Genomic DNA, 56,736 nt, shown 5'->3' on the forward strand with positions numbered 1-56,736 from the left:
CGGGCAGGTCCGGTGATCGGGGCGCGGGCCGGGACGCCTGCCGGGACGCCTGCTGGGACCCCTACCTCAGCCCCGCCGCGGGCCCGTGCGCCTGGAGTGCCGACACCGCCGCCGTGATCGCGGGCCGCCGGGCCGCCTCCGTACGCCACAGCGCATACAGCCGACGCACCGGTACGGGATCGAGCGGCACCGCCACCACCCCCGCCGGCAGCGGCCCCCGCCCCAGTCGCGGGATCACCGCGACCCCGAGACCGGCGGCGAGCAGGGCCAGTTGGGTGTGGTTCTCCTCCGCCTGGTGCCGGATGTCGGGCTCGTAACCCGCCGCGCGCAGCGTCCGTACGAGCCAGTCGTGGCAGACCGTCCCCGGCGGCTGGCAGATCCACCGCTCCTTCGCCAGCTCCTCGCGCCGCACCGCGTCCCGCCCGGCGAGCCGATGGCCCTCGGGCACCAGCAGATCGCACCGGTCCTCACCGATCACCGCCTGCGCCACCCCCTCCGGGGCGGGCAGCGGGGCGATGTCCCAGTCGTGCGCGACCGCCAGATCGATCACACCCTTGGCCACCAGGTCGACCGAGAGATGCGGATCGACCTCGGTCAACCGGATATCCAGGACCGGATGGTCCCGGCCCAGCCCGGCCAGTACGCCGGGCAGCAGCCCGCGCGCCGCGGACGCGAACGCGCCGATCGACAGCAGCCCCGTGGGCAGCCCCCTGCGCTCCTCCAGCGTCGTTTCCGCGCGCTCCACGATCGCCATCAACTGCTGTGCCGTCTCGGCCAGATGGAGCGCATCCTCGGTCAGTGCGACACCGCGCCCGCGGCGTTCGAGGAGGGTCGTACGGGTCTCCCGCTCCAGCTTGGTGATCTGCTGCGAGACCGCCGACGGGGTGTAGCCGAGCGCGGCGGCGGCGCCCGCGACGGAGCCATGGACGGAGATGGCGTGCAGTGCGCGCAGCCGGGACAGATCGAGCACCGGAACCTCCTGGATGCGGGCCCTCGCGATTCATTAGCAACGCTCAATTCCACCATGAAGAAATCGGCGCTGGTGCTACATGGTCGGTGCGGGTGATCCTCGGTGCATGCGTCCCCTCCACATCGCCCTGGCCGCCCTGGTGGCCGCCGTCTGGGGTGTCAATTTCGTCGTCATAGAGGTCGGCCTCGGGCACTTCCCCCCGCTGCTCTTCTCCGCCCTGCGCTTCCTGGTCGCCGCGCTGCCCGCGGTCTTCTTCGTCGGCCGGCCCAAGGTCGCGTGGAAGTGGATCGTGGGTGTCGGGCTCGTCCTCGGAGTGGCGAAGTTCGGGCTGCTCTTCATCGGCATGGACCGTGGAATGCCCGCCGGCCTCTCCTCCCTCGTGCTCCAGGTCCAGGCGGTCTTCACCGCCCTCTTCGCGGCGCTCGCACTGGGTGAACGGCCGGGAAAGGTCCGGGTGTTGGGAATGGGGGTGGCCCTCGTGGGCATCGGGGTGGCCGCGGTCGACGAGGGCGCGAGCGGACCCGTACTCGCCTTCGTCCTGGTGATCGCGGCGGCGGCCTGCTGGGGTGTGTCCAACGTACTGACCCGCAAGGCCGCGCCGCCCGACTCCCTCAACTTCATGGTCTGGGTCTCGACCGTGCCCGTGCTCCCGCTGCTGGGCCTCTCCCTCCTCCTGGAGGGCTGGGACCGCGATGCCGATGCGCTGGCCGCGCTCGACTGGAGCGGTGTCGGGATCATCGTCTACGTCGCCTGGATCACCACCGTCTTCGGCTTCGGGGCCTGGGGCTTCCTGCTGCGCCATCACCCGGCCTCGTCGGTGGCCCCGTTCACCCTGCTCGTGCCGGTCTTCGGGATGTCGTCGGCCGCGCTGCTGCTGGGCGAGTCGGTGAGCCCGCTGCGGTGGTGCGCGGCGGCGCTGCTGGTCGGCGGGGTGGCCCTCACCTCGCTGGCGGGGGCGCGGCGGACCGGCCGGGCGGCGTCGGACCGGGCTCCCGAGCCCGGTGGGCCTGCGGGACCTACGGAGCCTGTGACACCGGAACCGGAACCGGAACCGCGGCCGGCACGGACCTGACCGCAGCCGCCTACGACTTGGGCGCCCCCAGCTGCAGCAGATGCTCCCGCCCCGCGCTCAACAGCCCCGGCAGCTCCGCCGCCCCCGGGTGCCACCGCTTCTCGTACTCCCAGCAGACCCAGCCGTCCGGGTCCAGCGTGTCCAGACAGGCCCCCAGCGGCAGCACCCCGGCACCCAGCGCCAACGGCTCGGTGTCCTCGGCCGATGCGATGTCCTTCACCTGCACGTAACCCAGGTGCGGGGCCAGCACCGCATGGCTCGCGGCAGGTTCCTCGCCCGCCAGCCAGGTGTGCATGATGTCCCAGAGCGCACCGATCTGCCCGTGCCCGACCGTCCCGACGACCCGGGCCACATCGGCGCCCGCCCGGTGCGAGTCATGGGTTTCGAGCAGGATGCGTACGCCCAGGCCGGCGGCGTGCGGAGCGGCGGCGGCCAGCCGGCGGGCGGCGGTCGCATCGGCCACGGCGGGGTCCTGGTCACCGCCGCCCGGGAAGACCCGGACGTTCTTCGCACCCAGGTCGTGCGCCAGCTCCACCAGCCCGGCGAGCTCGTCCAGCGCGGCCCGGTCGTCCCCCTCGGCCGCGACCCGGACATACCCGGCGACGGTCAGGATCTCGACGCCGCCCTTCTTGAACTCCTCGACGACATCGGCCCGTTCGAGCGCCGAGATGCCCGGGTGCACCGGTTCCTCGGGGTGGGCGCGCAGCTCCACCCCCTGATACCCGTGCTCTGCGGCGAGCCGGACGACATCGGTCATCGGCATCCCCGGCACTCCGAGGGTCGAGAAAGCGAGCTTCACGTGCGTGTTCCTTCCATCGGTACGTGCCACCGCGCCGTACACGTCGGACAGCGGCCGGCACATCATCGGCCCGGGGCGTGCATACCGGTACCCCCGGGCCGCGGGTACAACCTCAGCCCACCCGCGGCGGCGCCGTCGACCCCCGCACCATCAGCTCCGCCGCGATCGTCGCGATGCCGCCCGGCGGCGGCTTCTCCTTGCCCATCGCCAGCCGGCCCGCCCGCGCGCCCGCCTCGAAGAGCGGCAGTCGTACGGTCGTCAGTGCCGGTACCGCGTCCACCGAGAACGGCAGATCGTCGAAGCCCGCCACCGAGATGTCCTCGGGGATGCGCAGGCCGCGGTCCCGGATCGCCGCACTTGCGCCCAGCGCCACGGTGTCGTTGGCGGCGACGACAGCCGTAACCTCCGGTTCGCGGCGCAGGAGTTCGTGGGTGGCGTCGTAGCCGGAGCGGCGGTCGTAGGGGCCGTGGACGGTGAGGCGCTCCTCGTCACCCGCGAGGCCCGCCGCTCTCATCGCGTCGCGGTGACCCTCAAGACGGTGCCGGGTCGTCGTCCGCTCCAACGGGCCCGCGACATAGCCGATCCGTCGGTGGCCGAGTGACAGCAGATGTTCGGTGAGGCGACGCCCCCCGCCCCGGTTGTCGAAGGCCAGTGCGGCCACGACCGCCTCGCTGTCCGGCAGCGGGGGCCGCCCGCACAGCACCACCCGGGTGCCCGCGTCCGCGAGTTTCGCCAGCTTGGCGGACATCGCTGCCTGGTGCGCAGGGTCCTCCACGGCGCCTCCGGTCAGGACGACGGCCGCGGCGCGCTGGCGCTGGAGCAGGGTGAGATAGGTGAGTTCGCGCTCGGGGGAGCCGCCGGTGTTGCAGACGATGGCGAGCTTCTCGCCGCCCGCCCGGCCCGAACCGTCCCCGGGTCCGCCGATCTCGGTCTGCGCCGCCCCCGCCATGATCCCGAAGAACGGGTCGGCGATGTCGTTGACCAGGATGCCGACCAGGTCGGAAGTGGCCGCCGCGAGTGCACTCGCGGGCCCGTTGAGCACATAGTCCAGGTCGTCCACCGCGCGCAGGACCCGCTCCCGGGTGGATGCGGCCACCGGGTAGTTGCCGTTCAGCACGCGGGAGACGGTGGCCGGGGACACCCGGGCGCGGGCCGCTACATCCGCCAGGGTGACTGTCATCGCTTGCCTCCGAGGAGTGACGAGGAGTGGGAGTGGAGTATGACCGACCGCGTGCCCCCTCTTGTCCGGGCCGCTGTCGGCAGGCTAGCGTCATCATCGATAGAAAGCGCTTGCTACGGGTGTATGGAGGAACTTTCGTGACACGCAGGACAGTGCGCATCGCCATGAACGGCGTCACGGGTCGCATGGGATACCGGCAGCACCTGGTGCGCTCGATCCTCGCGATCCGCGAGCAGGGCGGCCTCGATCTCGGCGACGGCGACGTGCTGTGGCCCGAGCCCGTTCTGGTCGGCCGCCGCGCCCATGCGCTGGAGGAGCTCGCCGCGCAGCACGGTCTGACCGAGTGGTCGACCGACCTCGACGCGGTCCTCGCGGACGACAGCATCGACATCTACTTCGACGCCCAGGTCACCTCGGCCCGCGTCGAGGCGATCAAGAAGGCGATCGCCGCGGGCAAGCACATCTACACCGAGAAGCCCACCGCCACGGACGTCGAGGGCGCCCTGGAGCTGGCCCGCCTGGCCCGTGACGCCGGGATCAAGCACGGCGTCGTCCAGGACAAGATCTTCCTGCCGGGCCTGCTGAAGCTGAAGCGACTCATCGACGGCGGCTTCTTCGGCGAGATCCTCTCCGTACGCGGCGAGTTCGGCTACTGGGTCTTCGAGGGCGACTGGCAGGAGGCCCAGCGCCCGTCCTGGAACTACCGTGCCGAGGACGGCGGCGGCATCGTCGTCGACATGTTCCCGCACTGGGAGTACGTGCTCCACGAGTTGTTCGGCCGGGTCTCCACCGTCCAGGCGCACGTCCAGACGCACATCCCGCAGCGCTGGGACGAGCAGGGGAAGCCGTACGCCGCCACCGCCGACGACGCCGCGTACGGCATCTTCCAGCTGGAGAGCGGAGCTGTCGCACAGATCAACTCCTCCTGGACGGTCCGCGTCAACCGCGACGAGCTCGTCGAGTTCCAGGTCGACGGAACCCACGGCTCCGCCGTCGCCGGACTCCGCAACTGCCGTGTCCAGCACCGCTCGGCCACCCCCAAGCCGGTCTGGAACCCGGACCTCCCGGTCACCGAGTCGTTCCGCGACCAGTGGCAGGACGTCCCCGACAACGCCGTCTTCGACAACGGCTTCAAGGCCCAGTGGGAGCTCTTCCTGCGCCACATCGTGCTCGACGAGCCGTACACCTGGGACCTGATGGCCGGCGCCCGCGGCGTCCAGCTCGCCGAGCTGGGCCTGAAGTCCTCCGCCGAGGGCCGCCGCTTCGACGTACCGGAGCTGACGCTGTGACGATCCCCCTCCTGCCCGGCGCATCGGAGCTGATCCCATGACCATCCACCTTCCGCAGGGCCCCTACGAACCCCGCACCACCCCGCTCGACCTCGCCCCCGGCGATGCTCCCCTCGCCTCCCGTACGGTCTTCTCCGCCGCCCATGTCGTCGCCGACCCGTACGCCGACATCAGCCCCGACTCACCGGCCGCCGTCGACTGGGACGCCACCCTCGCTTTCCGCCGTCACCTCTGGTCGCACGGTCTCGGCGTCGCCGAAGCCATGGACACCGCCCAGCGCGGCATGGGTCTGGACTGGGCCGGCGCGGCCGAACTGATCCGCCGTTCCGCCGCCGAGGCGAAGGCGGTCGGCGGCCGCATCGCCTGCGGCGTCGGCACCGACCAGCTTCCCGCCGGACCCGCCTCGCTCGCCGAGGTGCGGTCCGCGTACGAGGAGCAGCTCACCCTCGTCGAGGAGAGCGGCGCCCAGGCCATCCTGATGGCCTCCCGCGCGCTCGCCGCCGCGGCGAAGGGGCCCGAGGACTACCTGGAGACGTACGCACACCTCCTGCGCCAGGCCTCCGAACCGGTCGTCCTGCACTGGCTCGGCCCGATGTTCGACCCGGCGCTGGAAGGGTACTGGGGCTCCTCGGACCTCGACGCCGCCACCGACACCTTCCTGAAGGTGATCGCCGAGCACCCGGACAAGGTCGACGGCATCAAGATCTCGCTCCTGGACGCCGAGCGCGAGATCGACGTCCGCCGCCGTCTGCCCGGCGGGGTCCGCTGCTACACGGGCGACGACTTCAACTATCCCGAGCTGATCGCGGGCGACGACCGCGGCTTCAGCCACGCGCTGCTCGGCATCTTCGACCCGCTGGGCCCGCTGGCCGCACACGCGGTCCGGGTCCTGGACACCGGGGACGTCCAGGGCTTCCGGGACCTCCTCGACCCCACGGTCGAGCTGTCCCGCCACCTCTTCCAGGCGCCCACCCGGTTCTACAAGACGGGCGTGGTCTTCCTCGCCTGGCTGGCCGGCCACCAGGACCACTTCACGATGGTCGGCGGCCTCCAGTCCGCCCGCTCGTTGCCGCATCTGGCGAAGGCGTACGAACTCGCCGACCGGCTGGGCCTGTTCCCCGACCCGGAGCTGGCCGAGTCCCGGATGCGGGCCCTGCTCGCGGTCAACGGAGGCACACGATGAGCGACGGCCGTCTCTCCATCAACCAGGAGACCATCAAGCAGTGGTCGCTGCCCGAGCTGGCCGAGGGCTGCGCCAAGGCGGGCATCGACAAGGTCGGCCTGTGGCGGGCCCCCGTGCAGGCGTACGGCATCGAGCGCACCGCCCGACTGCTCGCCGATTCCGGCCTCTCGGTCACCAGCCTCTGCCGGGGCGGCTTCTTCACCGCCATCGACCCGGCGGAACGGGCCCGCGCCCTGGACGACAACCGCGCCGCCGTCGACGAGGCGGCGGCCCTGTCCACCGACACCCTGGTCCTCGTCTCCGGCGGCCTCCCGGCCGGCAGCAAGGACCTGCACGGCGCGCGTGAGCGGATCGCGGACGCCCTGGGCGAACTCGCACCGTACGCGGCCGAGCGAGGCGTACGTCTGGCGATCGAACCGCTGCACCCGATGTTCGCCTCGGACCGCTGCGTCGTCTCCACGCTCTCCCAGGCCCTGGACATCGCGGAACGCTTCCCCGCCGAGCAGGTCGGGGTGGTCGTCGACACGTACCACATCTGGTGGGACGACCAGGCGGCCGCACAGATCGCCCGGGCGGGCGCGGGCGGCCGTATCCACTCCTTCCAGCTGGCGGACTGGATCACCCCGCTCCCGGCGGGCGTCCTGCTCGGCCGGGGCCAACTGGGCGACGGGTCCGTGGACTTCCGCGCGTTCCGCACGCTGGTCGAGGCCACCGGCTTCGACGGCCCCATCGAGGTGGAGATCTTCAACGAGGCCCTCTGGGCCCGCGACGGCGCCGAAGTCCTCGCGGAGGTCGCGTCCCGGTACGCCGAACACGCCTGCTGAGAAGGCATTTTGCCGCCAGGGTAAAGAGATCACCAAGACGTGCAACCGTTCGGCACCTTGCCGGGTCGTATCTGGCGTCGGGCGCTTCCGGGGAGGGATCCGGGGGGATCGGGAAGCCCTGACGGAGGGGGAGAGCGAGGGGGGTCCGGTCTTCTGACCGGACCCCGTTTCGTCTCCTGGGCGCAGATGCGTCGGTCATGTTCTCCGCTGGGGTCTCCGCGCTGAGCCGCAGGCGAGGGAGACGTTCCGCGCCGGCTGAGGGCGAGGCTCAGGTATCGAACTCGCCCACCCAGTTGCGCTTCACGAGAGCCACGGGCAGGTACTCGGACTCGACCTCGACCGCTACGCGTCGAACTCGCCGCGCCAGGCGAAGTCCAGCAGGGCGCTCGGCAGATAGCCGGACTCGACCTCGATCGGAATGCCGTTGGCCTTCGCCAGGCACGCCACCGCCAACGGGGCGATGGCCACGACCCCTTCGATGTTCTGGGTGCGGTCCTCGTCGGCCGTCCAGTACTCCTTGTGCCAGCGAAGAGCGTCGTTCAGGGCCTCGTTGAAGCCTGCTGCGTCCTTGCGCAAGTAGCGGTAGAACATCATGATCGGCGGGTACTCCAGCTTGCCCATGGTCTCGGCATCGAGAACGTGGGTGACCTCGGGAGCGCTCAGGTCCACGGCCCGCACCAGGTGCTGGCTGACGTCGTCACGCCGCAGCCAGAAGCTCCGGAGGGTTTCCACCCAGGCGTAGACGTACTCGTCAAGCACTCCGCCACAGTCACGCAGCAACGACGCCGGCACCTGCGCCAGCATGTCGAGGCGGCCCGTCTCCCGGCAGATCAGCGCCAGGAAGAAGGCGTTGAGCCAGGTCCCCGCGTTGAGGTAGAGCTGCGGGCCGGTGGTGGCGAGTTGCCGCTCCTCCTGGCGGATCTTGCAGGTCACCGTCTCCTGATTGGTGAACGTGGCGGCGAAGACCGCCGAGTGCACCTGCATGGTCAGCAGCCAGGATTCCCAGGTCTCCAGCATCACCGCATCCGGGTCCCCGACGCAGCGGATGCGCGCCACGTTCAGCGACGTGGTCAGCGCCCCGCTCCTGGCGCGATGTGAGGTCCCGATGGTCTGCAGCGAATTTGCCAGGGACTTCTCCATGACGGGGACGACTGCCTCCATCTCAGCCACTGGATAGCTCTGGCGGGACACGCTCGTAACCACTGATCTCCCTTGTCAGATTCAGATCTTGAAGTATTCGAGGACCGCTCCGGCGTACGTACCCTTGCCCTCGACGGCCTTCACCATCGCATACTCCAGGTTTCCGCTTTCGAACGCCGGCCTCAGCTCGGCCGCCAGATTGGCGTTGGTCCAGGTCTTTCCAGCGCTGTCGGTCACCGAAAGTAGAGGGCGGGCTTCCATTTCAGAGATGATGGTTTCCAGGTAGTGGCTGGTGCCCTGCTGCACCATAAACTTTTCGGCGGCGCCCTTGCCTCTGCGCCAGATGAGCCCCGAACTCGGCGCCTTCGCCTCGACGATCAAGAGCTTGCCGTCCGGCCGCCGGTACAACTGATCGAACATGTTGGCGCCGTTGGGTGTCTTCGGGAGAGGCTGCTCCACCGCACCCTCGAACCGCTCAGGCACCACGTGCAGCCGCGCGGCATCCTCGCCCAGGCGTTCGGAGTAGCTGCTGTTGTTGGACGTCTGATCGTCGAAATGATCGATGAACCGTTTCCGGGCACGCTCCACGTCCGCCAGCGTCTGCTCGGTCGGCGCAGCCTTGTGCGCACGCTCGGCGTTGGACAGGTCCACAGAGACCCTGCGGTCCTTCGCGACATCGTCGAGGTGGTCGATCTGGTCGACCGGGGTGCTCCCGCGAGTCAGTGGGTCGCGGCCGTACCTGATCTCCGACGGGGCCGAGGGCAGGTCGTGCTTGGAGATCCAGGATCCGTCGCTGTCCTTCGCGAGGATGGGTAGTTCGACCCCGTCGATCTTGGTGTGGATGCTGTGGCGATGGCCGTCCGACCGGTAGTACAGGTCGAACCAGGATTTGTCGGGGTCGTTCGCACGCCGGACGAATTCGTCCTGCTTGACCTTGATTTCCTCAGCGGTCAGCTGCCGACCGCCCGAGGGGGGCGCCGGCTGCGCCGCATCATTCGTGCCGTGTGCCGCGTCGTCCAGGCCGCCTGCGCCCGGGGTCTCCGGGAGGTGGGTGCCACCCGTGAACGGGGGCTCGTGGTGGCCACCGCCGCCGGGGCCATCCATGTGGCTGCCCGTGCCGGGAGGGCCGTCGCCGTGGCCAGTACCCGAGGGGCCGTCGGTGTGGCCGCTGCCCGTGGAGGGGGTCTGATCGCCTTGGTGCAGCGGGTCGTTGCCGTGGCTGCCGCGGGGGGTGTTGTCCAGGTTGTTCGTGGGCAAGTGGTCGCCCGCGTGGCCGCCAGGGGTGTGGCCGCCCCTACGGAGCGGGTCGGAGATGTCGCTACCGAGGCGGATGCCGTCGTCACCGCGGCTGCCGACGCCCGCCAGGACGCGGTCCGGGACCTCGGCCGTGCCCGGGGAGTCCACCTTCGGGGCGTCGGTCTTCGGTACGCCCGCGCCCGCGTCCGGCTTGCCCGTCGTGGCGTCCTTCGCGTGCTGGGCGATGCTGCCGTCCTCGTTGTAGAGGTTGCCGTCGCGGTCCATGTACGGCGCGCCCTCGTCGAAGGGTGACTTGATCGTGCCTTCCGGCAGTGCCACAGCTCCCTCGGGGAGTTTGACTGTGCCGTTGGGGAGGGTGACTGCTCCGTCCGGGAGCGTCGCGCCCTGAGGGAGGTGGACCGTGCCGTCGGGGAGCTTGATCGTGCCCTCGGGCAGGGTGATGACGTTGTCGGGGAGTGGTGGGAACTCGACGCGGCCCATGCCCTTGAGTCCGGCCAGCACGTCGCCGATCTTCGAGAGTCCCGCGCCCGCGCCCTTGAAGACGTAGGTCATGGGGTCGACGATCCGGCCGGCCTTGCCTGCGAAGGACAGGGCCTTGGCCGCCATGCCGGCCTTGCCCGCGCCCGCTACCGCGCTGCCGGTGCCGCCGGTGAAGACGGTGGTCAGGACGTTGAAGGTGACTGCTCCCGCGGCTCTGGAGGGGTTGTTGCCCCATTGGTCCCAGGCCACCAGCGCTTTGCCGGTTTCCTTCATCGCGGTGCGTGAGTCCCTTATCCAGGACGGGAGTTTGTCATCGGGGAGTGCCCAGAAGGCGGCGTTCACACCGGGGATGATGGCGATCGCTACTCCGGTGGCGAGTTTGGCCAGGCCGGTCCATGCCTGTTTCGCGGCGTCCCAGCCGTCGACGCCGAACAGGGTGCCCAGGCCCTTGATGGTGCCCCAGACGCCGTCGACGACGAAGCCCTTGCCGAAGTCGTAGGCGTGCTCCCACACCTGCCACCAGGGGGTCGACTCCTCGACCGCGTCTCCCCAGGGCAGGCTTTTCGCCTGCTTGAGGGCTTCGGCGTCGTAGCCGTACATGCCCTCCTTGGTGGAGCCGTCGTTCGTCTTGAGTGCCTTGCCTCCGACCAGGGCGACGATTTTGGCGTGGCAGGCGCGTTCCACCTCCTGGAAGGCGGCCCAGACCTCGGCTATCTCGTTGCGGCGGTGGTTGTTCTCCTCGACCAGGTCGCCGTCTTCGCGCCACTTGTCGTCGCCGTCGACCTTGACGCGGAAGGCGACGGCTTCCCGCTTGAGCTCCTTGAGCTTCTCGACCAGCGGGTAGGCGTCGTCCGAGTAGGTGCCCAGTGCACCGGCGATGACACACAGGTCCGAGCTCAGGGTGAGCCCGGTGTCCGCGACCGGCTTGGTCGTGGCGAACAGTTGCTCCGCCTCGGGTGCTTTGTAGAAGGCGTGCAGTCCGCCGAAGCTGGTGTGGACGTCACCGGCGGCCGTCGCGATCTTCGCGCCGTCGGTGGACAGTGCTGTCACCTTTGTGTCGAGCAGGGCGAGGTCACCGGTGAAGACCGGTATCCCGACAGGGTCGACCGGAGCGTTGCCGCTCACCTGTGTCCCCCGGTGTCCTTGAGGAGGTCCAGGCGTACGGCCTTCGCCGCGTTCTGCGCGTGCTCGGCGGCTTCCAGGTCGCCCTCGCAGTACGCGTTCGTGGCTTCGACCGCGCCCAGGACGGCCGCCTCGATGCGCTCGGCCATCGCCTTGAAGTCCTTCTGGCGCTCTCCGAGGTACTCGCCCAGTGCCGCGGCCACCGGCCCCATCGCCTTTTGTGACAACGGCGCCTTCCCCGGTGCCACCGGGCCCTGCAAAGGCGTGGCGGCCTGCGGGCCGGGAACGGCCGTACCCGCCGCCTGCGCAGCCTCCGACATGGTCGTCATCAGTGCGGTCAGGGCCTTCTCCAGGTCCCCGGCATGCGTACCGGTGACCTTCAACTGGCCCTGCACCCCCTGCGGTCTGATGTCCCACGCCACCATGCGAAAGCCCCCTCTGCCGAACTGTCCTGGCACACTGCGTATCCACAACCCATGCCCCGCAGGATCGTTCCTTCTGATGCGGGGAGGAGCGCCTCAGCCGATGTTGTCGACCGCGGCCTTCGCGCGCGTGATCGTGTGCTGAGCCGTTCCGTCGTTCTTCTCCAGCGTCGTCTTCAGCAACTGGATGATGTTCTTGACCTCCTGCGACGAACGGTTCCACCGCAGTTCCTTGCCGTGGTACTCATCCGCCACACCGTCCGCCGCGAAGTCCGCCATCGCTGCCTTCACCTGCGCGTCACGCGCCGCGATCACTTCCTCCAGCTGCGCGATCACCACCTGAATGTTGCCCTGCGCATCCGCGGACGCACCCGTGTCGTACGAACGACGATCACTCTGACCAGCCATCGGAAACCCAACCCCGTCTGTCAGCGGCCGCCGAAGCGCGCCGCGTCGAAGTTCGCCGCCGACATCTGCTGCCGCGCGTTGTCACCCTGCTCCTGATCACCCGAGCTGAACGCCGCCTCCATCCCCGACTGACCACCGAGGAGAGCCGACAGCGAACCGTTCAACGCCGCCGTGATCTCGTCCGACCGCCCCTTGAACGAATCAAACGCCGCACGCCCCGCACCGTTGAACTTCCCCTCCAACGGCTGCGCGGCCTGCACCAGCTGACGAATCAACGTCCCCAGATCAGTACTCGACCCACGCGACTTCGACGACAGCGTCGAAAGAACCTGCGCCCCCATGTCGAACTTCATCCAGTCCCCCGCCAAGTCTTGCGAACGTATGTGCTACCACCTTTATCAACTCTGCGTTGCCGATGCAATCAAGGGGCATTGCGTTGCGAGTGGCGTGTGAGGGGCCGGAGCGAGAGCCAGGGTGCCCAATTCGGCACATACTTGAACTATTTTCCCCTCACTGGTGGCGGATCGTTTTTTGAGTGGCCCGGCTGCCGCGTACTTTCGGCCGATTCTCGTCTCGTTCGCAAAGCCGAACGCGACGCTGCTCCCGGTGCACCGCAGCTGGTGAGCGGCGGGCTGCCATGTGGGCAGGCCGGGCGCTCGTGCTGGGCCCGTTCGCCGTGGAGGTGGGGCGGCCCTTCCCGGCCGTCGGCGGCCCGATCCCATAAGACGTCGTTTCCTTTGGCTCGGCGGGTCGTTGTGCCGTGCATGACGTGTTTCGTTGAGCGGCTAGTGCCGGACGAGTTGTGGGTCTTGTTCCGTCGAGTGGTGCCGCCGACGGAGGTGGTCCGTCCGCAGGGCGGTGGTCGACGGCGGGCGGGCGATCGTGAAGTGTTGGCGGCGATCTTGTTCGTGGCGACCACGGGCTGCACGTGGCGGCAGTTGCCGCCGGTATTCGGACCGGCCTGGCCGACGGTCTACAGGCGATTCGCGCAGTGGTCGAAAGCGCGGGTGTGGGCCCGGCTGCACCGCGTTGTTCTCGATGAACTCGGTGCCAGGGGTGAGCTGGACTGGTCGCGTTGCGCGATCGATTCCGTCAGCATCCGGGCGGCGAAAGGGGGCCTTTGACGGGACTAAATCCGACTGACCGCGGCAAGTTGGGATCGAAGATTCACCTGCTTACCGATCGGAACGGCCTACCGCTGTCGTTGGGGATCTCCGGGGCGAACATGCACGACAGCCAGGGCCTTGAACCGCTTGTGCGCGGTATCCCTCCCATCCGGTCCCGCCGCGGCCCGCGCCGCCGACGGCCGGCGAAGCTGCATGCCGACAAGGGCTACGACTACGACCACCTGTGTCGATGGCTCCGTAAACGCGGCATCGCCCACCGCATCGCCCGCAAGGGCATCGAATCCTCACAGCGACTGGGCCGTCACCGCTGGGTGGTCGAGAGGGCAGCGTCCTGGCTAGCAGGCTGCCGACGTCTGCACCGCCGCTACGAGCGCAAAGCAGAACACTTCCTCGCCTTTGTGGGCATAGCAGCAGTTCTCATCTGCCACCGCCGACTCACGAGGCGAAGCGAAACTAGAGCCCAACACGCTCAGGGCGGGCGTTCTGACGCCCGCACGCCATGACCTTCGCCAGAATGTCACGCAGCCGTGTGACGTCCTCTGCCGGTACATCGAGGATTGCTTCGATCTCCGCGTCCTCCAGCGCCAAGGCATCGAGGGAGTCCTGGGCTAGCGACACGGTGAGCACGTTGTCCGTCAGGGCTATCTTCCGGACGCAGCCGTAGGCCGTGTTTTGGTCAGGTGTCACCACACAATGCGTGTCCCAACCGAGCGCTAGGTCCTGCCGGGAGGGCTCGGCGACGCTGCCCATGAACACCAGGCTGAAGCTGCCTTCCTCCTCGTCCTCAGCGACACCGGCCAGCATGACGTCGTCGCCGGGGATGATCTCAGCGCCCACCACACGCGCTGTGAACCTGTATGTCATGCCTGAGTTCTACCAGGCCGCCAAACGGCGCCTACAAGCAAGCCGACCAGGAGTGGCCAGCTACCAACCTCCAAAAGAAACGATGTCTACTAAGTGCTTCGGTGGGCTGGGCGTGGTGTTCCGGCGGGCGTCCTGGTCGGACGGGGTCAACTGGGCGACGGGTCCGTGGACTTCCGCGCGTTCCGCACGCTGGTCGAGGCAACGGGCTTGGACGGCCCCATCGAGGCGGAGATCTTCAACGAGGCCCTCTGGGCCCGCGACGGCGCCGAAGTTCTCGCGGATGGCGCGTCCCGGTACGCCGAACACGCCTGCTGAGAAGGCTTTTTGCCGCCAGGGTAAAGAGATCGCCAGGACGTGCAACCGATCGGCACACTGCCGGGTCGTATCTGGCGTCGGGCGCTTCCGGGGAGGGATCCGGGGGATCGGGAAGCCCTGGCGGTGGGGGAAAGCGAGGGGGTCCGGTCTTGTGACCGGACCCCTTTTCGCCTGGTCGGGACCGTCTCGCGACGTCCCGACGTTTCATCACATGCTGATCAGTAGGCCGAGTTGACGTTGTCGATCGAGCCGTAGCGATGTGCCGCGTAGTTGCAGGCGGCGGTGATGTTGGCGACCGGGTCGTAGATGTTCCACGAGGTGCCGGGGACGTGATACGCCCTGAAGGTCGGGTCGATGACCTGGAGCAGACCCTTGGACGGGATGCCCTTGGCGGCGTTGGAGTCCCAGTTGTTGATGGCATTCGGGTTGCCACTCGACTCGCGCATCAGATTGCGGTGGATCCCGTGGTAGGAGCCCGGGATGCCCTGCGCGCGCATGATCTCCAGTGACTGGTTGATCCAGTTGCTGACGCTGCTGCCGGACTGGGCGGGAGTGGCCGAGGCGGCCGGAGCACCGACAAGGGAACCGGCGACGACTGCGGCTCCTGCGGCGGCCATGCCCAGTGAGATCTTCTTGGTCTGGGTCATGTGAGCGAACTTCTTGGACATCGCGGAGATCTGCATCGGAAATTACCTCTTCCGTGGGGATGCCAAGAATTGTTAAGCCGGGTTCAAGTTTCGGTCAATCACTCTCTTTACTATCGGAATACGTACAGAGAACGGGCAACGGCTTCCGAAATCGCCGCAAACGGGCCATGAAGCGGGCTCTTTGTCCTACTAAGTCGCATCGTGGTGACGTGCGCCATATTGGCCACATCACACGACGGAAGTGTTAAATCGCCCCAAAACGGACATCGTTATGTGGCCCATGGTGCGCGAAAATAAGCCCTCTATTCATCCCGTGTAATGAATGAAATGCGCGGCGCATTTGGAGCGCGGTCGGGCCATTTGAAGTGGCCTGAGGGAACCCGCGGTCCCCACCGCGCACGACCGGCATCACGCTGCGGACAGACGGATCTTTGTGGTTCCGAATGCGGATGCGTGCAGCCGTGGGCGGCGGTCGGCCGCGGTGCGGCGACGGCGGCGGACGCTGCGGCTCGCCGGGTGCGGTGCGGGCGTGAAGTCCGCCGCGACGGAGTCACGGCGTGGCGCCGGACAAGTCGCGGCCGGGCGGGGAGGTGTGGGGGAACCGCCTCTTTCGTGGTCAACGAGGTCAAGGCGGGTGCAAACCGGTCGACCGGCCCTTGCAGCGATGAAGAACCTGACAGACCCAAGGACCGATCACTGAGGAAGAGACCCTCGACCTGTTGCGCGACCCGGCCCTGCGTGAGGGCTTCCTTTCGCGCGCATGACAGTGTCCCGCAACTGGCCGCCACTGCTGGCCAGGTGCGAGACGCAGCCTGGTTCAGGGATTGATGCTGCCGTCCTTGACCGCCGAGACGAACGACGACCAGCCGTCGGCGGAGAAGGTGAGCGCGGGGCCGTTCGGGATCTTGCTGTCGCGGATGGGGACGTCGACGTAGCCAGCGGCCGCCTCAAGACAGTCGCCCTGACCGCCACCGCTGTAGCTGGACTTGAACCACCCGGTGAGCGTGGACGAGTCCGAGACACTGAACTTACTGCTGACCATGTTCATATTCCTCTGCTGCTGCCCGCACGAGGGCCAGTGATTCCTGGTGCGACATCGCATCGCTCAAGGCAAGATCGTAGGCCGTCCGACAGGCCTTCACCAGAGCTGGATCGTCCATCAGATGCCCTGTCAAGAAGCCCTCGACGTATGCCACCGAAGCGGAGTCCTCAAAGCCCATGAGGGATGCCAAACCCTCTTGCAGTGAATGGGCCCCCGCGCTGAACGGCAGGACATGCAGCCGCAGCCGTCCGGCGTCGGCCATGTCCGCGATTTTGCGCAGTTGCTCCGCCATGACCTGTGGCCCACCGACCTGACGCCTGAGCACGGCCTCGTCCAGCATGGTCCACAGGACAGGGTTCAACGGGCCGTCGAGGATATGCGCACGCTCGGTCCGGATGACGACATCTCTGTCAAGGTCCTCCTGCCGATGGTTCGGCCGGTACGCGCGGAACAGCGCACGCGCGTAACCGTCCGTCTGGAGCAGTCCGGGCACCAGAGAGAGGGCGAATTGCTGGATCAGCGTTGCCTGCCGCTCCAACTCCGCCATTACGGCGAAGTGATCTGCGTACTTCGTCTCCAGGTCCTCCAGCCATCGGGCGAAGAACCCATCCGTCTGAAGCGCCCGGTCGACCCTCTGGGCGTCATCCGGGTTCGGCAGTCGTCGCCCCGCCTCGTAATGACTGATCAGCGTCGGCGAGCATACGACCTGATCGCCCAGGGCCTCCTGTGTCAGCCCCGCCGCTGTCCGCCGTAGCCTCAGCTCCTCCCCGTACTTCTCCCTCGGTGTACGCGCCTTCCGGTTCATCGCCATCCAGCCTCAACTCCTGTGTCTGACCAGCGGGCTGTCAAGCCCGAACCCCTGGCAGCGTAGCCACGCCCGACCCCACTCTGTGATGAGTTCGCGACAGAGCGCATCCGTTCGTGGGTAAGTCAGAGGGAGAGCACGCCGACATGAAGGATCTCGTCCGCCGGTTCACCGAGTCGCTGGTGCGGTTGTTGCGCCCAGCCCCCGTCACCGTCCATCCGTACTCATGCGTATACGTGGCCGGCCCCACCGTCCGTCGTACCGGTGAGCGTCCGCTGTATGGAGAGGACGGCCCACTGGTGCGTCCCTATCTCGTGGCGCACGAGCGGCAGGTGGCCGAGGCGCGGCGGCGATCGCGCACGTTGTGGATCGCCGTGCACGCTGTGGACACCAGGCCCAGGCCCTGGCCCCTTCGCCGAGCCGAGGTCGCCGCGTGAACGGGGAGCAGGGCGAAAGCCGCACGTTCAGGTTGCTGCCCTGGACGGCGGCGGAGGGCAAGCCGTGTTATGTCCTGGGGGACGGCACCGGCTATGTGTCACGGATGGCCGACGGTATCGAGAGCATCCAACTCGGCATGGCGGACGACCTGCTCGGCCACGCCGCCGACCTTCTGGCGGACCGGCGGGTCACAGGCGCGGAGCTCCACTTCCTCGCCAGTCGGCTGAGCGAGTCGTTGCAGGAGGTCAAGCGGGTCGCGGAGAGCCGGGGTTCGCGACTGAGCGCGAGTGGACCTGTTCCGGACAATGGCAGGCTGGGGCACCGAGAACCGGACATCGACAGCCGGTGAGTCGGCAACCCGCCTGACGACGCCAACGAGGAGAACGGATACACCGTCGCCCACGTCGACACCGGGCACGGCAGTGGTGATCTCCTCGTGGCGGTCGGCGCGCGGCTCGGTGCCCAGGTGGGCGATTTCCTGCGGACGGAGGCGTGCTGGGGGCTGTTGCGGACAGGGACGGTGGTGTAGCCCCGGGCGACTTCGAGGCACTCGCCGTCAGCGGAAGAGGTCGAGGAACCCGTTCACCCAGATCGCAACGAACGCGATTGCCAAGAGCGCGCAGCCCATGGCCGCCAAGGACTGGCGGAACGAACCCGTCTCCGGCGCGTCACCCCGCACCTCGGCGAGTGTGTCCCAGGTGACCGGATGGCCGAGGGCCTTGGCGGCGGCGGTCCGCACGGTTGCCAACTGCTCCTCGACGAAGGGTGAGTCGGCCGCCGATTCCGGGCCTTGCCAGGCCAGGGCGCGCATCCGGCGCACCGGGTCGCTGTACCTCTTCTCGAACGCGGCGACCTCGTCCGGGAGCCTGTCCTCTTCGAGGTACGTCCAACGGCCGGCCTCGGCAGGGTCGCCGTACATCCGGTAGACGTCGGCCAGGCGTCGGCGCAGAGTCGGGTAGTGCGGGTAGGACGAGACCAGTCCGCGCAATCGTTGGCGGGCCATGGGCACACGTCCCGCGGCGAGGTCCGCGTCCACGCGCTCCAGCGTCTCTTTCAGTGCCATGCGCACATCATCGGGCGTGCCCGCGGATATGTGTAAGTGAATTGTTTCAAGGTGCCCCGAGACCGACTGGTTGTAGCTTCTGCGCATGGCCGGAAGTGCGCTCGATGCGGCAGAGGACGGTCCGAAGACGTGGGCGCACATGCGCAGGGGGAGGTCGGTGTGGTGCTGGGGTTGCTGGGTTTCTACGACGAGTTCAATGACGCGGGGGTGCGGCCGAACGGCCGGCTGCGTGACGCCGTGCGTCCTGCCGGCGAGGCCGACGAGGGCGAGATCGTGGCCTACTTGGATGCCGGTCATGTGCTGCTGGACGTGATGGAAGCCGGGCGGGACGTCCTCACCGGGCTTCCGCACCGCTATTCCGCAGGGTGCTCGTCGCTGGTCACGGACGGGTCCTGGCTGTGGCGGCAGGACTTCCCGCATTACCTCGCGACGCATCACGTTGTCCTGCCCGAAACGTTCCTGGCCCACGTCCGCGACTCCGATTACCGCATGCCCGCACTGGTGTGCGCCGACTTCGCGCCGCACTATGACGAGACCATGCCGGTCGTCGGCTGGTCATCCGCGACTCCATGGCCGTTGACGAAGGACGTCATCCAGCCCGAGTCCCGCCGTGTGTGAGCGCGGCGGCAGCCCCGGTGATCACTGCCCCTGTCAGCAGGGGCAGTGATCACCCGGCGCCGGACCGCCACGAGCTGCACCGTCGCCTTCTTCCGCCGGTACCTCATGGGCGACACGTCGGCGGAGGCACTCCTGACCGGCCGGGAGAAGCCGCCCGACGTGCCCGACGTGCCGGACGTGGTGAAGGTGGAGTACGTGAAGCCGCACTGAAACGACGTCTTAAGCGGCGGTCCGGCCGGTCGCGGCGTGAGCGGGCGAGGAGGCGTGATGCGAACCAGCGACGAGATCTATCACCGGGTCCGCTGGGACCCGCGGTTCGACCCGGCCCGGTTCGTGCTGGGGGTCAGCCAGCGCGGGGATGCCTGCAAACGCATCCCGCTGTCTTCGTTCGTGCCCGGGGGCGACATCCCGTGGCACCGGGTGGTGTTCATCGAGGCGGACGGCGAGGTGGTCTGGGACCGGGCCACGGGCGTGGACCGCATCGATGCGTCGGGCGCCGGCCGGGTGCGGGACCCGCAAGCGGACCTGAGCTTCGATACGAGCTCCGGCAGGGGCGATCCCGTCGGCGTCCTCGACGTGCCCCCGACGGCCCGCACAGCGGTGGCCTGGATCCCGCCTGCGGAGCTGTGGCCGCCGATCCAGGACATCCGCCGGGATTACGATCCGCAGATCCACCGATGGCCGCCGCACGTCAATGTGCTCTTCGGCTTCGTGCCGGAGTCCGACTTCGAGCGGGCCGCCCCGCTGCTCGCCGCGGCGACGGCCGAGACGCCGGTCTTCACCGCCCGGCTGGACGGGGTGCGCACCTTCCGGCACAGGGCGTACTTCACCGTGTGGCTCGACCCGACGGCAGCCGGCCAGGCGCCGTGGGCCCAGGTGCACCACCTGCTGCAGCAGCGGTTCCCGCGCTGCAGTGGGCCCGCCAAGAACTTCACCCCACATCTGTCCCTGGGCCGGACCCGGGATCCGCGGCGAGTCACCGCCGACTGTGCCACCCGGCTCGACACCATGACGGCGACAGTCTGGGAACTCGTCCTGCTCTCACGCAGGGGCGACGGGCCGATGCGGCCACGGGCCACGGTCGCCCTGCGAACGGGCGAGGTCCGCCGGCTGCCCGCGCCCGGCCTCGGAGCGCCGGGCCCGGAGGACACGGCGTGGCTCTCCGGGATCACCGACAGATGAGGCCATGGCCGGCTGGGGCAAAGCGCCGCCGGACAGTCGAGCCAGGCGGCGCGCCGCGACTCCGGGCTGAACCGGGCCGGCAGGCGGATGTCCGTCACCAGCTCCCGGACCCGTGGCACGGCTGCCTCGATAGGGACAACACTGTGCACGTTCGGACCATCTGCGTATTCCAAGGCGGCCTCCGCACGCGGGAGTTGCTGATCACTCTGATCCTGGACCACGGGCGCGAAAGGCCCTGGCCCGGCTGTGTTCCCGGCGGTCCGCACAGCGCTGCTCAGGCGCCGTCACCACAGGAAACGGGCGCCCCCGAGGCCGGGAATGCGTTGTCGGTGGGAACCGATACCGTCGGAACATGTCCAACATGGCCGTCCTCGAAGGGGTCCTGGAGCGGATCACCTACGCCAACGAGGAGAACGGGTACACCGTCGCCCGCGTCGACACCGGTCGGGGCGCAGGTGATCTGCTCACCGTGGTCGGCTCGCTGCTCGGTGCCCAGGTCGGCGAGTCCCTGCGGATGGAGGGGCGCTGGAGCTCGCACTCCCAGTACGGCAAGCAGTTCACGGTGGAGAACTACACGACCGTGCTGCCCGCCACCATCCAGGGCATCCGCCGCTATCTCGGCTCCGGCCTGATCAAGGGCATCGGCCCGGTGATGGCGGACCGGATCACCACCCACTTCGGCGTCGACACCCTCGACGTCATCGAGCAGGAGCCGAAGCGGCTCGTCGAGGTCCCCGGGCTCGGGCCGAAGCGGACGAAGATGATCGCCGCCGCCTGGGAGGAACAGAAGGCGATCAAGGAGGTCATGGTCTTCCTCCAGGGGGTCGGCGTCTCCACCTCCATCGCCGTCCGTATCTACAAGAAGTACGAGGACGCGTCGATCTCCGTCGTCAAGAACCAGCCCTACCGGCTGGCCGCCGACGTCTGGGGCATCGGCTTCCTCACCGCCGACAAGATCGCCCAGGCCGTCGGCATTCCGCACGACAGCCCCGAGCGCGTGAAGGCCGGGCTGCAGTACGCGCTGTCGCAATCCACCGACCAGGGCCACTGCTTCCTCCCCGAGGAGCGGCTGATCGCCGACGGGGTGAAGCTGCTCCAGGTCGATACGGGGCTGGTCATCGAGTGCCTCGCCGAACTGGCCGAGGATCCGGAGGGTGTTGTACGGGAGAAGGTGCCCTCGCCCGAGGGCGGCGAGCCGATCACCGCCATCTACCTCGTGCCGTTCCACCGCGCCGAAGTCGCCCTCGCGGCCCAGGTGCAGCGGCTGCTGCGGACGCCCGAGGACCGGTTGCCTGCCTTCGTGGACGTCGACTGGGACAAGGCGCTGACCTGGCTCGCGGGCCGTACGGGGGCGAAGCTGGCCCCCGAGCAGGAGGCCGCGGTCCGGCTCGCGCTCAGCCGCAAGGTCGCCGTCCTGACCGGTGGGCCCGGCTGCGGGAAGTCGTTCACCGTCCGGTCCATCGTCGAGCTGGCCCGCGCCAAGAAGGCCAAGGTGGTGCTGGCCGCGCCCACCGGGCGGGCGGCCAAGCGGCTCTCCGAGCTGACCGGGGCCGAGGCGTCCACCGTGCACCGGCTGCTCGAACTGAAACCGGGGGGCGATGCCGCGTACGACCGGGACCGGCCGCTGGACGCCGATCTGGTCGTCGTCGACGAGGCGTCGATGCTGGATCTGCTGCTCGCCAACAAACTGCTGAAGGCCGTGGCACCCGGTGCCCATCTGCTGCTCGTGGGAGATGTCGACCAGTTGCCGTCGGTCGGCGCGGGGGAGGTGCTGCGCGATCTGCTCGCCGACGGCAGCCCCGTTCCGGCGGTCCGGCTGACCACGATCTTCCGCCAGGCCCAGCAGTCCGGAGTCGTCACCAACGCGCACCGGATCAACTCCGGAGTACCGCCCCTCACTCAGGGCCTCAACGACTTCTTCCTCTTCGTGGAGGACGAGACACAGGACGCGGGCGTGCTCGCGGTGGACGTCGCCGCCCGCCGCATTCCGGCCAAATTCGGGCTGGACGCGCGGCGTGACGTACAGGTCCTCGCCCCGATGCACCGTGGCCCGGCCGGGGCGGGCACGCTCAACGGGCTGCTCCAGCAGGCCATCACCCCGGGCCGCCCCGACCTGCCCGAGAAGCGGTTCGGCGGCCGGGTCTTCCGGGTCGGCGACAAGGTCACCCAGATCCGTAACAACTACGACAAGGGGGAGAACGGTGTCTTCAACGGCACGGTCGGCGTCGTCACCGCCCTCGACCTGGACGAACAGCGGCTGACGGTACTGACCGACGAGGACGAGGAGATCGGTTACGACTTCGACGAGCTGGACGAACTGGCCCACGCGTACGCCATGACGATCCACCGCTCCCAGGGCAGCGAGTACCCCGCCGTCGTCATCCCCGTCACCAAGAGCGCTTGGATGATGCTCCAGCGAAACCTGCTGTACACCGCCGTGACCAGGGCCAAGAAGCTCGTCGTGCTGGTCGGCTCGCGGCAGGCGATCGGCCAGGCAGTCCGCACGGTTTCCGCAGGCAGACGCTGTACGGCGCTGGATTACCGGCTGTCAGGGGGCTTGGGCGGAGGATCCCCGGAAAAAATGATCGATCAAATCGGTGGGAAACATCACGGAGGCCTTCCGGAACCTGAGTCAAGGGGGCAGGATGAGTAAGCTCGCGGCACTCAGTGCCGCGAGTAGGTCCAATGGACGACCCCGAGTGCACTCTCCTGAGCCAAATGGGGGAGGGTGGAGACAGTCAGGGAACCTCGAAGAAGAGGCACTATCTCGGTGAGGGATGACGTGAGCGAGCACACCAACAACGCTGTAGTACTGCGGTATGGCGATGGCGAGTACACCTACCCGGTGGTCGACAGCACCGTCGGCGACAAGGGCTTCGACATCGGGAAGCTCCGGGCCAATACCGGCCTGGTCACGCTGGACAGCGGATACGGCAACACCGCAGCGTATAAATCCGCCATCACCTACCTCGACGGTGAGCAGGGCATCCTGCGCTACCGCGGCTACCCGATCGAGCAGCTCGCCGAGCGCTCGACGTTCCTCGAGGTCGCGTACACGCTCATCAACGGTGAGCTTCCCAAGGTCGACGAGCTGTCGACCTTCAAGAACGAGATCACCCAGCACACGCTGCTGCACGAGGACGTCAAGCGGTTCTTCGACGGCTTCCCGCGCGACGCCCACCCGATGGCCATGCTGTCCTCGGTCGTCAGCGCGCTGTCCACGTTCTACCAGGACAGCCACAACCCGTTCGACGAGGAGCAGCGCCACCTCTCGACGATCCGTCTGCTGGCCAAGCTGCCGACGATCGCCGCGTACGCGTACAAGAAGTCGATCGGCCACCCCTTCGTCTACCCGCGCAACGACCTCGGGTACGTCGAGAACTTCCTGCGCATGACCTTCTCGGTCCCCGCCCAGGAGTACGACCTGGACCCGGTCGTCGTCTCCGCGCTCGACAAGCTGCTCATCCTGCACGCGGACCACGAGCAGAACTGTTCGACCTCCACCGTGCGTCTGGTCGGCTCCTCGCAGGCGAACATGTTCGCCTCGATCTCCGCCGGTATCTCGGCGCTGTGGGGCCCGCTGCACGGTGGCGCCAACCAGTCGGTGCTGGAGATGCTCGAAGGCATCCAGGCCAACGGCGGCGATGTCGACTCCTTCATCCGCAAGGTGAAGAACAAGGAGGACGGCGTCCGGCTGATGGGCTTCGGCCACCGCGTCTACAAGTCCTTCGACCCGCGCGCCAAGATCATCAAGGCTGCGGCCCACGACGTGCTGTCCGCGCTCGGCAAGTCCGACGAGCTGCTCGACATCGCGCTGAAGCTGGAGGAGCACGCGCTCTCCGACGAGTACTTCGTCTCGCGCAACCTCTACCCCAACGTGGACTTCTACACGGGCCTGATCTACCGGGCCATGGGCTTCCCGACCGAGATGTTCACCGTGCTCTTCGCGCTCGGCCGGCTCCCCGGCTGGATCGCCCAGTGGCACGAGATGATCAAGGAGCCGGGTTCCCGCATCGGCCGCCCGCGCCAGATCTACACCGGCGAGGTCCTGCGTGACTTCGTCCCGGTCGAGGGCCGCTGAGCCTCGTACCGACCCCTGCACCACCCCGGCCGCCGAGGCCGGTCGTCTTCGCCCCGAGTACCGCGCTTTCGCACAGAGCGCGGTGTCCGGGGCGATTTGCGTGACCGGCGCAGCCGTGCGCGGTGCCGCCCGCCGGGAGGGCAGCAAGAAGCGCCCCGCCATCGATCCCCCCACGGGCCGACAGCGAGGCGCTTCCCATATCCCGGAGCGGATTCCCCCCACGGGATCCGGCCGGGCGTCTGCGGGAGCCGAAGCTCCTGGGCGCTCCTCACCTACTGCGAGCTGCGCTCTTCACTTGTACTTCCAGTGCGGTCCGCCGGGGTACGTACGCACGGGAGGGCCGCTCAAAGCTCCCCGGTGCACGTGCCCCGGCCAACGCTTGCCCGAAGCATCCCCCAAGACGCTTCGATGGACGTCCCCCAAGACATCCTTGGCATCGCACTCTTAGACTCGCGAACCCACCGGATGGTTACCCTGAAACCGGTGTGATCTAAATCTCTTTGTGGAAGTTACGTGAAGGCGCGCAACCGCAGGCTGTTCGTCACGACGAAGACCGATGAGAACGCCATCGCCGCTCCCGCAATCATAGGGTTGAGCAGGCCAAATGCCGCAAGGGGTAGGGCGGCTACGTTATAGCCGAATGCCCAGAAGAGATTGCCCTTGATGGTCGCCAGGGTGCGCCGGGAGAGCCGGATCGCATCGGCCGCCACCTTGAGATCTCCACGAACGAGGGTCAGATCGCTCGCCTCGATCGCGGCGTCCGTACCGGTCCCCATCGCCAGGCCGAGATCGGCGGTGGCGAGAGCGGCCGCGTCGTTGACCCCGTCACCGACCATGGCTACGGAGTGCCCCTGGGCCCGGAGCCGCTCGATGACGTGGACCTTCTCCTCGGGCAGGACCTCGGCATGGACCTCGTCGATTCCGACGGCGCGGGCCACGGCGTCCGCCACGGCCCGGTTGTCGCCGGTCAGCAGAACGGGGCGGAGGCCGAGTGCGCGCAGCTCGGCGACGGCTGCCGCGCTGGACTCCTTGACCGCGTCGGCGACGGCGAGGACGCCGCGTGCCTGCCCGTCCCAGGCGACCACGATCGCGGTACGGCCCTGAGCCGCCGCGTCCGCCACGGCACAGGACAGGGTGTCGGGGATGACGATGCCCGCGTCGGCGAGCAGTTGCGGGCGGCCGACCAGTACCTGGTGTCCGTCGACCGTGCCGCGTACGCCGAGGCCCGCGACGTTGGCGAAGTCCTCGGGGGTGGGGAGGGGGCCGCCGATGCGTTCCGTGGCTCCGGCGGCGACGGCCTGGGCGATGGGGTGCTCGGAGGAGTGCTCCAGCGCGCCGGCCAGCCGCAGGAGCCGGGTCTCGTCGGTGCCGGGTGCGGGGTGGATGTCCTGGAGGGCCATCCGGCCGGTGGTGACCGTGCCGGTCTTGTCGAGGACGATCGTGTCGATGCGGTGTGTGGTCTCCAGGACCTCGGGGCCCTTGATCAGGATGCCGAGCTGGGCGCCGCGTCCCGTACCGACCATGAGGGCGGTGGGAGTGGCGAGGCCCAGGGCGCAGGGGCAGGCGATGATCAGTACGGCGACGGCGGCGGTGAACGCGGCGGTCACGTCGTCCGTGAGGAGCAGCCACGCGATCAGGGTGGCCACTGCGAGCACCAGCACCACGGGGACGAAGACCGCGGAGATCCGGTCGGCGAGGCGCTGCACCTCGGCCTTGCCGTTCTGGGCGTCCTCGACGAGCTTCGCCATCCGGGCCAGTTGGGTGTCGGCGCCGATGCGGGTGGCTTCGACGACGAGCCGGCCGGAGGCGTTCACGGTGGCCCCGGTGACCCGGTCGCCGACGCCCACGTCGACCGGGACGGACTCGCCGGTGAGCATGGACGCGTCCACGGCGGACGCGCCCTCGACGACGGTGCCGTCGGTGGCGATCTTCTCGCCGGGGCGGACGACGAAACGGTCGCCGACGGTGAGCCGGCCGACGGGGACACGTACCTCGGTGCCGCCCCGGAGGACGGAGACGTCCTTCGCGCCCAGGTGCATCAGCGCGCGCAGGGCGGAACCGGCCTTCCGCTTGGACTTCGCCTCCAGATAGCGGCCCAGCAGGATGAAGGTGACGACGCCGGCCGCGACCTCCAGATAGATGGTGGACGAGCCTTCCCCGAGCTCTCGGCTCCGTTCGAGCAGGGGAGACCCCATTGCGTGCGAGACCGTGAAGTCGAAGCCGTGCCGCATCCCGGTCATGCCTGCGTCACCGAGGAACAGCGCCCACAGGGACCAGCCGAAGGCGGCGAGGGTGCCGACCGAGACCAGGGTGTCCATGGTGGCCGCGCCGTGCCGGAGATTGGTCCAGGTGGCACGGTGGAAGGGCAGTCCGCCCCAGACGACGACGGGGGCGGCGAGGGTCAGGGAGAGCCACTGCCAGTTGTCGAACTGGAGGGCAGGGACCATCGCGAGCACGACGACGGGGGCGGCGAGGACGGCCGAGATGATCAGACGCTGACGCAGTGATGCGAGGGCGCCGGCGGCCTTCCGCTCGGCGATGTCGTCGGCGCCGGTCTCGGAGCCGGCCTCGGTGCCGGTCCGGCTCTCGGTGGCTCGTCCGGTGCGGACTCGGGTGCTGTCCGGGCCGCCGCCGTCAAGGGCTCCTGTGACGGTGCTTGCGGGCGTGACCGGTGCGGCGGCCCGTGCCGGAGCGGGCGGGGTCGGTTCGGGGCGGCGTACCGGCTGCGCCGTATAGCCGGTCTTCTCGACCGTGGCGATCAGATCCGCGAGGTCGGTCCCTGAGCCGAAGGAGACACGGGCCTTCTCGGTCGCGTAGTTGACGGTGGCGGTGACGCCGTCCATCCGGTTGAGCTTCTTCTCGACGCGGGCCGCGCAGGAGGCGCAGGTCATCCCGCCGATCGTGAGTTCGGCCCGCGAACTCTCCGCTGATGGGGGCGCGGCCTCTGTTGCGCTGTGCATGTCCGAACTCCTGAAACGCCGACCGGGCCGTACCCCACCAGTATCTGCTGGTCGGTCCGGCCCGGCGGCAAAAGGGGGTGGTGCGGGTGTACGCGGCGTACCGGGTTCGCCCCGAGCGTGTTCAGGCCCGGCCGACGAGCTCGTAGCCGGCCTCGTCGACCGCGGCGCGCACGGCGTCCTCGGCCAGCGGGGCCCGGGAGACGACGGTCACCTGGCCGGTGGAGGCGACGGCCTTGACCGAGGTGACACCCTCGATGCCGGAGATCTCCTCGGAGACGGCGCCTTCACAGTGCCCGCAGGTCATGCCGGTCACCTGGTAGACGGTGGTCACCCCGCCCGCCGGGGCGCCGGAGTCCGCACCGTCGTGGCAGGAGCCGCTGGGCGAGCAGCAGGATCCGGTGGCCTGGGGGAGCTGGGTCTCGGTGGTCATGGTGTTCTCCTCATCGACGAGCGCAAGGGTGTGATGTCGGGAACCCCGGGAGACCCGGTGTGCCCCGACACTCATCACACTATACCCCTAGGGGGTATGAATGCGAGTGAGGCGTGGCCCGCGCTCTCGACGGCGGCGAATCCGAATCCGACCGTATTTGTCCGAATCGTATGGCGTGTGGAGCTGTCGGGCATGTGGGGAGTGGGCATTCGGGGGAGCCGGGAGGTGCGGCATCGCGGACCGGCCGGCGAAGCCCCGTACGGCGGCAGGTGGGAGCCGTTCCCCGCACGGGGCCGGAGGTGTCAGTCCCTGCGTCCTCGGTTGCCGGGTCTTGAGGCGACCCAGGCGCGGATGGTGTCCGCGTACCAATAGGGCTTGCCGCTCTCCACATGGTCGGGTGACGGGAGGTGGCCGTGTTTGCGGTAGGAGCGGACGGTGTCCGGCTGCACCCGGATGTGCGCGGCAATGTCCTTGTAGGACCAGAGTTTTCTGTCCGTCATGTATGACACCTCTCTGCGCCGCAGCGCAGCCGGGCAGGCCGTCGGGGGGAGCTGCGGGCGGACGCTGACGATCACTCGGCCTGCGCCCGGTGCAACGACAGGGGGAGAGCTCCGGGGAGGGGCTGTCGAGCGCCTGTGACGGAAGACCCGCGTAACGGAGACATGTGTGACGAGGATGTGATCTCTGTTACAGAACGCATGCATGCCCAACGGGGCTGTGGGAGAGGAGTCCGGCGTGCCGGCTTACGCCGGTGGGTAGGGGAGAGGGCTCGTGCGGGTCGGTCCCGCGTGCCAGAGCGCCGACCAGGTGACCGGGGTGACGAGGCCGTCCGGCACGAGCGGTGGGTTGTCCGCCTGGAAGCGCTGTACGGCGAGGAGGGTCTGCGGTCCGAACGTTCCGTCGAGCGCCGACCACGGCAGATAGTGGCGGTTGGCCAGCATGCACTGCACCTGGGAGACCCGATCGCCCCGCTCGCCGTACATGGTGAGCCCGTCGCCGTCGTAGAAGGCGCAGACCGGGCTGGAGCCGGGCGGTGGCGGCGGGTTGTACTCGTCGGCCGAGGCGCCCGGGGCGGCGGCGAGGGCGACGGCCAGGGCGACGACGGTCAGGGCCGAGGCACCGGCCGTCCTGCGGGACGACAACATCTTCCGGATCATGGCGAGTTGCTCCTGGTGCGGTGGTGGTGCGTGCGGTGGTGGGGCGCGGCCGGGGCCGCGCACCGGCTTCTCGTCGAGGACAACACCACGTACCGCCGCTACGTCACTTCCCGGGGCGGCTCGGCGTGTCGGAGTGCCCGGTGCGGGCTGCCGCAGGAGCGGAGGAAGTCCCGGGTGCGGCGGGCGATGGGGAAGGGCTTGTCGGGCGGGCAGGGATACATGTCCTGCTCGACGATGGCGAAGAGATCGACGTCCAGCTTGCGGGCGGCCGCGAGTACGGGCTCCAGCGCGGGCACCCCGCCCGGCGGTTCGCACATCACTCCGCGCGCCACGGCGGGGCCGAACGGCACTTCGTCCGCCACGACTTCGGCCAGGACCTCCGGGTCGACCTGCTTGAGGTGCAGATAGCCGATCCGTTCGCCGTAGGTCTCGATCAGCTTGACGCTGTCGCCGCCGCAGTAGGCGTAGTGGCCGGTGTCGAGGCAGAGCGAGACCAGTTCGGGATCGGTGGCGTCGAGGAAGCGGCTGACGTTCTCCTCGCTGTCGATATGGGTGTCGGCATGCGGATGGACGACGATGCGCAGCCCGAAACGGTCCTGCACCTCGCGGCCCAGCCGTTCCGTCTGGGTGGTGAGGCTGCGCCACTGCTCCGCGGTGAGGCTGCGGTCCTCCAGGATCTCGCCCGTCCTGTCGTCGCGCCAGAACGACGGGATGACCACGAGATGCCCGGCGCCCATCGCCCGGGTGAGTGCCGCGATGTCGGCGACATGCGCCCAGGTCCGATCCCAGACGTCCGTTCCGTGGTGCAATCCGGTGAAAACGGTCCCGGCCGAGACCGTGAGCCCGCGGCGGCGGGTCTCGTCGGCGAGGCGGGCCGGGTCGGTCGGGAGGTAGCCGTACGGGCCGAGCTCGATCCACTCGTAACCCGCCTCGGACACCTCGTCGAGGAAGCGCTGCCAGGGCACTTGCTGCGGATCGTCGGGGAACCACACACCCCACGAGTCGGGTGCCGAACCGATACGGATACGGGCCGGAGCCACTGCGGAGGAGGTCATGCGGCCAGCCTTCCGGCCCGGACAACGCGTGTCAATCATTCGTCCTTATGTCCGGACAAAGCATTGACAGGGTTCCGGGGGAGGGCTAGACCTGGGAGCAGCCGCCCCGGTCGCCGGTCGAAGGGATGCATATGCCTGAGCTGTACGACGTGATCACCATGGGCCGGATCGGTGTGGATCTCTACCCCCTGCAGACCGGTGTGCCGCTGGCCCGGGTCGAGACGTTCGGGAAGTTCCTCGGCGGCTCACCGGCCAATGTCGCCGTCGCGGCAGCCCGGCTCGGCCGGCGGACCGCCGTGGTGACCCGCACGGGCCGGGATGCCTTCGGGGAGTATCTCCACCACGAGTTGCGGGAGTTCGGGGTGGACGACCGGTGGGTGACGCCCGTCGACGCGTATCCGACACCGGTCACCTTCTGCGAGATCTTCCCGCCCGACGACTTCCCGCTCTACTTCTACCGGCAGCCCAAGGCCCCCGACCTGGAGATCCACGAGTCGGAGCTGGATCTCGACGCGGTGCGGTCCGCCCGGGTCTTCTGGATGACCGGCACCGGGCTGTGCGCCGAACCGAGCCGCACATCGACCCTCGCCGCACTGCGCGCCCGCGACCGGTCCGGCATCACCGTCTTCGACCTCGACTGGCGCCCGATGTTCTGGGACACCACAGAAGCGATCCCCAAGGCCGCGTCCGATCCCGCCGCCCGCTACCGCGAGGCCCTCGCCCATGCCACCGTCGCCGTCGGCAATCTCGACGAATGCGAGATCGCGACCGGCGAGCGCGAACCGTACGCGGCCGCCCGCGCCCTGATCGCCGCGGGCGTCGAGCTCGCCGTCGTCAAACAGGGCCCCAAGGGCGTACTCGCCGTCCACCGCGACGGCACGGTGGCCGATGTGCCGCCGCTGCCCGTCGAGGTCGTCAACGGCCTCGGTGCCGGTGACGCCTTCGGCGGGGCGCTCTGCCACGGGCTGCTCGCAGGATGGGAGACCGAACGCGTCATGCGGTACGCCAACGCCGCCGGCGCCATCGTCGCCTCCCGGCTCGCCTGCTCGTCCGCCATGCCGTTCCCGTACGAAGTCGAAGCGGCCCTGACCGAAGGTGCCGTCACCTCCCGCCCCACCGGAGCCACCCCATGACGCCCCCGGCCTCCTCGGTCTCCGAACTCGTCCAGCTGCGCATGCGCCACCCCGAGGCCGTCGCCGAAGCCGCCGCGCGACGCCGCAGACGCCCCCTCGTCGGCAGCGGCGGCCGTCTGATGATCATCGCGGCGGACCATCCGGCCCGCGGTTCCCTCGCCGTCGGCGACCGCGAACTGGCCATGGCCAACCGCTTCGAGCTCCTGGACCGGCTCTGCCTCGCCCTCTCCCGTCCCGGCGTGGACGGCGTCCTCGCCACCGCCGACATCCTCGACGACCTGCTGCTCCTCGGCGCACTGGAGAACAAGGTCGTCGTCGGCTCGATGAACCGCGGCGGACTCGCGGGCGCCGCCTTCGAACTCGACGACCGCTTCACCGGCCACCGCCCCGAGGACCTCGCCCGGCTCCGCTTCGACGCGGGCAAGCTGCTGCTCCGTATCGACTACGACGACCCCGGCTCGCTCGACACCATGCACGCCACCGCCCGTGCCATCGACGCCATGGCCGCGCACCGGCTGCCCGTCTTCGTCGAGCCGTTCCTCTGCCGCCGCATGGATGGCCACGTCCGCAACGACCTCGGCGCGGAGGCGGTCACCACCTCGATCGCCATCGCCTCGGGGCTGGCCGGGACATCCGCGTACACCTGGCTCAAGGTCCCCGTCACCGAGAACCCCGACGACATGGCCCGGGTGATGGAGGCTTCGACGCTGCCCGCCGTGCTGCTGGGCGGCGAGGTGGGCGACGACCTGGACGGCGCGTTCGAGAAGTGGCGCACGACGCTGCAACTGCCGACCGTCCAGGGCTTGGTGGTGGGGCGTTCGCTGCTCTATCCGGCCGACGGTGAGGTGGCCGCGGCCGTCGACACGGCCGTATCGCTGCTGGAGCCGAGAGGAACGGGCGGGGACCGGGTATCAAGTAGGGAATGGGTATGACGACGCACAACGAACCGCGGTACCACCTCGGCGCCGGGAGCGCGGCGAGCGGCCCCTACGCCCTCGACATCGACCCGAAGCGTGCCGGCTGGGACCGGTCGAGCCTGCGTGTGCTGGAGTTGGGACCGGGCGGAGTTCACACGCTTGTCACTGGGGAGAGCGAATGGATCGTTCTGCCGTTGACCGGTGGCTGTACGGTGCACACCTCAGGTGAGATCTTTGAACTGCTGGGCCGGGAAAGCGTGTTCAGCGGGGTATCCGACTTCGCGTATGTACCGCGTGACGCCCATGCACAGATCGCCTCCGGCGCAGGAGGCCGCTTCGCCCTGGCAGGAGCGAAGTGCGAGCGACGACTCCCCGCTCGCTACGGCCCCGCGCCGGAGGTACCCGTCGAGCTGCGCGGCTCCGGGAACTGCTCCCGACAGGTCAACAACTTCGCCGCCGCCGACACCTTCGAGTGCGACCGGCTGATCGCCGTCGAGGTACTCACCCCGGGCGGCAACTGGTCGTCCTACCCACCGCACAAGCACGACGAGCACCGCCCCGGAGTCGAGTCCGTGCTGGAGGAGATCTACTACTTCGAGGTGGAGAACGACGGCCTCGGCTACCACCGTGTGTCGCCGTCGAGGGACGGCGGTACGGACGTCCTCGCCGAGGTCCGCAGCGGCGACGCGGTCCTGGTTCCCGACGGCTGGCACGGTCCGTCCATCGCCGCCCCCGGCCGCACGCTCTACTACCTCAATGTGATGGCGGGCCCGGGGGAGCACCGGGAGTGGCTGATCAGCGACCACCCCGACCACGGCTGGATCCGCGACACCTGGCCGTCGCAGCCGGTGGACCCCAGACTCCCGCTCCACGGACCGGAGGCGACCTCGTGAGCGCACCACGCACCCGCAGGCTCACCACCGCCCAGGCCCTGGTGTCCTTCCTGTCCCGCCAGTACACCGAGCGCGACGGCCGGCGACAGCGCCTGATCAGCGCCACCTGGGGCATCTTCGGCCACGGCAATGTCGCCGGAGTCGGTCAGGCGCTCGTCGAGTCGGGCCGGGCGATGCCCTATCTCCAGGGCCGCAACGAGCAGGCCATGGTGCATGCCGCCGTCGGCTACGCCCGCCAGTCCGGTCGGCTCTCCGCGCATGCCGTCACCACCTCCATCGGCCCCGGCGCCACGAACCTCGTGACCGGCGCCGCCCTCGCCACCATCAACCACATCCCCGTCCTCCTCCTGCCCGGGGACACCTTCGCGACCCGGCCCGCCGACCCCGTGCTCCAGCAGCTCGAAGTCCCGTCCGCGGGCGACGTCTCGGTCAACGACTGTCTGCGTCCCGTCTCCCGCTACTTCGACCGGATCACCCGCCCCGAGGCCCTGATCCCGGCCGCACTCCAGGCCATGCGGACCCTCGCCGACCCGGCGGAGACCGGCGCGGTCACGCTCGCGCTGCCGCAGGACGTGCAGGCCCAGGCACATGACTGGCCCCAGGAGTTCTTCGCCGAGCGCATCTGGTACGTACGCCGGCCGGCCCCCGATCCGCATGAGCTCGACCGGGCGGTACGGGCCGTGCGCAGCGCCCGCCGGCCGCTCATCGTGGCGGGCGGCGGCGTCCATCACAGCGCGGCGCAGGAGACCCTCGCCGCGTTCGCCGCCGCCACCCGTATCCCCGTGGCCGCCACCCAGGCCGGCAAGGGCTCCCTGCGTCACGACCACCCCGCCGATGTCGGCGGCATCGGCCACACCGGCACCGCGACCGCCGACGAGCTGGCCCGCACCGCCGACCTGGTGATCGGCATCGGCACCCGCTACTCCGATTTCACCACCGCCTCCGCCACGCTCTTCGCCGACCCGGCGGTCCGCTTCCTCAACCTCAACATCACCGGCTTCGACGCGCACAAGCTCGGAGCGCTCCCGCTCGTCGCCGACGCCCGTACCGCCCTCGAAGCCCTCACCGCCGCGCTCGCCGCACGCAACCACCGCGTCGACCCGTCCTACGAGGCCGAGTACACCGAGGCCAAGGAGAAATGGGAGCGGCGCGTCACCGCCGCGTTCACCGCCGACGACCCGCACGCCCGCCCCACCCAGGCCCAGGTCCTCGGCCTGCTCGACGCCCTCGTCACCGAGGACGACATCCTGATCAACGCGGCCGGATCACTCCCCGGTGACCTGCACAAACTCTGGCGGGCCCGCTCCCCGCACCAGTACCACGTCGAATACGGCTACTCCTGCATGGGCTACGAGATCCCGGCCGCGATCGGGGTCCAGCTGGCCGCCCCCGACCGCCCCGTCTGGGCCCTCGTCGGCGACGGCACCTATCTGATGAATCCCACCGAGATCGTCACCGCGGTGCAGCAGGAACTCCCCGTGAAGCTGGTCATCCTGCAGAACCACGGCTACGCGTCCATCGGCGGCCTGTCCGAGACGGTCGGCGGTGAGCGCTTCGGAACGGCCTACCGTCACCGCGCCGCGGACGGCGCCTTCACCGGCCCCCCGCTCCCCGTCGACCTCGCGGCCAACGCCGGCTCGCTGGGGATGCGGGTGCTGCGCGCCAAGACCGTGCGTGACCTGCGCGAAGCCCTTGCCGAGGCGCGCGTCGCGGACCGTCCCACTTGTGTCTACGTCGAGACCGAAACGGCAGACACAGTGTCGGGCCCCCCTCCGGCGCAGGCGTGGTGGGATGTTCCCGTAGCCGAAACGGCCACCCGGCCGTCGGCCGTGAAAGCCCGGGAAGAGTACGACCGTCACGTCGCCGACCGACGCCACCACCTTTGAAGGAGTTCTGTCATGAAGACCGTCAACCACTGGATCGGTGGCAAGACCGTCGAGGGTGCGTCGGGCAACTACGGCCCGGTCACCGACCCGGCCACCGGCGCCGTCACCACCCAGGTCGCGCTCGCCTCGCTCGAAGAGGTCGACGCCGCGGTCGCCGCCGCCAAGGACGCCTACGCCACCTGGGGCACGTCCTCGCTGGCCGCCCGCACCGCGGTCCTCTTCCGCTACCGCGCGCTGCTCGACGCCCACCGCGACGAGATCGCCGCGCTGATCACCGCCGAGCACGGCAAGGTGCACTCGGACGCGCTGGGCGAGGTCGCCCGCGGTCTGGAGATCGTCGAGCTGGCCTGTGGCATCACCACCCAGCTCAAGGGCGAGCTGTCCACCCAGGTCTCCAGCCGGGTCGACGTCTCCTCGATCCGCCAGTCGCTCGGCGTCGTCGCCGGCATCACCCCGTTCAACTTCCCGGCCATGGTGCCGATGTGGATGTTCCCGCTCGCCATCGCCTGCGGAAACACCTTCGTCCTCAAGCCCAGCGAGAAGGACCCGTCGGCCGCCAACCTGCTGGCCGAGCTGGCCGCCGAGGCCGGTCTGCCGGACGGCGTGCTGAACGTCCTGCACGGCGACAAGATCGCGGTCGACGGGCTGCTGAACCACCCGGACGTCGCCGCGGTCTCCTTCGTCGGCTCCACCCCGATCGCCCGCTACATCCACACCACCGCCTCCGCCAACGGCAAGCGCGTCCAGGCGCTCGGCGGCGCGAAGAACCACATGCTGGTGCTGCCGGACGCGGACCTCGACGCCGCGGCCGACGCCGCCGTCTCCGCCGCGTACGGCTCCGCCGGTGAGCGCTGCATGGCGATCTCCGCGGTCGTCGCGGTCGGCTCCATCGCCGACGAGCTCGTCGCCAAGATCAAGGAGCGCGCCGAGAAGATCAAGATCGGCCCCGGCAACGACCCGGCGTCCGAGATGGGCCCGCTGATCACCGCCGCCCACCGCGACAAGGTCGCCTCCTACGTCAAGGGCGCGGCCGCCCAGGGCGCCGACGTCGTCCTCGACGGCACCGGCTTCACCGTCGAGGGCTTCGAGGACGGCCACTGGATCGGCCTCTCCCTCCTCGACAACGTGTCCACCGACTCGGACGCGTACAAGGACGAGATCTTCGGCCCGGTCCTGTGCGTCCTGCGCACCGAGACGTACGAAGAGGGCGTCGCCCTCATGAACGCCTCGCCGTTCGGCAACGGCACCGCGATCTTCACCCGTGACGGCGGCGCCGCCCGCCGCTTCCAGCTGGAGATCGAGGCCGGCATGGTCGGCGTCAACGTGCCGATCCCGGTGCCGGTCGGCTACCACTCCTTCGGTGGCTGGAAGGACTCCCTCTTCGGCGACCACCACATCTACGGCAACGACGGCGTGCACTTCTACACCCGCGGCAAGGTCGTCACCACCCGCTGGCCGGACCCGGCCGACGCCCCGGCGGGCGTGGACCTGGGCTTCCCGCGCAACCACTGACGCCACTGCCCTTCTGCACCGACGGCCCGTACGGAAGCTGTATCCGTACGGGCCGTCGTCATGCCCGCGGCAGCCCCGCGCTGACGTGTCGCTGACGCCGGGGACACATGCCCGTACCGCCGTTCCGACGGCGCTGGACTGCTCTCGTGCCCGTCGACTGGAATGGAGCAGGCACCCACGAAGCGCGGTACGGGGGCTCTTGCGGAGGCTCGACCTGGCGGAGGCGATGGCAGTGAGTGCGGTGGACGAACGCCCTTCGGGGCCCGAGACGGTGGGCACCGCCACGGTTGTGGACGACCTGCTCGATCTGCCCCGGTCCGAGCGACGGCAGGCATTGGAGGATCTCGTCGTCACCGAGTTCAAGATCGTGCTGCTCATGGACGAAGGTGACGAACTCCCTTTGGACGAGAGCTACTTCGACCTGGGGCTCACCTCGCTGACGATCACCGATCTGAAGCAGTCCCTGGAGTCGATGATCGGACATGAACTCAGCGCGAGCCTGCTGTTCAACAGCCCCACCGTGGGTCAGCTGATGGACCACATCTGCGACGAGCTGCTCCCCGGCCTGTTCCGCCCCGCGAGCGTGTCCGCACCCGCGAACGGCCCCGCATCCGCCGCTGCCTCCCGTTCGGCGGACCACTCGGCGGACGCGCTGGTCGACGAAGCCCTCAAGAACCTCTACCAGGGGTAGGAGACATGGCAGATCCGGACGACGCGACCACCGAAAGCGCCCTGAAGCAGGCTCACGAGGAACTGCGCAAGCAGCGCGAACTCCTGAAGGAGCTGCTGCGGGAGAAGTACGAACCGATCGCGATCGTGGGCGTCGGTCTGCGCTTTCCCGGCGGAAACAACTCCCTGGAGGAATTCACCGAGTTCCTGCGCGAGGGACGCAGCGCCATCGGACCGCTCCCGAAGGACCGCTGGGACGTCGAGGCATACGCGTCCGGCGAAGGCCGCGGCGTCATCCGGACCTCGGGCGGTGGCTTCCTCGACGGGCTCGAACGGTTCGACCCCAAGTTCTTCAGGACGGCCCCCGCCGAGGCGCACTGCCTGGACCCGCAGCAGCGGCTGGTGCTGGAGACCGCGTGGGAGTCCCTCGAACACGCCGGAATCGACCCGACCGGGCTGCGGCACGGCAACGGCGGCATCTACGTGGGGGCCAGCTCCCTCGACTACGTGATGGAGATGGATGAGCTCCGCGACGACGAACTGGACGGCCGGATCGCGGCCGGTGTCTCGCACTCGGGCATCTGCGGCAGACTCTCGTACTTCCTGGGCTGGCGCGGTCCCTCCATCACCGTGGACACCGCCTGTTCGGCCTCCCTCGTCGCACTCCACCTCGCCGTCCAGGGGCTGCGCCGCGGCGAGTGCGACATCGCCCTGGCCGGCGGGGTCAACGCCATTCACCACCCCCGCAGCACCGCGCTCTTCTCCGATCTGAGCGCGCTCTCGCCCGACGGCCGGTGCAAGACCTTCGACGACGCGGCCGACGGCTACGGCCGGGCCGAGGGCTGCGGCATGATCGTGCTGAAGCGGCTGTCGGACGCCCGGCGCGACGGCGACACCGTGCTGGCACTCGTCCGCGGCAGCGCCGTCGGGCAGGACGGGGAGAGCGCCGGGCTCACCGTGCCCAACGGTGCCGCACAGGAGGCCCTGTTACGGAGGGCGCTCGGCAGCGCCCGGCTGGAGCCCGGCGACATCCAGTACGTGGAGGCGCACGGCACCGGAACCCCTCTCGGGGACCCGATCGAGATCGGTGCGATCAGCGAGGTCTTCGCGGACTCGCACAGCAGGAACGATCCACTGATCGTCGGCTCGTCCAAGACCAACATCGGACACATGGAGCCGGCCGCGGGGATCGGCGGAGTCATCAAGGCCGTTGCCCAGCTGCAAAGCGGCGAGATCTTCCCCCACCTCAACTTCGAGAAGCCGTCGACACGCATTCCCTGGGAGGTCTCCCCGGTCGAGATCCCCACCGAGACCCGACCCTGGAAATCCGGCACCCGACGGGCGATGGTCAACTCCTTCGGCTTCGCCGGCACCCTGGCGTCCGCCGTGCTCGAAGAGGCTCCCGCAGGTGCGGACGGTCCCGCCCCCCAAGACGTCGGGCAGGCCGGGGGCGGGAGGGACACGAACCGCGAAAGCGGCCATGTCTTCACGCTGTCCGCCAAGTCGGCCCGCTCGCTCGCCCTGCAGATCGAGCGCTACCAGCGACTGCTGGCCGACCGCCCCGACCTTCCGGTCTCCGCCATCTGCTGCACGGGCAACACCGGGCGCGCCCACTTCGACCACCGGATCGCCGGAGTCGTCCGCGACCACGCCGGCCTCTCCGCGCTGCTCGCCGACCGGGCCGCCCGGTCCGCGACGGCCAGGCCGGAGGTCGTACGCAAGGCGGTCTTCCTGTTCACCGGTCAGGGCGCGCAGCACCCGGGCATGGGCCTCGCCCTGTACGGGCGCCACCCGCTGTTCCGCCGGACCGTCGACGAGCTGGACGAACTCTTCACCCCGTATCTGGGCCGTTCCATCAGGGAGTTGATGTTCGGCCGCACCGAGGACGCCGGAGAACTGCACCGCACCCGGTACACCCAGCCCGCCCTGTTCGTCCTGGAGTACGCGCTGGCACGGCTGTGGCTGTCCTGGGGCGTGCGGCCCTCGGCCGTCATCGGGCACAGCATCGGCGAGGTGGTCGCCGCCGCCGTCGCCGGCCTCTTCGGTGTGGGCGACGCGGTCCGGCTGGTCGCGGTCCGGGCCCGGCTCATGGACTCGGTCACCGCCCCCGGCGGCATGGCGGCCGTCGGGGCCGACGCGGAGACGGCGAACGCTCTGGTGGAGCCGTACGACGACCTCGCCGTCGCCGCGTACAACGCACCCACGCAGTGCGTCATTTCGGGAGGAGCCGCTTCGCTGGACGCGGCGATCGCCGAGCTGTCCGCCAAGGGCGTGCGGGTCAAGCGGCTGCCCGTCTCGCACGCCTTCCACTCGCCCCTGATGGGCGCGGTCACCGAGGAGTTCCGCGCGGCCTTCGACGACATCGCCTTCCACGAGCCCGAGTTCACCCTGATCTCCAACCTCACGGGCCAGGTCGCCAGGTGGCGGGACATCTCCAAACCCGACTACTGGGTACGGCACATCTGCGAACCGGTGGACTTCGCGGCCGGTATGCGGACCGTGGCCCGGCGCGGCAGGCACGCGTTCATCGAGATCGGGCCGTCCGCCACCCTGTCGTCGCTGGCCCGGGAGAACCTCGACGCCGCGGGCGACACCTGGCTGACCAGCCTGCGCCCCGCTCAGCAGGACGACCTGGCACTGCTGTCCTCGGTGGCCAAGCTGTACGCCGCCGGATACCCGGTGTCGTGGTCCGGTTTCCACGCGGAGCGGCGGGTGCGCCGGGTGGTGCTGCCGGGCTACGCGTTCGACCGCCAGGAGTACTGGCTCAGGTCGGCGAACCCCCGCCGCTCCGCGCCCGGGACCGGAGCGGACGCACGGCCGGGCACCGCCCCGGACGCCCCCGCGGCCGGTCCCGTCGTCACCGCCCCCGCGGAGCTGGACACCGAGCGGCTGCTCTCCATGGACCGGGGCGAACGGCTCGCCGCCCTCACCGGACACATCCGTGCGCTGATGGCCGCCGAGCTGCAGTTCGACGACCCCACGGAGATAGAGCCCGGTGCGCACTTCCTCGACCTGGGCCTCGACTCGCTGGCCGCCGCCCGGCTCAGCGGACAGCTGGGCACGGCCCTGGGCCGCAGGACCACAGTGTCCGAGGTCATGGACCACCCCAGCGCACGCTCCCTGGCCGAGTTCGCCGAGCACCGGCTGACCTCGGACTGAACCCCGTGCCGCACACGGCCGGGCCAACCTCCGGATCAGCCGGACCTGTTGATGGAGAGACCATGGACGAGGCCACGCCAGAGACACTCGCCGCCATCCCCGGACACCACGCCGCCGTCCGGCCCGATCATGTCGCCATGATCCACCTCGGCACCGAGGTGACGTACGCCGAACTCGACCGCGAGAGCAACCGTGCCGCGCACGCCCTGCTCGCCGCAGGGCTCGCTTCCGGCGACCGGGTCGCGTTCCTCGGCATGGAGTCGCAGCACTACTACGAGATCGCCTTCGCCTGCGCCAAGAGCGGCACCGTCCTGGTGCCGGTCAACTGGCGGCTCACCGAGAGCGAGGTCGAGCACCAGCTGCGGGACTCCTGCGCCCGGCTGCTCTTCGTGGAGGAGGAGTACCGCGCCACCGTCGAGCGGATCGAGGCCGATCTGCCGGAACTGAAATGCGTCGTCGGCATGGACACCGCCGGGCGGCGCGGCGCGGGCTTCCTGGACTGGAAGTCCGCCTTCCCGGACACCGGCACCGGGTACCGCCCCGATCCCGCCCAGCCCGTCGCCCAGATGTACACGAGCGGCACCACCGGGCTGCCGAAGGGCGTGGTCCTGCCGCACCGCAGCTTCTTCGCACTGGGCCGGGCCATGGACGACAACGGACTCGACTGGGTGGACTGGAAGCCGGACGACAAGAGCCTGATCGGGCTGCCGGGACTGCACATCGCCGGGCTCTCCTGGTCCATGCAGGGCTTCACCGCAGGCGTGACGAACGTGATCATGCGGATGTTCGTCGCCCAGGACGCGGTCGCCCTGATCCGGGACGTGGGTGTCACCACCACCTTCGTCGCCCCGGCCATGCTCCAGATGATGCTGGCCGAGCCCGCCGCGTCCAAGGAGACCTTCGCGACGCTGCGCAAGGCGGTCTACGGCGGCTCGCCGATCGCCGAGGAACTGCTGGTCCGCTCCATCGAGGTGCTGGAGGCCGACCTGGTGCAGGCGTACGCCGCCACCGAGACGGGCAACGCGGTGGCCCTGCTGCCGATGCCCGACCACATACCGGGCAGCCCGCGGCTGCGCGCCGCCGGGCGTGCCTGCCCGGGGGTGGAGATACGGATCGTCGCCGACGGCAGAACCTGTGCCACCGGTGAGACCGGCGAGGTATGGGTGCGGTCGCCCGCGGCCATGCTCGGCTACTGGAACCTGCCGGAGGCCACCGCGCAGACCCTGACGGACGGCTGGCTGCGGATGGGCGACGCCGGCCATCTCGACGAGGACGGCTATCTCCACCTCTGCGACCGGATCAAGGACACGATCATCGTCGCGGGGGAGAACGTCTACCCCGGCGAGGTCGAGGAGGCACTCGGCAAGCACCCCGCGGTGGCCGAGGTGGCGGTCATCGGGGCCCCGCACCCCCGCTGGGGCGAGGCGGTGCACGCCTGCGTGGTGCTGCACGAGGGAATGCGGGCGACCCCGAGGGAACTGATGCTGTCCCTGAAGGGGCGGATCGCCGACTTCAAGATCCCCGTCCGGTACGACTTCCTGGACGGCCTGCCCCGCAATTCGACCGGCAAGGTGCTCCGTCGCGAACTGCGGGACCGGTTCTGGGCGGGACGGGCCAGCAAGATCCACTGAATTCGGTCGGCGGCACCGGCACCGGCACCGGCACCGGCACCGGTGCCGGTGTCAGCCCCGTCGAGGGCCCGCCGCGCTCCGCCGCAGCCGGCGCGCCAGGTCCGCGGCCACCGCCATGGCGTGCTCGTAGAGGTAGAAGTGACCGCCCGGCAGCTCGTTGAGCCCCTGGAACGCATCCGCCCGGTCGGCCCAGGCACCCATGGCACCCGCTCCCAGGAGCGGATCCGAGGCCCCGCCGTAGGCCACGACCGGGCAGTCGACCCGTGCGCGGTCGTCCGTATAGCCATTGACCACGGTGAAATCGGCGCGCAGCGCCGGGAGTACGAGGTCGAGCAGCTCGCGGTTCCCGGTGACCTCCGGCGGCAGGCCCCCGAACTCCGCGACGCGGGCCAGGAATTCCTCGTCGGAGAGCTGTGCGACGGGCACCGGGCTCGGCCGGTGCGCGCTCCCCTCCCACCCCGAGACCGCGAGCAGAGCGGGAGCGGGGGCACCGTCCTTCTGCAGGGCGAGGGTCAGCCGGTAGGCGATCAGCGCGCCCATGCTGTGCCCGAAGAACGCGAAGCGGCGTCCGTCGAGGTCGCCCTCCAGGGCCTCGTACACGGCCTCGACGAGTGTGTCCAGATCGGTGAACGCGGGCGTGGAGCGGCGGTTCTGCCGGCCGGGCAGCTGGACCGCGGCGACCTCCACGTCGTCGGGCAGCATCTGTGCCCAGCGGGCGTACGTCGCGGCCGATCCGCCCGCGTGGTGGAAGACGTACAGCCTGCACGCCGCGTCGGGCCGTGCCCGGCCGGTGTGGAACCAAGCGGCGCCGAGCCCCGCGTTCTCCTGGACCATCTGCCCCTCCCGCGCTTGTGCCGCAATGGGCGGGGACCTTGCCGCGGCCCCGCCTCGCGTCCGTACCGTTCGACGCTAGGCAGCGGGCGGTGGCCCGGACAATTACCTGCCAGGTAATCGACGCCGTTGCCACCGTGCGCGGAAGGTGAGCGCACTCGTACCGGTTCGAGCGCGGGGAGGAACGCTGTGCCCGACGTCAACACCGCACCACCGAAACCTGGCCGGGCCGCTGCCGACCGGCCCGGCTCCCTGGCGCTGCCGGTGATCCTGGCCGGCACCTTCATGGTCGTCCTCGACTTCTTCATCGTGAACGTCGCGATTCCCGCGATGCAGAGCGAGCTCGGTGCGAGTACGGCCCAGGTCCAGCTGATCGTGGCCGGATACGGTCTGGCGTACGCCTGCGGTCTGATCACGGCGGGGCGGCTGGGCGACATCTTCGGGCGGCGCCGTCTCTACGTCATCGGGCTGCTGCTGTTCACGGCGGCCTCGCTGGTGTGCGGGATCGCGCCGAACGCCCCGGTGCTGGTGCTCGCCAGGGTCGCCCAGGGCATCGGGGCCGCAGTGCTCTCCCCGCAGGTGCTGACCATCCTCGGAGTCACCTACACCGGAGCCTCCCGTGTCCGGGCGTTCACGGCGTACGGCCTGGTCCTGGCCTCGGCTTCGGTCGGCGGCCAGCTGATAGGCGGGGCGCTGATCCAGGCCGATGCCGCGGGTCTGGGCTGGCGCAGCTGCTTCCTGATCAATGTGCCGATCGGGGCAGCCGCGCTGCTGCTGACCCCCAGGCTGATCACGGAGTCACGCGCGGAGGGGGCCGGCCGGCTCGACATCCCCGGGATGCTGCTGGTCACGCTGGGCCTGGTGGCCGTGGTGCTGCCGCTGGTCGAAGGACGGGAGGCGGGCTGGCCGGCCTGGACCTGGGCGTGTCTGATCCTCGCCGTGCCGTTCCTCGGAGCCTTCGTACTGCATCAGCGACGGCTGTCGGCGAGGGGCGGCTCGCCCCTGCTGGATCCGGGGCTCTTCCGTCAGCGCGCCTTCACCGTCGGACTGTTCGCAGTGATCGTCTTCTACTCGGGGATGGCCTCGTTCTTCCTCGTCCTCGCGCTGTATCTCCAGCAGGGACGCGGGCTGAGCGCGCTGGACTCCGGTCTCACCTTCACCATCATGGGAGCCGGATTCTTCGTCACGTCCGTGTTCGGACGGAGGATCGGGGCATGGCTGGGGCGACAGGCGCTGACCCTGGGCGGGGTGCTGATCGCGGTCGGTCAGCTGCTGCTCTTCCTCACGGTGTCCCGCATCGGCGTCGAAGGGAACATCTGGCTGCTCGCCCCGGCCCTGCTGCTCGACGGGGCGGGGATGGGGATGGTGATGGCGCCGCTCAACTCGACGGTCCTGGCGGGCATTCCGCCCCGTCTGGCCGGTGCGGCCTCCGGGGTTCTGACCACGATGATGCAGGTGGGCAACGCGCTGGGTGTCGCATTGATCGGCATCATCTACTACGGCAGGGCCGACGCCGTCCCGGCGAGCGCGGCGGACGGGCTGGATGCCGGGCTGGTGTATCTGACCGCCCTCGCGCTGCTGCTCGTCGTCGCCATCCAGCTGCTGCCGAAGAGGGCCGCCGGGGAAACCGACTGAGCCCGGTTCGCGCGCACCCGCGACCCGGCGGGTGCGCGCGTTCAACGGGCGGTCGGCAGCAGGGGAGAGCCCTCCGGCACCGCGGCGTGCAGGTGGTCGTTCCAGTGGTGGGAGTGGAGCGTGCCCGCGGTGTGCGTGTCGGCGGGGTAGAACGTCTCGATGGTCAGCTCGGCCAGCGTGATGTCGACGGGCGCCACGAAAGTGGTCACGGCGCTGAAGAAACTCAGCTCGGTCCCGAGCGCGCGGATGTGCAGCGGCATCGCGACCTGGTGGATGTCCGAGCCGTCCGGGAAGACCGGCTCCGTCTCCAGCAGGCCGGGAGGGTACCGGTAGGCGCGGACCTCCTCGTACAGGCAGTTGAGCCGCTCGTCATCGGTGAACGCGGCGTCGCGCCGCAGCCGGGAGAGCAGATGCCGGCGCCACTCGGTGAAATTGGTGATCCGCCGCGCCATGCCCTGCGGATGCAGCCCGAGCCGCACGACGTTGACCGGCGGCATCAGCAGCTCTTCGGCCACACCGTCCAGCAGTGCCATCGCCGACCGGTTGGCCCGGCACAGATCCGAGGCGGTGTCGAAGACCAGGGCGGGGTACGGCTCATGGCCGGTGAGGAGCCGTTCGACGGCCTCATTGGCCCGATCCATGTGTGACTCGCCGATGGGTGTCTCCTCATAGGCCGGCGCGTAACCCGCGGCCATCAACAGGCGGTTGCGCTGACGTACGGGCACGTCCAACTGGTCACAGAGCCTCAGGAGCAGTTCGCGACTCGGCCTGGCGCGCCCGGTCTCTATGAAGCTCAGATGGCGGCTGGACGTCTCGGCCAGCAGGGCGAGTGCCAATTGGCTCAGATTGCGTCGGTGGCGCCACTCCCGGAGCAAGGGGCCGATTCGATGGGGCTTCGTGTGTCCGCTGGGCATCGTGTGTCCGCGCATTCGCCCATCGTAAGCAGCTCGACTTCGCCGCTCCGGGCCAGGCCGTGAGCTGTAATAAACTTTGGCCGGAATGATTCGCCCGTGGCCGCAGGGGCTGTTTATCCCCCGGCCTGCCGCGTTGCTGACTTCCTTGTAAATAAACGGAGATCGGCGACAAGAATCCAGGCTTTCCGATCCCGGGCTTCCCGATACCGACTTCCTGATCCCCGGCCTCCCGATCCCGGGCTTCGTGATCCCGGGCTTACGTCGCCACGCGTCTGTCCAGCATCCGGATGGGTCAGTCGACCGTCAGGGCCGTATCAGTGCCCCCTGCCAGAATCGCCGACGTGCCGAGTCGCGCAACTTCCGGCCACCTCCGTGTATCCGCAGCTTTTGTCTCCGCAGTGTCGAGTGCCCAGCACCTCGGAAGGAAGACGTCGAAATCGTGGAATCTCCCATCGGGACCTTCGGACAAGTCGCCGCGAGTGGTTCGCGACCGTCCCGACCCGTGTTCCTCAGCTACGACTCGTATATCGCCGGACATGAGGTGCCAGCAGGAAGACATGTCTACACGGTGAAGACTTCATCCATTCTTGATGACGTCTTCAAGAGCCTGACACTCAAGCGAAAACTGGAACGTGGCAAAGCCGATCCTGCGGACGCGGCGGACTTTGTCGTGGGGCGCTGCGCGCTGGCCGACGACGAAACGGTCGAGGAGGCATCCCGCAAAGCAGCCGAGGCCGCTCCGGTATGGGCACGGTTTCCGCTGGAACAGCGCCTGCGGCTGGGCCAGGGAATCCGCGAACGGCTGCTCCGCCACCACCTGGAGTTCGTCGATCTGCTCATCGCCGAGGGCAACCCGCGGGCGCTGGCCGAATGGCAGGTGGCCGGACTGCTGGAGATCTTCAGCGAGGAGACCCTCGGCTGGTGCGCCCGGCAGATGGAGCAGAGCATCGAGCACGGCAACCGGCGGATGACCGTACGGCGCGTGGCGGACGGTGTGGTCGCCGTCAACCCGCCGCAGAACGCGCCCGCCAGCAGCGCGCTGTTCGGGATCACCCCGCTGATCGCCGGCAACGCCGTGGTCGTGCGGGCCCCGCGCAGCGCACCGCTCGGCGTCATGTACGCGATGCGTGAGCTGGTGGCCCCGGCGCTCGACGACATCGGCGCTCCCCCCGGCACGCTCAACGTCTTCTGCTCCCGCCCCGGGCCCGCCATCAAGAGCTGGCTGGAGAGCCCGCACATCAACGACATCTTCTACACCGGAGGCGTGACCACCGGGCTGGAGCTGGAGCGCGACTGCGTCGCGCACGGCAAGAAGCCCGTCCTCGAACTCGCCGGCAACGACGCCGTGCTGGTCTGGCACGACGCCGATCTGGAGGCCGCCTGCGAGGCCCTCGTGGAGTGCTTCTTCGGCTCAGGTCAGATCTGCATGGTGCCCAACCAGGTGATCGTGCACCCCGCCGTCGCCGAACAGCTGCTGGAACGGCTGCGGCTGACCGCGTCACTGATCCGCCCGGGACTGCCCGAGGACCCCGGCGCGCTGCTCTCCCCCGTACTGCGCAGCGAGCGCTTCTACGCCTATGTCCAGGACGCCCTCGACAAGGGCGCCACCCTGGTGCACGGCGCCCGGCGGATGGAGACCGACGGCACGCCCTCCGACACCGGCCTCTTCCTCGAACCGACCGTCCTGCGGGTGGACGGCCTCGACCACTGCCGCGACATCGAGGCGGTCGCCGAGGAGACGTTCTTCCCGCTGCTGCCGGTCATCGTCCCCGAGGCGGCCCCCGACGACGAACTGCTGGACCGGATGCTCGCCTACGTCAACAGCAACCCCTACGGGCTCCGCAACTCGCTGTGGACCCGGGACGAGGCCGTCGCCGACCGCTTCGTGGACGAGGTGTCCAACGGCGGCCTGCTCAAGGTCAACGACTCGCACATCGGCTTCCTGCCCTATCTGCCGACGCACGGCGGCACCGGACGCACCGGCGGCGCCTTCGGTGAGGCCAACTACCCGATGCTGCGCACCACTCATCTGCAGGGCGTCTCGCGTGCCACCGGGGTACGGCCGCGCGAGGCGGTGTTCGGAGCGTACGCCGAGCTCGCCGGGATGCGCCCGGGGTCACTGCCGACCGCCACGCCGGATCACAACTCTGAGGAGCAGTAATGCAGTTCATGCAAGCCGACCGCGAAACCTGTGAGGCGCTGCTGCCCGGCCTGCTGGACCGGCTGGACGAAGTCCCCTTCGCCGAGCTGGAGTCCGACAACAGCCCCGCCGTCGGGATCTTCCGGGACCACGGCGGATCCAACCTGCTGGTGCCCGCTGCGTTCGGAGGGGCGGACGCCACCGCGCTGCAGGCGGCCCGGGTGGTGCGCGCCCTGGGCGCCGCGGCCCCCTCGCTCGCCGTGGCGACCGCCATGCACCACTTCTCGATCGGCACGCTCTTCGGCGTCGCCGACACCTTCGCGGACGGCACCGACCTCGACGACCTGCTGCTGAAGCGGGTCTCCCAGGAACGCCTGCTGGTGGCCTCGGCCTTCGCCGAGGGCCGCACCGAACAGGGCATCCTCAGCCCCACCATGGAGGCCCGGCCGGTGGACGGCGGGTATCTGCTGACCGGCTCCAAGAAGCCGTGCAGCCTGTCGAAATCCATGGACCTGATCACCGCGAGTGTCGGAATGCGCCGGCCGGACGGCTCGGTCGACATGGGCTTCCTGATCCTGCCCGCCGACACCCCCGGCATCAGCGTGCACCCCTTCTGGAAGACCAGCGCACTGCTGGGCACCGAGAGCAACGAAGTGCGCCTGGATGACGTGTTCGTGACCGACCGCCAGATACTCCAGCCGCCGGCCGAGCTGGCCGAGGAGCTCAGCGAGCTCCAGGAGGTCGGACTCATCTGGTTCCAGATGATCGTGTGCGCGGCGTACACCGGCATGGCCAGCTCCCTGGTCGACCGGGTGCTGCGGCGCGGACGCGGCTCCGCGTCCGACCGCGGCGCGCTCGCCGTCGGCATCGAGACCGCGGCCGCGCTCACCGAGGGACTGGCCCGGCGCGTCATGGACGGCGACACCGACAACGACGGGCTCGCGGCCGCCCTGGTCACCCGGTTCGGCGTGCAGAAGCTGGTCGCCGAGACCACCGCACAGGCCGTGGAGATGCTCGGAGGCATGGCCTTCATCTCCTCCTCCGACATCGCGTACCTCGCCTCGGCGACCCACGCGATCGCCTTCCACCCGCCGTCGCGCACCAGCACCGTCGACGGCCTCCTCGACTACTACGCGGGCCAGCCGCTGGTTGTGGCATGACAACGGGAGCGACCACGATGACCACCACGTACACCGGCACCGCAGCGGCGCCCGCCACGGACCCGTACGCCGACCTCGGCACCCGCTACCGCCGCTACCTGAGCAAGGGCCGCGCATCACTCGGCGAGATGTTCGGCGGTGACGTGGAGGTCGCCGCCGAGGGCCCCTGGATCCACACCGCCTCCGGAAGCCGCATCCTCAACTGCGGCGGATACGGGGTCTTCCTGATGGGCGCCCGGCACCCCCGGGTCGTCGCCGAGGTGACCCGGCAGCTCAACACCAATCCGGTCGCCACCCGGCTGCTCCTCGAACCCGCCGTCGTCGACGCGGCCGAGGCACTGATCGACGTCGTCCCCGCCGGGCTGCAGAAGGTGCACTTCGCGGGCTCCGGAGCGGAGGCCGTGGAAGGTGCCATCAAGCTGGCGCGCGCCCAGGGCCGCAGACGGCTGATCTCCATGGATCTCGGCTACCACGGCAAGACCATGGGCGCCCTCAGCCTCACCGCGAAGGATGTCTTCCAGGAGCCGTTCCGGCCGCTGCTGCCGCAGGTCTCGCACGTCCCGTACGGCGACGCGGCCGCCCTTGAGGCCGAGCTGGCGCGCTACCCCGGAGAGGGCTGCGTCATCGTCGAGCCGGTGCAGGGCGAGGCCGGTGTGATCGTGCCGCCCGAGGGCTATCTGCGGGACGTCGCACGGCTGTGCCGTGAGTACGGGGCGCTCTTCGTGCTCGACGAGATCCAGACCGGACTCGGCCGCCTCGGCACCTGGTGGGGCGCCGACCGGGAGGGCGTGGTGCCGGACATCCTCCTGGTGGGCAAGGGGCTGGCCGGCGGCGTGGTGCCGGTCTCGGCCCTGGTGGCGACGCCCGAGGCGTTCCGGCCATTCGACAAGGACCCGTTCATCCACACCTCGACCTTCTCCGGCAACCCGCTGGCGATGGCCGCGGCCCGCGGTGCGCTCGCCGCCATCAAGGAGGACTCCCTGGTGGAACGGTCCGACGAGCTGGGTCGGCTGCTGCTGACCGAGCTGGACCGGATCGCCCGCAAGGTACTCGGCCACCGGCTGCTAGAGGTACGCGGAGCGGGCCTGCTCATCGGCCTGGAGTTCACCGTGCCGGGACTGGCGGGGGACCTGCTCCTGGAGCTGATCGGCGCCGGTGTCCTCGCCAACCACTCGCTGAACTCCTCCACCGTCATGCGGCTGACACCACCGGCGGTGCTCGGCCCGGACGACGTGCAGTTCCTTCTCGACGCCTTCGAGAAGGCCGCCCTCGCCGTCCTCGCCTGACCCCGGGGCCGGTCCTCCGGCCGCCCGCGCCCGACCTCCGGGCCGGCCCTCGACCACCCCCGCCGTTCTCGCCCGACCCTCCGGACCGTCAGACCGACTCCCCCGACAACTGGAGAAGTATCACCGTGAGAAGCATTCACCTCCTGGTGGCCCTGGACGCCGAGAACCCCTCGGCGGCCTTCGGGACCATCGCGGACTTCACCCGCTTCGCGGACATCGCGGAGGACATCCACGTCGTCGAGACCCACCCGCCCGCCACCCCGGACACGCCGCGCGACAGCGACTGGGAGGTGAACTTCCGGCGCGGCATCATGCGCTGGAACGAGGCGGAGACCCTCGATCCGGAACGGCTGAGGATCGAATTCGACCAGACCGACGGCGACTTCGAGGAATTCAGGGGCAGCTGGCAGCTCGCCCCGGCCGGCTCCGGCTCCGGCACCGAGGTCCGCTTCGAGGTCACCTACGACTTCGGCATCGAAAGCCTGGTGGGAATCATGGACCCCATCGCCGAACGCGTGATCAAACGGGCCATCTGCTCCGTACTCGAAGGGCTCTTCGGCTCCATCACGGTGCTGGAGGGCGGCGAGGCGCTCACCGATCTGCCCGGACCCTCCCCGGAAGCGGCCCCCTCGCTCTCCGCCCGAGGAGGTGCCTGATGGATGCGCTCAACCGCTTCGACACCAAGGCCACCTACCGGTTGATCCGGCTCGAATACCTCTTCGCCCTCGGCGTCAGCTTCTACTTCTTCTTCCGGCACCTGGGCGACATCCGCTGGTGGCCCTTCGCCCTGCTCTTCGTCTACATCGACCTGATCGGCTACATCCCCGGCGCCATCGCCTACCACCGCAGCAGGACCAAGCGGATTCCGAAGGCGTACTACGTGCTGTACAACACCATGCACAGCATGGCGACCCAGGGCGCCGTCGCCCTGCTGTGGATCCTGCTGATCGGCAACGAGTGGGCGCTGCTCGCCCTCCCCATCCATCTGTGCGGGGACCGGGCCCTGTTCGGCAACTTCCTGAAACCGTTCGGCGTCAGCTTCGAGCCCGTCGTCCATCCGAAGTTCGCCGCACTGGAAGCGGCCGTGGAGCAGGGATCCGGCCGGGCCCCGGCCCCCGTTCCCGCCCCGGCCCCCGCCCGTCAGTCCGCCACCTCATGACCTCGCCGATCGGCACGGCGCGGCGGCCGGTCGTCGAAACCACGGTGTGGAGCGCCGCCCGGAGATTCCCCACCGGGGTGTCGGTGGTGACCGTGGGCAGCGGGGACGCGGTGCACGGCAGCACCGTCAGCGCGTTCTCCTTCGTCTCCCACGAACCGCCGCTGATCTCCGTCTGTCTGCAGAACGACAGTTCACTGCTCCCACGCATCACGCAGCACCGCGTCTTCACCGTCAACGTGCTCGCCGCCCACCAGGCCGCGCTGGCCCGGCACTTCGCCAGCCGCACCAGAAGTCCGGGGCGCGCCCAGTTCCAAGCGGTGCAGTGGACACCGGGCGAGGACGGTGTGCCCCGGCTGCGGTCCGCCCTCAGCTGGCTGCACTGCCGGGTCCACGAATGCGTCCCGGCCGGGGACCACGTGGTCGTGCTGGCCACTGTGACGGCCTGTGCGGCCGAGAGCGACCAGGCCCCACTGCTGTACTTCGCCGGGCATCTTCACCCCGGTCACATCCGGATCGAGGAGGAAACCACATGACCACGCCGATTCCCGCCGAGGCGGACTGGGACCAGGCCCCCGGACTGCTCGAAGGCGCCATGGACCTGGAGCTCACCGCGGCGGACTGCAACCTCCGCTACTGGCTGCAGGCCGTACCGCAGGGCACCCTGCGCGGCCGACCGGACGGACACGACCCCGCCCTCACCGTGGCCCCGTACATGCTGGAGGGGCCGTTCCACGAGGCCATCACCCAGGAGTACGCCTTCCGGGCACTGGCCGAGGAGAAGGCCACCCGGGTGCTGTCGTACCTGGTCCCGATCGCGCCGGACAACGACACCATGGAGTTCTACGCCACCCAGGTGCTGGACGAGTGCCGGCACGCCATGGTCTTCCGCAACCACCTGCTGGCGCTCGGCATCGCCCCCGAGCGGCTGGTCGAGGCGGTCGACACCTTCGCCTCCCCGTACAAGGAGAGCGTGCTGGGCCCGCTGGAGCAGCGCAGCCTGGAAATCATGCGCGACGACCGGGACTTCATCGGCGGCGTGGTGATGATGACGATCATCCTGGAGGGCGCCCTCGCCCCCGCGGCCGAACTGAGCGAGCGCAAGTGGCGGCCGCTCGACCCGGCGGCCGCGGAGATCGACAAGGGCGCGGGCATCGACGAGATCCGGCATCTGACGGTCGGGGCGGACATCGCTCGCCGCCATCTGATCGACCACCCGCAGGACAAGGACCGGGTCGTGGAGCTGATCCGCCGTGGCATGGACATGTGGGAGGAGCTCCCCACCCACGACATGGTGCACTGGCGCGAGGAGCGGTTCCAGGAGGGGCTGCGCCGCCACGGTGACGTGGTGGGCGACTACGAGATCTGGCCGGGCCGCCGGCTGATCGACACCACCCCGCAGGAGCGTCAGGACACCGCCGACAAGTGGTCCGACGACATGAAGGCCAAGCGCCTGAAGTACATGGGGCTGGAAGAGGCCCTCATATGACGGGCGCTCCCACGGCCGGGCGGACGCCCGGACCGGCCGCGGTGCTGTGCGGGCTCGGCGGCTGGCTGCCGCCGAAGGTGGTGACCAACGAGGAACTCGTCGCCCGGCTCGACACCTCGGACGAGTGGATCCGCACCCGTACCGGCATCCGGCAGCGCCATGTGATCGAGCCCGGCATGTCCACCGGTTCGCTCGCCGTCGAGGCCGGGGCCAGGGCCCTGAAGTCGGCGCAGCAGGACTCCGTCGGCGCGGTGGTCCTCGCCACCACCACCCCGGACCGCCCCTGCCCGGCGACCGCCCCCGAGGTGGCCGCGCGGCTCGGCCTGGCCGGCGTACCGGCCTTCGACATCGGGGCCGTCTGCGCCGGATTCGTCTACGCACTGGCGACCGGCGCCGGTCTGATCGCCACCGGGACGGCCGACGACGTCCTGGTGATCGGCGCGGACGCCTACTCGACGCTGCTCGATCCCGAGGACCGTACGACAGGACCGATCTTCGGGGACGGCGCCGGAGCTGTCGTGCTGCGCCGCGGCGAGCCGGACGAGCCCGGGGCGCTCGGCGGATTCGACCTGGGCACCGACGGACACCTCTCCGATCTGATCGAGGTGCCGGCCGGGGGCTCGCGCCAGCGGGGCAGCGGCGTACCGGCCGGACCCCGCGACCACTACTTCGCCATGCAGGGCAAGCAGGTGTTCCGGCACGCCGTGCTGCGGATGACCGGCTCCGTGCACAAGGCCGTCGGCCGGGCCGGCTGGACCGTCGCCGGCATCGACCGGCTCGCCGCCCACCAGGCCAACTCCCGCATCCTGGACGCCCTGACCGATCAGCTCGAGCTGCCCAGGGAACGCGCCCTGTCCAACATCGACCGGGTCGGCAACACCGCTGCGGCATCGGTCCCGCTGCTGCTGGCCGACTCCGTGAACGAAGGCTCCCTGCGGGCCGGCCACTCGGTGGTGCTCACCTCCTTCGGAGGCGGCCTCGCCTGGGGCTCCACCACGCTGCGCTGGCCGCAGCTGGACGCCGTCTGACCCGCACCACCCCACCCGCTCATCCCGTCCCGCCCTGTGCGTACACCGTAAGGAGACAGACATGCCCAGCGTTCTCGACCGGATCACCGAGGTCCTCGTCAGCCGGTTCGGAGTCGAGCCGGAGGAGGTCACCGAGGACACCACGATGCGCGATCTCGACCTGGACTCCCTGGCCCTGGTCGAATTCGCCCTGGTCGCCGGTGGTGAGTTCAACATCCAGATCGACGACGAGGAAGTCGGCGCGGAATCGTCGGTCAAGGACCTGATCTCCCTGATCGACAGCAAGAGCGCGGTGCTGTGAGCCCCGGCCGCGACGACGCCGGGGCCCGTGACATCGCGGTCACCGGTCTCGGCCTGCTGACCCCGGCGGGCAACGGGGTGGCGGAGAACTGGGCGCGGGTCCTGGACGCCGAACCGACCGCGGCCACCGACCCCGGTCTGGCGGGGCTGCTGGTCGACTTCAGCTGCCGCGCCGCGGACTTCGACCCGGTGGCCCACTTCGGCAGGCGACGGGCCTGGCGGCTCGACCGCTACGTACAACTGGCCCTGATCGCTGCGGCGGAGGCCGTCCACGACAGCGGGCTCGACCCTGCCGACTGGGACGGAGCCCGGGTCGGCGTGGTCCTGGGCAACGCCCTCGGCGGCACCGCCACGTTCGAGCAACAGGTCCGCACCCTCGACCGGCAGGGGGCGGCGGCCGTCTCACCGATGCTGGTGCCGATGTCCGCGGTCAACATGGTGTCCGGTTACGCGGCCATGGAGTTCGGCGCCCTCGGCCCCAACCTCGTCACCGCCACGGCGTGCGCCTCGGCCTCCACCGCCATCGGCACGGCACGGGACCTGCTGCGGTCCGGTACGTGCGACGTGGTGATCACGGGAGGCACCGAGGCGAGCCTGACCCCGGCGGTGCTGTCCGGCTTCGCCCGGATGGGAGCACTCTCGCGGCGGTGCGACGATCCGGCCGCGGCCTCCCGCCCGTTCGACACCGACCGGGACGGGTTCGTGGCGGCGGAGGGCGCGGGGATGCTGGTCCTGGAGCGGTCGGCCGACGCCCGCGCCCGCGGCGCCCGGGTAAGGGCCCGGCTGAGCGGATACGGAGCATCGGCCGACGCCCACCACGCCACCGCTCCCGACCCGGAGGGGCGGGGCGCCGAACGCGCGATCCGCACGGCGCTGCGCGACGCGGGCGTGGCCCCCGACGAGGTCGACCATGTGAACGCGCACGGCACCTCGACCCCGCTCAACGACCTCACCGAGGCCCGGGTGCTGAAACGGGTGCTCGGCACGCGTCCCGTGGTGACGTCGTCCAAGGGCGTGACCGGGCACTCGCTCGGTGCCGCGGGCGCCATCGAAGCGGTGCTCACCGTCCTCGCGCTGGAGCAGGGGACCGTGCCGCCCACCGCGAACCTCGACAGCGTCGACCCCGCCATCGAGGTCGACATCGTGGCGAAGGCGCCCCGGGCCCTGCCGATCGGAGTCGCCCTGAGCAACTCCTTCGGATTCGGGGGGCAGAACGCCGTACTCGTGTTCACCGCGGCCTGACGGCGGCGCCATCCGGCCCGGCAATTCGGCCCGACATGAAGGAGAACGCTCATGCCCGCCCGACAGGACTCCCTGACCATCTCGCCGACAGGATCCTTCGAGGAGCTGTCCGAACTGGTCAAGCAGGCCGGGCTGATGGATCCCCGGAAGGACTACTTCACCTTCAAGATAATCTCCAACCTCGTTCTGTTCGGGGCCTGCTGGGCGGCCCTGTTCTGGTTCGGGGACACCTGGTGGCAACTGGTGACCGCGGTCGCGCTGGGACTGGCGTTCGTCCAGACCGGCTTCATCGCGCACGACACGGGCCACAAGCAGATCAGCAAGGCCAAGGTGCCCTCCGAGGTACTCGGCGCCATCCACATGAACCTGCTGATGGGCACCGCGTACGGCTGGTGGATCAACCACCACAACCGGCACCACAGCAACCCCAACAACCTCGACCGCGACCCGGACACGATGCGTCGTCAGGTCATCTTCGACGTGGACGAGATGCCGGCGAAGGCGACGAGCGGATTTCGGCGGTTCGTCATCCGCTTCCAGTCGGTGATGTTCTTCGTGCTGCTGGGGCAGGAGGCCTGGCGGCTGCACGCGTCCGGCTTCAAGGCGGCACGGGCGGGTGGGCTGCGCCGCCCCGTCCTGGAGCTCGGGCTGATCGGGGTGCACGCCGTGGTCTGTCTGGCAGCCGTGTTCACCGTGCTGTCACCGCTGACCGGTGTGGTGTTCGTGCTCGTCAACCAGGCGGTGTTCGGCCTGTATCTGGGTGCCGTCTTCGCCCCGAACCACAAGGGCATGGTGGTCTACCGCAGCGATGTCCAGCTCGACTGGCTCCACCGTCAGGTACTGACGTCACGCAACATCCGGTCCAGCCGGCTGACCGATTTCCTGTACGGGGGGCTGAACTACCAGATCGAGCATCATCTCTTCCCCGCCATGCCCCGGGTCAATCTGCGGTACGTACGGCCGATGGTCATCGACTACTGCGCGGAGCACTCCATTCCGTACCGGGAGGTGTCCGCCTGGGCCTCGTACCGTGAGGTGGCACGCTTCCTCGGGAAGGTCAGTGACGAGGCCCGCAACGGCGCGGAACCGCAGGCTGCGTGAGTGTCCCGGCCGGGTCCGCCGGTGCCCGATCCGGCGGCATCGCACGGCATCGGATGCCGCTGGGCCCGCGTGCCGGATGGTACGTGGGCCCTCAGCCGCACCGGCCGGCGCCCAGGCGTTCTTGGGTATTTTTTTGCATTCCCCGCTGAGAATGGGTTTTATCACGCTCCCCGGTGAGGCGTCAATTACTGGATGGGTAATGGACTTTGCCAATTGCCGTACTGCACAGTTGGCTGAACGGGGGGCGTGCTCGACAGACCTTCAACGAGTTACGGCCCTTCCCGACGGTCAACGGATGATTGGACACGGGGGGATTCGTGACATTCAGGGTTCTTGGCTCAGTGGGAATAATGAACGGAACCAGTTTGACCGCTTTACGGGGTGCGCGTCAGTGCACGCTGCTCGCGCTGCTGCTCCTGAAGGCGGGGGAGCCGGTGACCAAGGAGCAGTTCTTCGAGGAGCTGTGGGAGGAAGGTATACCGAGTCAGCCCGGGAACGCCTTGCAGGCCCAAGTGGCCCGGCTGCGAAAAGTGCTCCGCGCCGAGCTCGGTGACGAGTTCGTCTGCCGGCGGCTGATCACCCGCCCGTCGAGCTATGTGCTGGACGTCGACCCGCTCGAAGTGGACGTGCACCTCTTCGGGTCCCTGACGAAACAGGCGCGCGCTTCGATGCGTAACGATCCGGCGGGCGCGAGGGAGCTGTTCGACCGGGCCCTGTCGCTCTG

General features: G+C 69.5%; 52 protein-coding genes and 3 pseudogenes (1 of these 55 cut by a window edge). 35 read left to right on the forward strand and 20 right to left on the reverse strand.

Features of this window, described 5'->3' with window-relative positions; genetic code table 11:
- Window positions 1-61: 61 nt before the first annotated feature.
- A complete protein-coding gene (locus IEZ15_RS03785) occupies window positions 62-970 on the reverse strand; it encodes a LysR family transcriptional regulator (protein WP_114244610.1) in 909 nt (302 codons plus the stop codon).
- 106 nt (window positions 971-1,076) lie between these two features.
- On the opposite strand from IEZ15_RS03785, the gene IEZ15_RS03790 reads away from it, so the two are divergent.
- Window positions 1,077-2,042: an EamA family transporter gene (locus IEZ15_RS03790; RefSeq protein ID WP_189274232.1), complete on the forward strand. Its 966-nt coding sequence runs from the start codon at window positions 1,077-1,079 to the stop codon at window positions 2,040-2,042.
- Window positions 2,043-2,052: 10 nt separating this feature from the next.
- On the opposite strand, the gene IEZ15_RS03795 is transcribed toward IEZ15_RS03790, so the two are convergent.
- Window positions 2,053-2,841, reverse strand: a complete 789-nt coding sequence (locus tag IEZ15_RS03795) for a sugar phosphate isomerase/epimerase family protein (RefSeq protein ID WP_189274234.1) — start codon at window positions 2,839-2,841, stop codon at window positions 2,053-2,055.
- A gap of 112 nt (window positions 2,842-2,953) precedes the next feature.
- Window positions 2,954-4,021, reverse strand: coding sequence for a LacI family DNA-binding transcriptional regulator (locus IEZ15_RS03800; protein WP_189274236.1), 1,068 nt, complete (start codon window positions 4,019-4,021; stop codon window positions 2,954-2,956).
- Between the two features lie 137 nt (window positions 4,022-4,158).
- Between IEZ15_RS03800 and IEZ15_RS03805 the strand changes: the two genes are divergently transcribed.
- From IEZ15_RS03805 to IEZ15_RS03815, 3 genes are read left to right on the forward strand one after another with little or no spacing between them, the layout of a single operon-like run.
- Window positions 4,159-5,310 (forward strand): Gfo/Idh/MocA family protein, encoded by a 1,152-nt coding sequence (locus tag IEZ15_RS03805; protein ID WP_189274238.1) that lies wholly within the window; start codon window positions 4,159-4,161, stop codon window positions 5,308-5,310.
- A 37-nt stretch (window positions 5,311-5,347) separates the two neighbouring features.
- A complete protein-coding gene (locus IEZ15_RS03810) occupies window positions 5,348-6,493 on the forward strand; it encodes a dihydrodipicolinate synthase family protein (RefSeq protein WP_189274240.1) in 1,146 nt (381 codons plus the stop codon).
- Window positions 6,490-7,317, forward strand: a complete 828-nt coding sequence (locus IEZ15_RS03815) for a sugar phosphate isomerase/epimerase family protein (protein WP_189274242.1) — start codon at window positions 6,490-6,492, stop codon at window positions 7,315-7,317. Before IEZ15_RS03810 ends, IEZ15_RS03815 begins: the two co-directional genes overlap by 4 nt.
- A 342-nt stretch (window positions 7,318-7,659) precedes the next feature.
- Here IEZ15_RS03815 and IEZ15_RS03820 read toward each other — a convergent pair whose 3' ends face one another.
- The 5 genes from IEZ15_RS03820 to IEZ15_RS03840 form a co-directional block, all read right to left on the reverse strand.
- Window positions 7,660-8,478 carry an immunity 49 family protein gene (locus IEZ15_RS03820; protein WP_229845729.1) on the reverse strand — a complete coding sequence of 273 codons (819 nt, stop codon included), beginning with the start codon at window positions 8,476-8,478 and terminating at the stop codon, window positions 7,660-7,662.
- A 60-nt stretch (window positions 8,479-8,538) separates the two neighbouring features.
- On the reverse strand, window positions 8,539-11,319 hold the full coding sequence (locus tag IEZ15_RS03825) for a hypothetical protein (RefSeq protein WP_189274244.1): 2,781 nt from the start codon (window positions 11,317-11,319) through the stop codon (window positions 8,539-8,541).
- Window positions 11,316-11,741, reverse strand: a complete 426-nt coding sequence (locus IEZ15_RS03830; RefSeq protein WP_189274246.1) for a DUF6507 family protein — start codon at window positions 11,739-11,741, stop codon at window positions 11,316-11,318. Before IEZ15_RS03830 ends, IEZ15_RS03825 begins: the two co-directional genes overlap by 4 nt.
- A 93-nt stretch (window positions 11,742-11,834) precedes the next feature.
- The gene (locus tag IEZ15_RS03835; RefSeq protein ID WP_114245910.1) at window positions 11,835-12,146 is read right to left on the reverse strand and encodes a pore-forming ESAT-6 family protein; all 312 of its coding nucleotides are present in this window, start codon (window positions 12,144-12,146) and stop codon (window positions 11,835-11,837) included.
- A 20-nt stretch (window positions 12,147-12,166) separates the two neighbouring features.
- Window positions 12,167-12,499, reverse strand: coding sequence for a hypothetical protein (locus IEZ15_RS03840; RefSeq protein ID WP_114246774.1), 333 nt, complete (start codon window positions 12,497-12,499; stop codon window positions 12,167-12,169).
- 411 nt (window positions 12,500-12,910) lie between these two features.
- Here IEZ15_RS03840 and IEZ15_RS03845 point away from each other — a divergent pair.
- A protein-coding gene (locus IEZ15_RS03845) for an IS5 family transposase (protein ID WP_373302488.1) occupies window positions 12,911-13,776 on the forward strand; the annotation gives its coding sequence in 2 pieces (ribosomal slippage) (window positions 12,911-13,244 and window positions 13,244-13,776; 867 coding nt in all).
- Here IEZ15_RS03845 and IEZ15_RS03850 read toward each other — a convergent pair.
- Complete coding sequence (locus IEZ15_RS03850) at window positions 13,727-14,137, reverse strand: Imm10 family immunity protein (protein WP_189274251.1); 411 nt, start codon at window positions 14,135-14,137, stop codon at window positions 13,727-13,729. The two genes, IEZ15_RS03845 and IEZ15_RS03850, sit on opposite strands and share 50 nt — an antisense overlap.
- Before the next feature lie 117 nt (window positions 14,138-14,254).
- Between IEZ15_RS03850 and IEZ15_RS03855 the strand changes: the two are divergent.
- Window positions 14,255-14,452: pseudogene (locus IEZ15_RS03855) on the forward strand (sugar phosphate isomerase/epimerase); the annotation flags it as partial.
- A gap of 218 nt (window positions 14,453-14,670) precedes the next feature.
- On the opposite strand, the gene IEZ15_RS03860 reads toward IEZ15_RS03855, so the two are convergent.
- The 3 genes from IEZ15_RS03860 to IEZ15_RS03870 form a co-directional block, all read right to left on the reverse strand.
- Window positions 14,671-15,135 carry a transglycosylase SLT domain-containing protein gene (locus tag IEZ15_RS03860; RefSeq protein ID WP_229845731.1) on the reverse strand — a complete coding sequence of 155 codons (465 nt, stop codon included), beginning with the start codon at window positions 15,133-15,135 and terminating at the stop codon, window positions 14,671-14,673.
- Between the two features lie 781 nt (window positions 15,136-15,916).
- Window positions 15,917-16,141 (reverse strand): DUF397 domain-containing protein, encoded by a 225-nt coding sequence (locus IEZ15_RS03865; protein WP_189274253.1) that lies wholly within the window; start codon window positions 16,139-16,141, stop codon window positions 15,917-15,919.
- Window positions 16,128-16,952, reverse strand: a complete 825-nt coding sequence (locus IEZ15_RS03870; protein WP_189274255.1) for a helix-turn-helix domain-containing protein — start codon at window positions 16,950-16,952, stop codon at window positions 16,128-16,130. Before IEZ15_RS03870 ends, IEZ15_RS03865 begins: the two co-directional genes overlap by 14 nt.
- A gap of 140 nt (window positions 16,953-17,092) precedes the next feature.
- On the opposite strand from IEZ15_RS03870, the gene IEZ15_RS03875 reads away from it, so the two are divergent.
- The 3 genes and pseudogenes from IEZ15_RS03875 to IEZ15_RS47635 form a co-directional block, all read left to right on the forward strand.
- On the forward strand, window positions 17,093-17,383 hold the full coding sequence (locus IEZ15_RS03875; RefSeq protein ID WP_189274722.1) for a hypothetical protein: 291 nt from the start codon (window positions 17,093-17,095) through the stop codon (window positions 17,381-17,383).
- Window positions 17,380-17,733 carry a hypothetical protein gene (locus IEZ15_RS03880; protein WP_189274257.1) on the forward strand — a complete coding sequence of 118 codons (354 nt, stop codon included), beginning with the start codon at window positions 17,380-17,382 and terminating at the stop codon, window positions 17,731-17,733. The genes IEZ15_RS03875 and IEZ15_RS03880 overlap by 4 nt, the downstream gene beginning before the upstream one ends.
- Before the next feature lie 21 nt (window positions 17,734-17,754).
- A pseudogene (locus IEZ15_RS47635) lies at window positions 17,755-17,886 on the forward strand (YrrC family ATP-dependent DNA helicase); the annotation flags it as partial.
- A 54-nt stretch (window positions 17,887-17,940) separates the two neighbouring features.
- Here the strand turns inward: IEZ15_RS47635 and IEZ15_RS03885 are convergent.
- Window positions 17,941-18,447, reverse strand: coding sequence for a DUF6584 family protein (locus IEZ15_RS03885; RefSeq protein ID WP_189274259.1), 507 nt, complete (start codon window positions 18,445-18,447; stop codon window positions 17,941-17,943).
- Between the two features lie 129 nt (window positions 18,448-18,576).
- Here IEZ15_RS03885 and IEZ15_RS03890 point away from each other — a divergent pair, with 129 nt between their 5' ends.
- From IEZ15_RS03890 to IEZ15_RS03910, 5 genes and pseudogenes are all read left to right on the forward strand, one after another.
- Window positions 18,577-19,065, forward strand: coding sequence for a hypothetical protein (locus tag IEZ15_RS03890; RefSeq protein ID WP_189274261.1), 489 nt, complete (start codon window positions 18,577-18,579; stop codon window positions 19,063-19,065).
- Between the two features lie 45 nt (window positions 19,066-19,110).
- A complete protein-coding gene (locus IEZ15_RS03895) occupies window positions 19,111-19,275 on the forward strand; it encodes a hypothetical protein (RefSeq protein ID WP_189274263.1) in 165 nt (54 codons plus the stop codon).
- A 57-nt stretch (window positions 19,276-19,332) separates the two neighbouring features.
- A pseudogene (locus tag IEZ15_RS03900) lies at window positions 19,333-20,181 on the forward strand (RNA repair domain-containing protein); the annotation flags it as partial.
- 418 nt (window positions 20,182-20,599) lie between these two features.
- Window positions 20,600-22,900 carry an SF1B family DNA helicase RecD2 gene (gene recD2 / locus IEZ15_RS03905; RefSeq protein ID WP_114244595.1) on the forward strand — a complete coding sequence of 767 codons (2,301 nt, stop codon included), beginning with the start codon at window positions 20,600-20,602 and terminating at the stop codon, window positions 22,898-22,900.
- A 129-nt stretch (window positions 22,901-23,029) separates the two neighbouring features.
- Complete coding sequence (locus tag IEZ15_RS03910) at window positions 23,030-24,328, forward strand: citrate synthase (RefSeq protein ID WP_189274267.1); 1,299 nt, start codon at window positions 23,030-23,032, stop codon at window positions 24,326-24,328.
- Window positions 24,329-24,837: 509 nt separating this feature from the next.
- Here IEZ15_RS03910 and IEZ15_RS03915 read toward each other — a convergent pair.
- The 5 genes from IEZ15_RS03915 to IEZ15_RS03935 form a co-directional block, all read right to left on the reverse strand.
- Window positions 24,838-27,288, reverse strand: a complete 2,451-nt coding sequence (locus IEZ15_RS03915; protein ID WP_189274269.1) for a heavy metal translocating P-type ATPase — start codon at window positions 27,286-27,288, stop codon at window positions 24,838-24,840.
- Window positions 27,289-27,409: 121 nt separating this feature from the next.
- A complete protein-coding gene (locus IEZ15_RS03920; protein WP_114244592.1) occupies window positions 27,410-27,718 on the reverse strand; it encodes a heavy-metal-associated domain-containing protein in 309 nt (102 codons plus the stop codon).
- A 302-nt stretch (window positions 27,719-28,020) separates the two neighbouring features.
- Window positions 28,021-28,218, reverse strand: coding sequence for a helix-turn-helix transcriptional regulator (locus IEZ15_RS03925; protein WP_114244591.1), 198 nt, complete (start codon window positions 28,216-28,218; stop codon window positions 28,021-28,023).
- 243 nt (window positions 28,219-28,461) lie between these two features.
- Entirely contained in the window at window positions 28,462-28,875 is a 414-nt protein-coding gene (locus IEZ15_RS03930) for a peptidoglycan-binding domain-containing protein (RefSeq protein ID WP_189274271.1), read from the reverse strand.
- Window positions 28,876-28,973: 98 nt separating this feature from the next.
- Window positions 28,974-29,930, reverse strand: coding sequence for a sugar phosphate isomerase/epimerase family protein (locus tag IEZ15_RS03935; RefSeq protein WP_189274273.1), 957 nt, complete (start codon window positions 29,928-29,930; stop codon window positions 28,974-28,976).
- Between the two features lie 131 nt (window positions 29,931-30,061).
- Between IEZ15_RS03935 and iolC the strand changes: the two genes are divergently transcribed.
- The 8 genes from iolC (at window position 30,062) to IEZ15_RS03975 (ending at window position 41,730) form a co-directional block, all read left to right on the forward strand.
- Complete coding sequence (gene iolC / locus IEZ15_RS03940) at window positions 30,062-31,063, forward strand: 5-dehydro-2-deoxygluconokinase (RefSeq protein WP_189274275.1); 1,002 nt, start codon at window positions 30,062-30,064, stop codon at window positions 31,061-31,063.
- Window positions 31,060-31,995: a Cgl0159 family (beta/alpha)8-fold protein gene (locus tag IEZ15_RS03945; RefSeq protein ID WP_189274277.1), complete on the forward strand. Its 936-nt coding sequence runs from the start codon at window positions 31,060-31,062 to the stop codon at window positions 31,993-31,995. The genes iolC and IEZ15_RS03945 overlap by 4 nt, the downstream gene beginning before the upstream one ends.
- On the forward strand, window positions 31,992-32,873 hold the full coding sequence (iolB, locus tag IEZ15_RS03950; protein WP_189274279.1) for a 5-deoxy-glucuronate isomerase: 882 nt from the start codon (window positions 31,992-31,994) through the stop codon (window positions 32,871-32,873). Before IEZ15_RS03945 ends, iolB begins: the two co-directional genes overlap by 4 nt.
- Complete coding sequence (gene iolD, locus IEZ15_RS03955) at window positions 32,870-34,759, forward strand: 3D-(3,5/4)-trihydroxycyclohexane-1,2-dione acylhydrolase (decyclizing) (protein WP_114244585.1); 1,890 nt, start codon at window positions 32,870-32,872, stop codon at window positions 34,757-34,759. The genes iolB and iolD overlap by 4 nt, the downstream gene beginning before the upstream one ends.
- Before the next feature lie 12 nt (window positions 34,760-34,771).
- Window positions 34,772-36,271: a CoA-acylating methylmalonate-semialdehyde dehydrogenase gene (mmsA, locus tag IEZ15_RS03960; protein WP_189274282.1), complete on the forward strand. Its 1,500-nt coding sequence runs from the start codon at window positions 34,772-34,774 to the stop codon at window positions 36,269-36,271.
- Between the two features lie 226 nt (window positions 36,272-36,497).
- Complete coding sequence (locus tag IEZ15_RS03965; RefSeq protein WP_189274284.1) at window positions 36,498-36,962, forward strand: acyl carrier protein; 465 nt, start codon at window positions 36,498-36,500, stop codon at window positions 36,960-36,962.
- A gap of 5 nt (window positions 36,963-36,967) precedes the next feature.
- Window positions 36,968-40,099 (forward strand): type I polyketide synthase, encoded by a 3,132-nt coding sequence (locus IEZ15_RS03970; protein ID WP_189274286.1) that lies wholly within the window; start codon window positions 36,968-36,970, stop codon window positions 40,097-40,099.
- A 62-nt stretch (window positions 40,100-40,161) separates the two neighbouring features.
- A complete protein-coding gene (locus IEZ15_RS03975; RefSeq protein WP_189274288.1) occupies window positions 40,162-41,730 on the forward strand; it encodes a long-chain-fatty-acid--CoA ligase in 1,569 nt (522 codons plus the stop codon).
- A 51-nt stretch (window positions 41,731-41,781) separates the two neighbouring features.
- Here the strand turns inward: IEZ15_RS03975 and IEZ15_RS03980 are convergent, their stop codons facing one another.
- Entirely contained in the window at window positions 41,782-42,564 is a 783-nt protein-coding gene (locus tag IEZ15_RS03980; protein WP_189274290.1) for a thioesterase II family protein, read from the reverse strand.
- A 186-nt stretch (window positions 42,565-42,750) separates the two neighbouring features.
- On the opposite strand from IEZ15_RS03980, the gene IEZ15_RS03985 reads away from it, so the two are divergent.
- On the forward strand, window positions 42,751-44,196 hold the full coding sequence (locus IEZ15_RS03985) for an MFS transporter (RefSeq protein ID WP_229845732.1): 1,446 nt from the start codon (window positions 42,751-42,753) through the stop codon (window positions 44,194-44,196).
- Window positions 44,197-44,237: 41 nt separating this feature from the next.
- Here IEZ15_RS03985 and IEZ15_RS03990 read toward each other — a convergent pair whose 3' ends face one another.
- Window positions 44,238-45,125 (reverse strand): helix-turn-helix domain-containing protein, encoded by an 888-nt coding sequence (locus tag IEZ15_RS03990; RefSeq protein ID WP_114244580.1) that lies wholly within the window; start codon window positions 45,123-45,125, stop codon window positions 44,238-44,240.
- A gap of 553 nt (window positions 45,126-45,678) precedes the next feature.
- Between IEZ15_RS03990 and IEZ15_RS03995 the strand changes: the two genes are divergently transcribed.
- The 12 genes from IEZ15_RS03995 to IEZ15_RS04050 all read left to right on the forward strand — a co-directional run.
- Window positions 45,679-47,271: an aldehyde dehydrogenase family protein gene (locus IEZ15_RS03995; RefSeq protein ID WP_189274292.1), complete on the forward strand. Its 1,593-nt coding sequence runs from the start codon at window positions 45,679-45,681 to the stop codon at window positions 47,269-47,271.
- Window positions 47,271-48,410, forward strand: coding sequence for an acyl-CoA dehydrogenase family protein (locus IEZ15_RS04000; protein ID WP_114244578.1), 1,140 nt, complete (start codon window positions 47,271-47,273; stop codon window positions 48,408-48,410). Before IEZ15_RS03995 ends, IEZ15_RS04000 begins: the two co-directional genes overlap by 1 nt.
- Before the next feature lie 17 nt (window positions 48,411-48,427).
- The gene (locus IEZ15_RS04005) at window positions 48,428-49,696 is read left to right on the forward strand and encodes an aspartate aminotransferase family protein (protein ID WP_189274294.1); all 1,269 of its coding nucleotides are present in this window, start codon (window positions 48,428-48,430) and stop codon (window positions 49,694-49,696) included.
- Between the two features lie 125 nt (window positions 49,697-49,821).
- Entirely contained in the window at window positions 49,822-50,352 is a 531-nt protein-coding gene (locus IEZ15_RS04010; protein WP_189274296.1) for a type II toxin-antitoxin system RatA family toxin, read from the forward strand.
- Window positions 50,352-50,855, forward strand: coding sequence for a hypothetical protein (locus tag IEZ15_RS04015; protein WP_189274298.1), 504 nt, complete (start codon window positions 50,352-50,354; stop codon window positions 50,853-50,855). Before IEZ15_RS04010 ends, IEZ15_RS04015 begins: the two co-directional genes overlap by 1 nt.
- Window positions 50,852-51,388: a flavin reductase family protein gene (locus IEZ15_RS04020; RefSeq protein WP_189274300.1), complete on the forward strand. Its 537-nt coding sequence runs from the start codon at window positions 50,852-50,854 to the stop codon at window positions 51,386-51,388. Before IEZ15_RS04015 ends, IEZ15_RS04020 begins: the two co-directional genes overlap by 4 nt.
- Entirely contained in the window at window positions 51,385-52,341 is a 957-nt protein-coding gene (locus tag IEZ15_RS04025; protein WP_114244573.1) for a VlmB-like protein, read from the forward strand. Before IEZ15_RS04020 ends, IEZ15_RS04025 begins: the two co-directional genes overlap by 4 nt.
- Window positions 52,338-53,369: a beta-ketoacyl-ACP synthase III gene (locus IEZ15_RS04030; protein WP_114244572.1), complete on the forward strand. Its 1,032-nt coding sequence runs from the start codon at window positions 52,338-52,340 to the stop codon at window positions 53,367-53,369. Before IEZ15_RS04025 ends, IEZ15_RS04030 begins: the two co-directional genes overlap by 4 nt.
- A 61-nt stretch (window positions 53,370-53,430) precedes the next feature.
- Window positions 53,431-53,670: an acyl carrier protein gene (locus IEZ15_RS04035; protein ID WP_114244571.1), complete on the forward strand. Its 240-nt coding sequence runs from the start codon at window positions 53,431-53,433 to the stop codon at window positions 53,668-53,670.
- On the forward strand, window positions 53,667-54,911 hold the full coding sequence (locus tag IEZ15_RS04040) for a beta-ketoacyl-[acyl-carrier-protein] synthase family protein (protein WP_229845733.1): 1,245 nt from the start codon (window positions 53,667-53,669) through the stop codon (window positions 54,909-54,911). The genes IEZ15_RS04035 and IEZ15_RS04040 overlap by 4 nt, the downstream gene beginning before the upstream one ends.
- Before the next feature lie 51 nt (window positions 54,912-54,962).
- Window positions 54,963-56,012: a fatty acid desaturase family protein gene (locus IEZ15_RS04045; RefSeq protein WP_114244570.1), complete on the forward strand. Its 1,050-nt coding sequence runs from the start codon at window positions 54,963-54,965 to the stop codon at window positions 56,010-56,012.
- 365 nt (window positions 56,013-56,377) lie between these two features.
- Window positions 56,378-56,736: the 5' end (the start) of an AfsR/SARP family transcriptional regulator gene (locus IEZ15_RS04050; RefSeq protein ID WP_189274301.1), read on the forward strand. 412 nt of this gene lie beyond the right edge of the window; only the first 359 of its 771 coding nucleotides appear in the window; its start codon is at window positions 56,378-56,380; its stop codon lies off the right edge, out of view.

This window comes from Streptomyces atratus (assembly GCF_014648655.1).
In the GTDB taxonomy this organism is placed as follows: domain Bacteria; phylum Actinomycetota; class Actinomycetes; order Streptomycetales; family Streptomycetaceae; genus Streptomyces; species Streptomyces atratus.

Coding starts and splice junctions, on each gene's coding strand:
- IEZ15_RS03810 (WP_189274240.1), top strand. CDS start 5,348: ATGACCATCCACCTTCCGCAGGGCCCCTACGAACCCCGCACCACCCCG.
- IEZ15_RS03865 (WP_189274253.1), bottom strand. CDS start 16,141: ATGGTCAGCAGTAAGTTCAGTGTCTCGGACTCGTCCACGCTCACCGGG.
- IEZ15_RS03840 (WP_114246774.1), bottom strand. CDS start 12,499: ATGAAGTTCGACATGGGGGCGCAGGTTCTTTCGACGCTGTCGTCGAAG.
- iolC (WP_189274275.1), top strand. CDS start 30,062: ATGCCTGAGCTGTACGACGTGATCACCATGGGCCGGATCGGTGTGGAT.
- IEZ15_RS03885 (WP_189274259.1), bottom strand. CDS start 18,447: ATGGCACTGAAAGAGACGCTGGAGCGCGTGGACGCGGACCTCGCCGCG.
- IEZ15_RS03980 (WP_189274290.1), bottom strand. CDS start 42,564: ATGGTCCAGGAGAACGCGGGGCTCGGCGCCGCTTGGTTCCACACCGGC.
- IEZ15_RS03800 (WP_189274236.1), bottom strand. CDS start 4,021: ATGACAGTCACCCTGGCGGATGTAGCGGCCCGCGCCCGGGTGTCCCCG.
- IEZ15_RS04035 (WP_114244571.1), top strand. CDS start 53,431: ATGCCCAGCGTTCTCGACCGGATCACCGAGGTCCTCGTCAGCCGGTTC.
- IEZ15_RS03965 (WP_189274284.1), top strand. CDS start 36,498: ATGGCAGTGAGTGCGGTGGACGAACGCCCTTCGGGGCCCGAGACGGTG.
- IEZ15_RS04020 (WP_189274300.1), top strand. CDS start 50,852: ATGACCTCGCCGATCGGCACGGCGCGGCGGCCGGTCGTCGAAACCACG.
- IEZ15_RS03915 (WP_189274269.1), bottom strand. CDS start 27,288: ATGCACAGCGCAACAGAGGCCGCGCCCCCATCAGCGGAGAGTTCGCGG.
- IEZ15_RS03815 (WP_189274242.1), top strand. CDS start 6,490: ATGAGCGACGGCCGTCTCTCCATCAACCAGGAGACCATCAAGCAGTGG.
- IEZ15_RS04045 (WP_114244570.1), top strand. CDS start 54,963: ATGCCCGCCCGACAGGACTCCCTGACCATCTCGCCGACAGGATCCTTC.
- IEZ15_RS03970 (WP_189274286.1), top strand. CDS start 36,968: ATGGCAGATCCGGACGACGCGACCACCGAAAGCGCCCTGAAGCAGGCT.
- IEZ15_RS03835 (WP_114245910.1), bottom strand. CDS start 12,146: ATGGCTGGTCAGAGTGATCGTCGTTCGTACGACACGGGTGCGTCCGCG.
- IEZ15_RS03925 (WP_114244591.1), bottom strand. CDS start 28,218: ATGACGGACAGAAAACTCTGGTCCTACAAGGACATTGCCGCGCACATC.
- IEZ15_RS03920 (WP_114244592.1), bottom strand. CDS start 27,718: ATGACCACCGAGACCCAGCTCCCCCAGGCCACCGGATCCTGCTGCTCG.
- IEZ15_RS03990 (WP_114244580.1), bottom strand. CDS start 45,125: ATGCGCGGACACACGATGCCCAGCGGACACACGAAGCCCCATCGAATC.
- iolB (WP_189274279.1), top strand. CDS start 31,992: ATGACGACGCACAACGAACCGCGGTACCACCTCGGCGCCGGGAGCGCG.
- IEZ15_RS03975 (WP_189274288.1), top strand. CDS start 40,162: ATGGACGAGGCCACGCCAGAGACACTCGCCGCCATCCCCGGACACCAC.
- IEZ15_RS03870 (WP_189274255.1), bottom strand. CDS start 16,952: ATGGCGATGAACCGGAAGGCGCGTACACCGAGGGAGAAGTACGGGGAG.
- IEZ15_RS03875 (WP_189274722.1), top strand. CDS start 17,093: ATGAAGGATCTCGTCCGCCGGTTCACCGAGTCGCTGGTGCGGTTGTTG.
- IEZ15_RS03935 (WP_189274273.1), bottom strand. CDS start 29,930: ATGACCTCCTCCGCAGTGGCTCCGGCCCGTATCCGTATCGGTTCGGCA.
- IEZ15_RS03945 (WP_189274277.1), top strand. CDS start 31,060: ATGACGCCCCCGGCCTCCTCGGTCTCCGAACTCGTCCAGCTGCGCATG.
- IEZ15_RS03860 (WP_229845731.1), bottom strand. CDS start 15,135: ATGCAGATCTCCGCGATGTCCAAGAAGTTCGCTCACATGACCCAGACC.
- IEZ15_RS04015 (WP_189274298.1), top strand. CDS start 50,352: ATGGATGCGCTCAACCGCTTCGACACCAAGGCCACCTACCGGTTGATC.
- IEZ15_RS03850 (WP_189274251.1), bottom strand. CDS start 14,137: ATGACATACAGGTTCACAGCGCGTGTGGTGGGCGCTGAGATCATCCCC.
- IEZ15_RS04025 (WP_114244573.1), top strand. CDS start 51,385: ATGACCACGCCGATTCCCGCCGAGGCGGACTGGGACCAGGCCCCCGGA.
- IEZ15_RS03930 (WP_189274271.1), bottom strand. CDS start 28,875: ATGATCCGGAAGATGTTGTCGTCCCGCAGGACGGCCGGTGCCTCGGCC.
- IEZ15_RS03820 (WP_229845729.1), bottom strand. CDS start 8,478: ATGGAGGCAGTCGTCCCCGTCATGGAGAAGTCCCTGGCAAATTCGCTG.
- IEZ15_RS03830 (WP_189274246.1), bottom strand. CDS start 11,741: ATGGTGGCGTGGGACATCAGACCGCAGGGGGTGCAGGGCCAGTTGAAG.
- IEZ15_RS04005 (WP_189274294.1), top strand. CDS start 48,428: ATGACCACCACGTACACCGGCACCGCAGCGGCGCCCGCCACGGACCCG.
- IEZ15_RS03790 (WP_189274232.1), top strand. CDS start 1,077: ATGCGTCCCCTCCACATCGCCCTGGCCGCCCTGGTGGCCGCCGTCTGG.
- mmsA (WP_189274282.1), top strand. CDS start 34,772: ATGAAGACCGTCAACCACTGGATCGGTGGCAAGACCGTCGAGGGTGCG.
- IEZ15_RS04030 (WP_114244572.1), top strand. CDS start 52,338: ATGACGGGCGCTCCCACGGCCGGGCGGACGCCCGGACCGGCCGCGGTG.
- recD2 (WP_114244595.1), top strand. CDS start 20,600: ATGTCCAACATGGCCGTCCTCGAAGGGGTCCTGGAGCGGATCACCTAC.
- IEZ15_RS04000 (WP_114244578.1), top strand. CDS start 47,271: ATGCAGTTCATGCAAGCCGACCGCGAAACCTGTGAGGCGCTGCTGCCC.